Here is a 45,898-nt window from a genome sequence, read left to right as displayed (position 1 = left end):
GCGGTACCCTGTACCGACCCTCCGGAGCAGCTTGCCAACAGCAGTGCTCCCAGAATCGGAACCGCGATCTTCGTGATCTTCTTCGACAAGGTCAGGCCTGCTTTCCGAACGTGGCCCTGTTGGCGTCCTCGGTGTTCTCGTACGTCTTCTTCGCGGCCTCAAGGCTGTTGATCATCCGTTGGATGTCGTCCTGCTGGCGCTGGTTCGCGTCGAGATAGTTCTGGGCCAGTTCGGGTCCCATGCGTTGCGCGGCGGACGGGCTGAACGGGTCCCTGCCCATCGGATCGATCTTCATGGAGGCCACGGCCAGCACTGCGGCGTCCTCCAGTTTGCTCTTGGCGAGTTTCAGCTCGCTGATGAGGTCGGGAATCCGGTCCGCCTGGACGGCGAAGTGTGCGCCTGCGCCGCCTCCGCCACCGCCGCCACCAGCTCCGCTGTTGACTGCTCGGGCGGCATCAGCCACCTGACCTGCGACTCTCGCTCCTGCTCTTGCCACAGCTTCACCAGCGGTCCAGAAGCCGCTGACCATCTCACTCACGGATCGTGCCTCCCTCACGTGCACAACAGACGTATCCTGCCGCACGCGGCGAGGGCGCCACCGGGATTCCCGGTACTTCCTACGTACGCCACATCCGGGCCCGGGCATGGCTGACGGCGGGAGCCAGCCGGCCCCCCGCCGTCTCAAGCGGTCAGCTCAGGTCGAGCCGTCCGGTCTTGATGGTGTTCACGAAGGCGTGGAAGGTGTTCGGGGCGAACAGCAGGCCCGGTCCGTTGGGGTTCTTCGAGTCCCGAACGGCAGCCGCACTGTCTGCCACGGGCGCGACTTCCACACAGTTCGCGTTGCCGCCACCACTGCGACTGGTCTTCCGCCAAGGTGCCTGATGGAGGTCTGGTGGCATGCCTGGCTCCTTGAGGTCGGCATGGACAAGAACCAGCCAGCAGGCTAGTGAGCAGTGAAGAAGCTCCGTTTCCCTGTTCTGCCGCTTCACCGGTGTGGTCGAGAAGTCCACGGAGAAGGAGCAGACCGTCTCGACCCGTTGTGTTCGTGGGGGACAGGTCGGGTCGAGGCTGCGCCGTGTGGGTCTACTCTCAGTGAAGGAGTTGACACGCCACGCGGTCGGGAAGGCGCGCCATGGAGGGTCCTCGCATCAACCCGGAACTGCCGGTAGGGAAGCGCATCCAGTACTTCCGCCAACGGGCCGGCAAGACCAGGGCCGTGCTCGCGGGGCTTCTCGGGAAGTCCGAGAGTTGGCTCAAGGCTGTCGAGACAGGGCGGCTGCTGCCTCCCCGGTTGCCCATGCTCGTGCGGATCGCGGAGATGCTCAAGGTCTCACTGGCTGACCTGACCGGAGCGATCGAGGCCCCGGCGGAGACCTTCAGTGGAAGCGCCCATCCGGCACTGCCCGCCGTGCGGGCGGCGATGAGTGACTACCTCCTCGGTATGCCATCTGGCGTTGAACGTGTCTCGACACAACAACTGCGGGAGCGGCTGAGTAGCGCGTGGGCCGCGCGCCACGCCTCCCCGCTCCACCGCACGACGCTCGGGGAACTGCTCCCGGGGTTGATTCGTGATGCCCAGATCGCGGTGCGCGCGGCCTCCGACCTTCGAGAGAGGCGAGACGCCTACGCACTCCTTTCCGAGACGATGAATCTGGTGACGTTCTATGTTGCCTACCAGCCAGCGGCGAGCCTGCTGTGGCGGGCGGTGGAGCGGGCGATGGCGGCGGCGTATGACGCCGAGGACCCCCGAACCATCGCGATGTCCGCGTGGTCGCTCGCCCAGGCCCATCGCGATTCGGGGGAGTGGGAGCAGGCGCAGGAAGTCACGATGAGCGCGCTCCGCCTTCTCGATCCGCTGCTCTCCGATGGCCCGGCCGAGCTTCTGGGGATGTGGGGGGCGCTTCAGGCCGAAGCGGCGTACACCGCCGCCAAGGTGGGCGACCAAGGAGTGGCGCTGCACCATCTCGATGAGGCGAGCAGGGCAGCACAGAGGCTCCCCGTCGGCTACTACCAGACCATGACGTCGTTCTCGACCGCGATCCTGCCGGCCCACGCGGTGACGGTGCACGTCGAGCTGAGGAAGGCCGGAGAGGCCGCCCGCCATGCCGCGGTCGGGAATCCGGCGGATATTCCGTCGCGGCCCCGGCGCGCCCGCCATCTCATCGAGGTGGCGCGGGCCTACCATGCCCGCCGAGACTACGAGGCCACGGCGGAACTGCTCGACAAGGCGTACGAAGCGGCACCGGAAACCATCCAGTTCAACGGCTACGCCCGGCAGATGGTGGGGGAGATGATGGACAGGGTGGCCCGCATGCGTCGCCGCGCGCACGATCTCGCCGAGAAGGTCGGCATGCTCGCCTGATCCGGCTTCTCGCAACAGGGGCGGTCACCAGGCTTCGCCATGGGCCGCCTGCTCACAGGGATCGGCGGGGACCGGCCCCGGCCCCCGCCGATCAGTGTGGGTCAGCTCAGGTCGAGCCGTCCGGTCTTGATGGTGTTCACGAAGGCGTGGAAGGTGCTCGGGGCGAACAGCAGCGCCGGCCCGTTGGGGTTCTTTGAGTCCCGAACGGCAGCAGCGGCACCGGCTGCTGGTGCCACCTCCACGCAGTTGTGGGCACCGTTGTTGCTCCGCGTCGACTTGCGCCATGGAGCTGACAGGGTGAGATCGGGCGCAAGCATAGGCACTCTCCTAGGACAGGTCGTTGATCACTTGGTCGAGCAGTGTGAGCGTGTCGTCTTCCGGCAGCGCTGCCCTGAATACGCGGTCGAATGCGATTGTGTAGGACTCCGTGTGTGGTGCGCGGTCATACCACTGGCCGTCGGTCAACGACTCCGCGTAGGCGAAGGTCGTGGCGGGCTCTCCCACGTAGAGCAAGTTGAACGATGTGCCCAGTCCGGCGTGGGCGCCCGCCGAGTTGGGGAGCACCCGCAGCGAGATGTGCGGTAGTACGGCGAGGTTCCGCAGAAACTGGACCTGTCGTCGCATGATCTCCCTGCCGCCGACCTCCCGTCGGAGCGCGCTCTCGGCGAGCACCATCGCGACAGTGGGAGCGTCGGGGCCGGTGATGTGTTGCTGTCTTTCCAGTCGTCGAAGAACCGCGTCGTCGACGCCACGCTTGGGTGGCAAGAAGCCGTGCGAGAGGATCTCGCGGGCGTACTCCTCGGTCTGCGCGAAACCGGGGAGCAATTCCTCGTGATACACCCGAAGTTCGCGCGCTGCTGACTCCATCGCGACGTAGATCTGCGCCCACTCCGCGACGGGCGTCGAGGCCGTGTCTCGCTTCCGGGCTTCTCGTCCGAGGTCTCGGACGCGCTGCTCCTCCTCGTCGCTGACCTTGTAGAGCTCGATCAGTCGATCGATCTCCGTCAGCACGACCTTCCGTTGCCCCGTCTCGACAAGGTTGACCTTGCGGACGTACCAGCCGAGGCGTTCCGCGACCTCAGCCGGAGTCATGCCAGTGCGTTCGCGCAGCGTTCGCAGCAACGCGCCCAACAGCAGGCGGTACGCGAGCGGTGGCGGGGAGCTACCCATGGCGTCAATCCTTCCGGGTCCCACCGCGCGGCAACAAACCCCTGGGGGCGAGCCGACTTGGCGAGATCACCCGTTCGAGTCGTCGAAACTGTGACGTCGCAGTTGTACTGTCCTGGGCATACGGCCAGCAACTGAGCGTGATCAGTTGAGCACAGGCCGATGTGGAGTGTGCGAGGTGGTCTCGTGATCCAGTTCGTCACCTTCGGCGCGCTCGGCGCGCCTGTCTCCGGTCTGGTCGCTCCGACGGCTTGGCCGATGGCTGTTCAGTCCGTGTCGTCGGAGTTGCCGCGTCACGCGCTGCGGGAGCGGGGGCATGGTCTGTCGCTCGCGGATCTGTTGCGGCGTGATGATGTCCGCCGACCACGGCGTTCACGCAAGCTCACGAGGTTGTACGCCGAGGCCCCGACGGAAACGCTGCGTCGGATCGAGAACCCGCTGGACCGGCTACGGCGCACCGGGGTGGCCGGCGGCGGAGAGACGACCGTGCCGTTCCCGGCGATCCCGCGGGGCAGGGCGTCGTGAACCCGCCCCTCTGGCATCTGATGCGTTACCTCCGCATCGAACGCGGCCGGCGTGTCTGTCGCGCCCAGGAACACGTCGAGGACGACTGGTTCTACTTCTGCCAGGGCGGAGCCGAGGCGCACGCCGTGGCGCTCACCCGGGAGTTCTTCGTCGAGCACCAGGAGTCCGGTCTCGTGCGGCCGGGTGACCGGTGGATCGTCGTCGTCCACCCGCTCTCCCGGCGATGGGCGCCGCCGGACAAGAAGCTCTGTGAGGTCAGGGTCTGGGTGCCCACACCGGAGGAGGTCGTGTGGGGAGCGGACATCCGCGAGCGCACCGCCTGAACCTCTGATGCTCCCGGCGCGGGCGCTCCCCCTCGCCGCGCCGGGACACGGCGGCGGGGCCGGGTTTCTGCCCCCTCGGTCCTGGCCCCGCCGCCCCTTCTCCCCGTCATTCCGCGCCGAATTCCGTGGAGCAGTCGTGACTCTCTTCGACTTCCCCAGCCACACCTGGCTTCCCTACGCCGGCCAGCGCCACGCCCACGGGGGCGGCAGGCGACCCGAGGGGGCGAGTGTGACTGTCTTCTGTGGACTGATCGTCATCAGCCGGACGTACGACCTCGGCGACCCGGAGCTGCTGTGGCCGGAGTGCGACGTCTGCCGTGTCGAGGCCGGCCGGTGCGCGGACCTGCGCGCCCGAGCCGAGCGGGCCTGGCGCGAGACGCTGCCCGCCTACGGCGACCGCCCTCCCTGCCGGAAGGGCTACGGCCGATGAAATGCTGTCCATTGAGGACGCTGATGGCCTGAGAGCGATCCGGGCTGGGGAATGGTTCCGCATCGGCTTTCGCTGTCATCCGATCGGGTAGTTGTTGGTCCGATGATCGGATCGATAGCGTCCGTTCGACCACCCGATCGGGCACCCTCAGGAGGAGAAGCATGGCCGAGTCGGCCTACTTCGCGTTCACCCAGCAACGCGGCCAGGAGTTCGTTTTCGAACTCCGGGACGAAGAGAAGATCGCCCACGCCCGACGGATCCTGTCCGGCGAGGAGAAGCACCGGATCCACGTCCACGGGAGGATCAAGAAGCAGAAGAAGCCATACAACCCCGCCTGGGATTTCCACCTCGACCCGGACACCATCGCGTTCTTCGAGGTCGCCATCGAGGTCTGCGACGCCAACATGCAGTATGTGGATGATCACTTGGACGAGGCGTGCGGCGCGTTCCTGCCCGGATGCCACTGGTGCCCCTGGGACTCCCGGCTCACCCGTGAGGTCAAGATTTCCGCCTGAGGCGGCGGTTGTTCCGGATCCCTTTTCCTGGAGAACGCGCATTCGACACGAGGAACACCGGTCAGCACGGGGTGTCACACACACCGCGCGACCGGTGTTCTTGCTCTTCATCGGGAGCGGAGTGACCGCAGGGTGACGGCGGCGCCGACGAGGAACGCGGCAGCACCGGTGACGAGGGTCTTGTGGTGCTGGGAGAGCCACATCTGGGGACTGCGGCCCTTGGCCTTGGGGTCGAACCGCCCGTGTGCGCCGTAGTCCCGCCCCTGCCCGTTGTCGAGGGGCTTCCACAGGTTCGCCGGGCGGTTGGGGGCCTCGGGCTGTCCGCTCTGCTGCGACCGGTAGCCCGTCCTGGCCAGATAGCGGTCCAGCAGGCCAGGGATGAACTTGTCTCCGAGCAGCGTGCCGACCGTGCTGGAGCCGACCCAGTACTCCCGACGACGCGGGTGGTCGGCCGCGTGCACGATCGCCCTGGCCGCGATCTCGGGCTGGTAGATCGGTGGCACGGGCTGGGCCTTCTCCGGCATCCGCGTCCTGGCCCAGTCGAACTGCGGGGTGTTCACGGCGGGGAGCTGCACCATCGTGATGTGCACGTCCATGCCGTCGTGCATCAGCTCGCAGCGCAGCGACTCGGTGAAGCCCTGGATGGCGTGCTTGGCCCCGCAGTAGGCGGACTGGAGGGGGATGCCCCGGTAGGCCAGTGCGGAGCCGACCTGCACGATCGCGCCGTGCCCGCGTGGCAGCATGCGCGCCAGCGCCGCGCGGGTGCCGTTGACGAACCCGAGGTAGGTCACCTCGGTGACACGGCGGAACTCGTCCGGCGTGATCTGTGTGAACGGCGCGAAGACAGTGCTGAAGGCGTTGTTGACCCAGACGTCGATGGGGCCGAGTTCCTCCTCGACCCGGTTCGCCGCCGCCTCCACGGCTTCGTGGTCGGCCACGTCCACCGGAACCACCAGCGCCCTGCCCCCGGCCCCGCGTACGTCCTCGGCCGCGGCCTCCAGTCCGTGCTGGCCCCGCGCGAGCAGGGCGACGTGGTCGCCCCGGTCGGCGAACTCCCTGGCCGTCGCCCGTCCCACGCCCGCGCTCGCGCCGGTCACGACGACGACTCGTGGTTTCCTCGTCCCGGTCATGCGGCCTCGCTCGTTCTCGTCCCAGTGTCGACCGTGCCGTGGCTGTCGCCCGACACCGCCGGGATTCCCCGGACCGGCGCACCGAAACCCGGGGCGCCGTCCGCGCATCACCGACCACTGTGGACGTTGCCGGAGGGACCGGCGTTCAGGCGCGCACGGTGCGGACCTGAACGCCGAGGTCGCGGACGGCGCGCAGCTCGGCCGGCGGCAGCCCGTCGTCGACCAGGACGAGGTCGAAGCTGGTGAGCGGGGCGAGGGCGTACAGGCCCTCCTTGGCGAACTTGGTGTGGTCGACCAGCAGCACCCTGCGACCGGCCGACTCCATCAGGGCGCGTTTGACGTGCACGGTCTCCTGGGACTGGTGGTAGCAGCGGCCGTTGACGATGGCCGTGGTGGAGGCGAAGAGCAGGTCCGCGCGGAAGGAGCGGACGGCGTCGGCGGTGTGCAGGCCGAGGAAGGCGTCGTAGGCGGGGAAGTACGACCCGCCGAGGGAGACCAGCCCGATCCCGGGCTCCCCGGCCAGGAGCTTGATCACCGGCAGGAAGTAGGTGATCACGGTCAGCGGGGCGCGCGTGGGCAGGCGTTGCGCCAGGTGCAGGCAGGTCGTGCTCTCGTCCAGCATCACGGTCTGGCCGGGGGAGACCAGCTCCAACGCGGCCTCGGCCAGGCGGCGCTTCGTCTCGCTCATCGTCGCCATGCGGTGCTCGACGCTGCCGTGGAACAACGCGGAGGGCAGCGCGGACGCGCCACCCCGCACCTTCCGCAGCCACCCCTGCGTCTGGAGCGCCTCCAGGTCGCGGTGGATCGTCATCAGGCTGACGCCGTAGTCCGTGGCCAGCGCCTCGGCGCGGACGAACCCCTCGGCCAGCACCCGCTCCCGGATGCGCTGCTGACGGGCCTGCTGGCCGGCGACCCGCGAGGACTCCCCGTTGCCGGGCGGGGCGACTCCTGCTTCCTCGGACACGACGTGGGCTTCCTTCTCGTGCTGCGGACGACGCGTAGTTGTCACCCGAAGTTAACACGGGGAGACGAGGGCTCCCGGCCGGCCGCTGATCCGATGAAGATGGCTCTGAGCTGCGGGAACACCACGCGCCTCAGGATGACGCACCGCGGTCGACCCATCACAGTTCACGTGATGAATCACGTACTTCATGTGAAGAACGGGTTTCGTTCTTGAGTCGAGGCCCGGCTCAGCCTCCAATTTGCCCAGCTCGCGGCGCCGCGACCCCTGCCACAGCCCGTCCGCCAGGAGGTGCTCCTCGTGACCACGCTCTCCGCCGCGCCTTCGGCTCCCGAAGGCGCCGCCCGCTCCCTCGTGGAGCGGGTGGGCATTCCCCGCCCGCTGGCCTGGGGCTTCGTCGGCGTCCTGATCTTCATGATCGGCGACGGCGTGGAGTCCGGGTACCTGTCGCCCTACCTGGTGGACCAGGGCGTGTCCGCGTCGAGCGTCGCGCTGCTGTTCAGCGTCTACGGCATCACCGCGAGCATCGCCGCGTGGTTCTCCGGCGCGTTGTCCGACCTGTGGGGACCGCGCCGCGTCATGTGGCTCGGCCTCGGCATCTGGATCGCCTTCCAGGTGCTGTTCCTGGCCGTGGCCCTCCCGACGCGCAACTACTCGCTGCTGATGCTCAGCTACGGCATCCGGGGCTTCGGCTACCCGCTGTTCGCGTACGCGTTCCTGGTCTGGGTCACGGCGGTCACCCCGCGCGAGCGCCTGGGGTCGGCCGTGGGCTGGTTCTGGTTCGCGTTCACCGGGGGCCTGCCCACGCTGGGCTCGCTGGTCGCCAGCGGGCTGATCCCGGTCATCGGCGCGTACCAGACGCTCTGGTTCTCGCTCGGCCTCGTCGTCCTCGGCGGCCTGCTGGCCCTGCTGCTGGTGCGCGAGCGCACGGGCGCGGGGCGGCTCGCCCCGCCCGACGAACGACCGCTGGCCACCCTGCTCGGCAGCCTCTCCATCCTCGTGCGGAAGCCGAGGATCGGCGTGGGCTGCGTCGTGCGGATCATCAACACCGCGCCCCAGTTCGGCTACCTGGTGTTCCTGCCGATCTTCTTCACCGAGACCGTCGGGTTCAGCCTCACCGAGTGGCTGCGGCTGCTCACGGTCATGTTCACCACCAACATCTTCTTCAACCTGATCTTCGGCCTGGTGGGGGACCGGCTCGGCTGGCAGCGCACCATCGCCTGGTTCGGCGGCGTGGGCAGCGCGGTCACCACGCTCCTGCTGTACTACGCGCCGCTCGCGGCCGGGGCCCAGTACTGGCTGGCGCTGCTCGTGGCCGCCGCCTACGGCGCGACGCTCGCCGGCTACGTGCCGCTGTCCGCGCTGATGCCGTCGCTGGCCCCCGAGCACAAGGGGCAGGCCATGGCCGCGCTGAACCTGGGCGCGGGCGCGAGCACGTTCGTCGGCCCGGCGCTGGTCGGCCTGTTCCTCGGGCCGCTCGGCGTCGCCGGGGTGATGTGGATCTTCGCGGGCCTCTACCTGGCCAGCGCCCTGATGACGACCTTCCTGCGGCTGCCGGCCCCCACCGGGGTAACCCCAGGTGCCGGCCAGGCGCTCGCGGACGGGAACGACGGAAGGTGAGCCGCATGTCCGCCGTGGCGGTCGACGTGGGCACGTCGATGATCAAGACCGTCGTCTTCGACGACGAGGGGAACGAGGTCGCGGTGGCCCGCCAGGCCACCGAGGTGCGCCGCCCGCGCCCCGGGTGGGCCGAGCAGGACATGGACGCGGTGTGGCGGGCGGTCGTCGACACCGTGCGCGCGGTGCGCCCGCGGATCGACGGCGACGTGCGGTTCCTCGCGATCACCGCGCAGGGCGACGGGGCCTGGCTGGTCGACGACCGGGGCCGGCCCACCGGCCCGGCCGTCCTCTGGTCCGACGGCCGCGCGGCGGACGTCGTCGAGCGCTGGCGGCACGACGGCGTGCTGGACCGGGCGTTCCACCGCAACGGCTCGCTGACCTTCGCCGGCCTGCCCAACGCCGTCCTGACCTGGTTCGCCCGGCACGACCCCGAGCGGCTGCGGCGCTCGTCGACCCTGCTCTACTGCGGCGGCTGGGTCTTCTCCCGGCTCACCGGCCAGCTCGTCGTGGACGAGTCGGACGCCTCCGCGCCGTTCCTGGACCCGACCACCCGCCGCTACGACCCCGAGCTGCTCGCCGCGTTCGACCTGGAGTGGGCGCGCCCGCTGCTGCCCGAGGTGCGGGGCGACGACCGCAGGGTCGAGGAGCTGACCTCGACCGCCGCCGAGGAGCTGGGGCTGCCGGCCGGCCTGCCGGTCGTGCTCGCGCCCTACGACATCGCCTCCACCGCGCTGGGCGTCGGGGCCACGTCGAACGGGCAGGCCTGCACGATCCTCGGCACGACGCTGTGCACGGAGGTCGTGAGGGACCGGGTCGAGCTGGCGGGGGAGCCGGCCGGCCTGACCATCGCGTTGGACTCCGCCGGCCACGTGCTGCGCGCCTACCCGACGCTGGCCGGCACGGAGGTGCTGTCCTGGGTGGGCTCCCTCCTCGGCGCGGACGGCCCCGGCGCGCTCGGCGACCTGGCGGCCGCCGCCGAGCCGGGCGCGCGCGGTCTGGTCTTCCTGCCCTACCTCTCCCCGGCCGGGGAACGCGCCCCGTTCCTCGATCCGGAGGCGCGGGGCACCTGGTGGGGGCTGTCGCTGGAGCACGGGCGCGCCGAGGTGGTCCGCGCGGTGTTCGAGGGCCTGACGATGGTGATCAGGGACTGCCTGGAGACCTCGGGCGCGGCGACGACCGAGCTGCGGCTGTGCGGGGGCGGCGCGAACAACCAGAGCTGGTGTCAGCTCATCGCCGACGTCACGGGCGTGCCGGCGGTGCGCTCGGCCGACAGCGAGGTGGGGGCCAAGGGAGCGTTCCTCTGTGGACTCGTGGCCACGGGCGCGGAGCCGGACCTGCGCCGGGCGGCCGAGAAGCACGTGCGCGTGCGTGCCACGTGTGAGCCCGACAGCGCGCGTTCCGCCCTGTATTCCGAGCTGTACAAGGACTTCCTCGCCATGCGGGAGATCTCCGCGCAGGGCTGGTCCCGCCTGGCGGCCGGCCGCCGCCGACCGGGTCCCGGACTCGACCACGGAGGCCGTTCGTGACCGCCGACCAGAACACTCCCGTGTGGCTGGGCGTCGACCTCGGCACGCAGAGCGTCCGGGCCGTCGCCGTCGACGAGACCGGACGGGTCGCCGGCGCCGGGACCCACCCGCTGCGCAGCCACCGTGACGGACCGCGCCACGAGCAGGACCCCGAGCAGTGGTGGGACGCGGTGCGCGTGGCCTGCCGGCAGGCCATGGCGGAGATCGAACCGGGTCGGGTGCGGGGCCTCGCGGTGGACGCGACCTCGGGCACGATCCTGCTCGCCGACGCGCACGGCACGCCGCTCACGCCCGGCCTCATGTACGACGACGCCCGCGCCACCGCTGAAGCGTCCATTGTGGACGGAGCAGGCGGCGAGGTGTGGCAGGAGCTGGGCTACCGGCGGATGCAGCCCTCGTGGGCGCTGCCCAAGCTCGTGTGGCTGCTGCGGAACCGGCCGGAGCTGGCCGCGCGGCGTGACGTCCGGCTGCTCCACCAGGCCGACCTGGTCACGTGGCGACTCGTCGGCTCCCCGGTGCCCACCGACGCCAGCCACGCGCTGAAGACCGGCTACCACCTGCTCGCCGACCGCTGGCCGACGGAGGTGCTCGACGTCCTGGGGGTCGCCGAGCACCTCCTCCCGCCCGTGGTCCCTCCCGGGACCACCCTCGGCGTGGTCGGCGCGACGGCGGCGGCGGAGACGGGCATCCCCGCCGGCACACCGGTGATCGCCGGGATGACCGACGGCTGCGCGGCGCAGCTCGGGGCGGGCGCGCTGGACGTCGGCTCGTGGAACTCGGTGCTCGGCACGACCCTGGTGCTCAAGGGCGTCAGCGACCACCTCGTGCGCGACCCCGCCGGCGTCGTCTACTGCCACCGAGGCCCTGCCGGGACCTGGCTGCCCGGTGGCGCGTCCAGCAGTGGCGCGGGCGTGCTCAGCAGGGAGTTCCCGGACGCCGACCTCGTCGAGCTGACCGCCCGCGCCGCCGACCGCGCGCCGGACGCCGTCGCCTACCCGCTGGCGTCCACCGGCGGTGAGCGGTTCCCGTTCCGGGCGCCCGACGCCGAGCCGTTCGTGCTCGGCGACCCAGGCGACCAGGCCGGGCTGTTCCACGCGCACCTCGTCGGCGTGGCCTGCGTGGAGCGCCTGTGCCTGGACTACCTCGATTCGCTCGGCGCGCCGACCGACGGCGCGTTGTCGTTGACCGGGGGCGGGGCGCGCAACCCGTACTGGTGTCAGCTCCGCGCCGACCTGCTCGGCCGGCGGGTCCGCCTGCCCGAGCACACCGAGGCGGCGCACGGCATGGCGGTGCTCGCCGCGGCCTCCCACTTCGGCGGCCCCGCCGAGGCGGCGCGGGCCATGGTGCGGGTCCGCGAGGTCCTCGACCCGCGCCCGGAGCGCACCCGGCGCCTGCTCGCCACCTACCTGCGCCTCGTCGACGAGCTGACCCGCCGCGGCTGGCTGGACGCCGCCGTGGCCGACCACGCCCGGAGGAGGGCCGAACAGTGACCGACATCGTGCTCGTGCGGCACGGGGAGACCACCTGGCACGCCGAGAACCGCTACGCGGGGCGCAGCGAGGTGCCGCTCACCCCGCACGGCAAGGAACAGGCCGAACGGCTCGCCGACTGGGCGCGCACCGCCGGCCTGGCCGCGCTGTGGTGCTCGCCGCAGGGCCGGGCCAGGGACACGGCCGCGCCGGTCGCGCACGCCACCGGACTGGAGCCGGTCGTCGACGAGCGGCTGTGCGAGCTGGGCTTCGGGCGCGCCGAGGGCATGACCACCGCCGAGATGGAACGCGAGTTCCCCGAGCGGCTGGCCGCGTTCCGCGCCGATCCCGTCGCCCACCACATGCCCGAGGGCGAGGACCCGCGCGTCGCGGTGGACCGGGGGACCGCGTGCCTGCTGGACATCACGGAGCGGGTTCCCGAGGGGAGGGTGCTCGTCGTCGCGCACGGCACCCTGCTGCGCCTGGTGATCTGCCACCTGCTCGGCATCCCCGTCTCGGCCTACCGCCGCGTGTTCCCCGTCGTGCGGAACACCGGCATCACCGAACTGCGCATCCGCGACGACGTCACGTCGCTGTTGCAGTTCAACACCCCCATCGAAGCGCTCTCGGTCTGAGCGAGCACCACACAGGAGTTCCCATGCGCACCACCGTCGTCGCCGCCGGCGATCACTTCGTGCTGCCCACACTGCTGGCCGACGCCGTCCGCGCCGAGACGTCCGACCTGGACTCTGATGTGGGCGGGGTGGACGTCCGCGAGCTGACCCTGCCGTGGCCGCACGTGCCCTTCGGCGAGGTGGCCGAGGTCAGGGAGGCCTCGGGCGACGAGGACACCATGATCGAGGCGCTGCGCGGGGCCAGGATCGGCGTCACGCAGATGGGGCCGCTCACCGAGCGCGTCCTCGACGCCTGCCCCGACCTGGAGCTGTTCTGCGTCAGCCGGGGCGGACCCGTGAACGTCAACATCGAGGCGGCGACCCGGCACGGCGTGGCCGTCTGCTACGCGCCCGGCCGCAACGCCGCCGCCACCGCCGAGCACACGATCGCCCTGATCCTCGCCGCCGCGCGCCGGATTCCCGAACTGCACAAGGACATACGCGCGGGTGTGTGGCGCGGCGACTACTACGCCTACGAGAACTGCGGGATCGAGCTGGAGGGCACGACCGTCGGCCTGGTGGGCTACGGCGCGATCGGCAGCCGGGTCGCCAGGGCGCTCAACGCCCTCGGTTCGCGCGTCCTGGTGCACGACCCGTACGTGGCGGCCGACGCGCTCACGGGAGTCGCGGAAGCCGTGGCGCTCCAGGACCTGCTCGCACAGTCCCGCATCGTGTCCCTGCACGCCCGGGTCACGCCGGAGACGGAGGGCATGATCGGCCGCGCTCAGATCGCGGCGATGCCGCAGGGCTCGGTGCTGGTCAACTGCGCGCGCGGCGCGCTGGTCGACTACGAGGCGGTCTGCGACGCCCTGGAGTCGGGCCACCTGTTCGGAGCGGCCTTCGACGTCTTCCCCGAGGAGCCCGTCCCGGCGGATTCGCGCCTGCTCACCGCGCCGAACGTCGTGCTGACCCCGCACGTGGCCGGCGCGAGCCGGGAGGTCGCGCACAAGGCGGCCCGGATCGTCGCCGCCGAAGTCGGCCGGTACCTGCGGGGCGAACCGCTCGCGCACTGCGCCAACCCGGAGGTGCTCGCCCAGCGCTCGGCGCACACCCGCTAGATCCCTCGGGCCGGCGTGCGCCGGGGTTCTCCTGGCACAGGAACCCCGGGGTTCCCGTGCCAGGAGAACCCCGGGGTTTCCGGTTTCCCGCGCGGGTTCGCCGCTCGGGCCGAGGCCCAGCCGGCGCAGGCGAGGCTCAGCCGGCGGAAGCAAGGCCCAGCCGGCGGAAGCGAGGCTCAGCCGGCGGAAGCGAGGCTCAGCCGGCGCAGGCGGGGTTCAGACGGCGGAGGGGGTGGGCGCGAGCGCCTCGACGTGGTCGGACAGGAAGTCCCGCAGGGACCGAGGGGGTCGGCCGGTCACGCGCTCCACGGTGTCGGTGGTCCGGTCCTCGCCGCCGTTCCGGATGCCCTCGTCCAGCGCGGCCAGGGCCGCCGCGAACTCGGCGGGGTAGCCGAGCGCGGTGAACCGCGCTGCCATGTCCTCAGTGGACAGATCAACGTGCTCGACGGCGCGCCCGGTCAGCTCGGAGACCAGGGCGGCGACCTCGCGGTAGCTCAGCGCCTCCGGGCCGGTGATGAGGTGCTCCGTGTTGTGCGGGGCGTCGTCGAGGAGCGCGCGGGCCGCCACGGCGGCGATGTCGGCGGCGTCGACGAAACCCACCCTGCCGTCCCCGGTGGCCGTGATGATCCGACCCTCGGTGCGAATCCCGTGCGCCACAGGGTGATCGCCGACGATGTTCCGCATGAACCAGGACGGCCGCAGCACCGTCCACTCCGGAAACATCGTCCGCACCAGGCGGTGGATCTGGCCCAGCAGGGGATCTCCCTCGCGCACCGCCGAGGAGCTGAGCAGCACGACCCGCTCGACGCCCTCACCGCGGGCCGCCGTCAGGAACGGGCGGACCAGCGGCTCCGGGTCGGCGACCCCGACCGGCGCGACGAGGTAGATCCGCCGCACGTCGCGGAGGACGTCGGCGTGGGTGGACGGGTCGGCCCAGTCGAAGCGGACGTGGTCCCCGCCCTCGACCGGGGTCGCGCTCCGGCTCGCCGCGCGCACGCGCGCGCCGTGCTCCCGGAGGAGTCGGACGAGCGGGCGGCCGGTGTTGCCGGTGGCCCCGGTGACCAGGATCGTGTCGCGCCCGCTCACGCCCGTGCCTCCTGGTGCGCCGCCGCGTTCGCCGAACCCGCGACCAGTTCGCTGTCCGCGCCGAGCGCCTCGGCCACCGCCAGCGGGTTCCAGTAGTCGCGGTAGGAGACGATCCCCTCCGCGCCGACCTCGATCACGGCCACGTAGCTCATCCGGTACGGCCGCCCGGTGCGCACCGCCAGGCCTTCGACGGAGAACTCCACGACCAGCACGTCGGGGTTCTGGGTCTCGTGCCGCGTCTCGGACGTGATCGCGCGCAGGTCGATGTGGTCGGTGTAGTCGCGCACGTACTCCCACACGGCGTCCGCGCCGTCGAGTCGGCGCGGACGGCCGGGCGGCGCGAACGGGAACTCCATGATCCCGGTCGGCGCCCACAGCCCCGCGAAGCCGGCCATGTCCTTGGCCAGCAGCGTGCTCATGACGCGGTCGACGGTGGCGTGGGCGCGGCGACGGCGGGCGTCGTCGGTGAGGTGCTCGGACACGGGTGCTCCTCAGGGGACGGTTCACGGGATGGACGGAACGGTTCCGTCCCGACCACCATACGTCGGACGGGACCGTTCCGTCCACTCGTTAGACTCCGGCCATGACTGCCGACCGACCCGGAGCGCGCGCCCGCAGGACCCCGTCCGGGGCCGCCGTGCTCCGCCAGGAGCTGACCGAGACGATCACCGAGGCCGTGCTCGACGAGCTGGCCGAGCACGGCTACGGCCGACTGTCGATGGACGCCGTCGCCCGGCGGGCCGGGGTCGGCAAGAGCGCGCTCTACCGCAGGTGGCCGTCCAAACAGGACATGGTCGTGGACGTGGTCTCCCGGCTCAGCGTGCCCATGGCCGAGGTGCCGGACACGGGATCGCTGCGCGGGGACGTCCTGGCGACCCTGCACGCGATCCTGGACTGGCTGAACCACCCCCGGTTCGGCCGGGTGCTCCCCGACCTGCTCGCCGAGGCGGTGCGCGGCCCGGTCCTCGCGGACGCCTTGGCCGCGCACATCGGCGAACCCCGGCGGACCAGGGGCGCGGCCGTGCTGGACCGGGCGATCGCCCGGGGCGAGATCAGCGGGGACGTCGACCGCGACGTCGTGCTCGACCTGCTCGCGGCGCCGCTCTACTGGCGGCTGCGGGGCCGTCACACGCCCGTCACGCCCGAGTACCTGGAGAGCCTGGCCGACGCCCTCGTCCGGATGCTGACCGCGCCGACGCCGTCCAGCGCGGGTCGTCGGGGGAGTCGGGGCACGCGCTCCTGAAGCGGCGGCGCTCCGCTCGGTCAGGACCTCGGGCCGTCAAGACCTCCGCTCGGTCAGGACCTCAGCCGGTCAGGACTTCGGGCGGTCGGCGGAGTCAGGGCGTCAGGCGGAAGGTCAGGTACTCGACGCGCCAGCCCTCCTTGGTCAGCTCCGCGCGGGCGACGACCTCCTTCGCGAACCCCTCCTCGGCGATCAGTCGCTCCAGGTAGCCGAGGTCGCCCGAGGTCCCGAAGAAGACCAGCATCCGCCCCCGCTCCGTCAGGTGCCGGCGCGCCTGACGGAAGAACGCGGTCATCGCCCGGTAGTTCTCGTCCGTCGTGGCCCGCTCGGTCAGGTCGCGCGGCGCGAACCACCGGAACGGCGGGTCGAAGACGATCAGGTCGAACCGGCCGTCGACGGCGGAGAAGACGTCGCTGTGCCGGACGTCGATCCGGTCGGCGACGCCGTTGCGCTCGGCGTTGCGGCGCGCCGCCGCCAGGGCGTGCGGGTTGATGTCGACCGCCACGACCTCCCGCGCCGTGCCGGCCGCGAGGATCGCGTTGACGCCGCTGCCGGTGCCCATGTCGAGTACCCGGTCGTCCGGGCGGACCTCCGCGAGCACGGCCTCGCCGAGCAGGGACGACGTGGGCGTGATCGGCTGGACCTCCGGAGGGACGACGAACGACCGGCCCAGGTACTCGATCACCTGCTCCCCGAGCGCCTTCCGGGACCGGTAGGCGTCCTCGTGCCAACGGCGGATCCGCTCGACGTCCGCCGCGGGGACCGTCGGTGAGTAGTCCGAGGACCGGGACGAGGGCTCCGGCGTCGCTGGCGTCGCTCCTGGTTCCGCCATGCCGGCACCCTAGCCGCGTCCCCAGTCCGGGCCGAGAGGTTTCCGGCCTTCCGCCAACCCGGGGAATCTGGGCGGAGAAGGCCGCCAGATTCACCGGAACGGGTGAGGAACCGGGGAACAGGGACGCGTTCTCGCGCGTTCGTCGGGGCGGAGTCGTGACGGTGGTCACCTCTCCGGGTTGGTTCGGCAAGGAGCACTGCGAGCGGGATGTCGAGCGGAAGGAGGAGACCCGCGATGCTGATGCGGACCGATCCGTTCCGTGAACTGGACCGGCTTGCCCAGCAACTCTTCGACAACGGCACCCGGGCGCGTCCGGTCGCGATGCCGATGGACGCCTACCGCGAGGGCGACCAGTTCGTGGTCCACTTCGACCTGCCGGGCGTCGACCCCGACTCCGTGGACATGGACGTGGAGCGCAACGTGCTCACCGTCCGGGCGGAGCGCAAGGGGCCGGCGGTGGCGGACTCGGACCTCGTGGTCGCGGAACGCCCCCGGGGTGTGTTCAGCCGACAACTCTTCCTCGGCGACAACCTCGACACCGAGCGGATCGAGGCGGTCTACGACGCGGGCGTGCTCACCCTGCGGATCCCGATCGCCGAGCAGGCCAAGCCCCGCAAGATCGCCATCACCCGAGGGGACGGCGGTCGCAAGGAGATCAGCGCCTGACGGCGAACACCGACACCGCGCGGTGTGACGTCACGTCGTGGTGGGAGCGGGTCATGGCGGAGATCGAGCGCGGCCGGCTGCGGCCACACGTCCGGGCGGCCCAGCAGGTCGTCGACGAGGCGTTCGTCGACCTCGTCTACGGCGACGAGGACCTGCTGCGCGCCGAGTTCGACGCGATCGTGCGCGCGGCGTGGCACCGCCCGCCGCCGGTCCCACCGCGTCCCCGCTCCGGGCCACCGGCGCCCGAGGCGGGACCGCACGCGGCCGACGACGCCGAGCCGGGGCCAGCGCCTCGGGCCAGGCCCCACGCGCCCGGCGCGGACGGGTGGGCGCGGCAGCGCTCCCCTCCGGCGCATCCGCCTCCCGATGGGTGATGCGCGGTTCGGTCCGGATGGAGGGAGGTGGTGGAGCAGCAGACCCGTCCAGTGAGGTGAGTCGCCGAACGAGAGTCCCGGTGGCCCGTGCCCGACCTCGACGGGGCCGAGCCGGACGCGCCGACCCGGGGTTCACTCCGGCGCGGTGACGTCCCTGGCGCCCATGGCGTCCGACGACGCGGTGGGCGCGGGCCACCGGGAGCATTCGGCGAGGAGTCGTTGTCAGACAACGGAAGTCGTGTGATGACCGGCTCGGAAGACGCCCACCGGCGTGATCCCTACGAGGTGTTGGGAGTGCCGTCCACGGCATCCCAGGAGGAGATCGCGCACGCCTATCGCTCCCTCGTGCGACGGCACCACCCGGATGTGGGAGCGCGCGGGCGGAACGACGAGCCGGCCGACCGGGACTCGCTGGCCGAGGTGGTGGCGGCGTACGCGGTCCTGCGCGACCCGGCGCGGCGCGCCGACCACGACCGACGCCACCCGCCCGTCCCGGAGCGAACCCAGCGAGCGGAGCGAACGCGGAGGACACAGGGAACGCGGAGGACAGAAGGAACAGAACCAACAGAACCGACAGAACCACCAGAACGAGCGGGGACGGCCGGGGCCGCCGGTCGCCCCCGGAGTCAGGAACCACCCCTGCGGGCGGGGCCCGTGCGATGGCACGGACCGGCCCCGCACCGGGAGATCCGGGAGATCCGTGAGGTCCACGAGGTCGACGACGGTCCGAGCCCGTTCGTCGACCTCGTGGACCTGATCCGGCGGCGGTGGTTCCCCCTGCCCTGACCCCGCGTCGGGGCTCGCGGCGGACGGCTCGCGGCGGACGGCTCGCGGCGGACGGCTCAGCGGAAGTCGGCGGCGTGGTCGACGGCCCACTGGTGGAACGTCCGCGCCGGCACACCGGTCACCTGCTCCACAGTGGACGTGACCGGCTCCGGGTGGTCCACCAGCCCCGCCCACGCGTCCAACGCGCCGGTGACGAACGCCTCGGGCCACCCGTGCGCCAGCAGGTACTCGCGGGCGGCCACCCGGGACATCTCCTCCCACCGCACCGGCCGGCCGACGGCCTTCCCGATGGCCTCGACCTGTTCGACCTGGGTCAGCGCCTCGGGGCCGGTCAGGTGGTACCGCGCGCCATGGTGCCCGTCCTCGGTCAACGCGCGCACCGCCACGGCGGCGATGTCCGCCTCATGGATCAGCGACCGCCGCGCGTCGCCGTAGATCCAGCGCACGACGTCGCCCTCGCGGGTCTGGGGAGCCCACATCAGCGCGTTGGTCGCGAACCCCGCGGGCCGGAGCATGGTCCACTCCAGGTCGGACCCCTTGATCAGCCGTTCCATCTCGGCGTGGAACACGATGCCCTCGCCATCTGTGCTGCCGTCGTCCCTCACCCCTGACGCGGAGAGGTAGACGACGCGACGCGCGTGTCGCCCGATCGCCTCCAGCACCGCGGGGGCGGCCTCGGTGGTGAAGAACGGCCACACCAGGAAGACCGCATCCACGCCCTCCAGCGCGGCGTCCAGAGTGGACGCGTCCCCGAGGTCGCCCCGCACGACCTCGACGCCCTCGGGAAGGTCGGCCGACTCCGGCTTCCTGGCCAGCGCCCGCACGGCCACGCCGGTTCCCCGGAGCTGGGCGACCACCTGCCCGCCCACGTTGCCGGTCGCGCCGGTCACCAGGACCCTCTTCAGCTCAGCCATCGTCTTCCCATCCCTGGTCGTGTCCGGCGTCGCCGCCGGCCCTCCTCGTCGCCTGGACTGTCCATCAGCGACAGGGAGACAGTAGAAGTTGCACCTTGGTCGAGGTCAACTGGTCGTCGCGGGCAGTGACGCGGATGACGGAGTGACCACAGTGGTCGGACAGGAGCATGGGGGAGCGCCGGGAGGCGAAGGGCGCGGGAATTCGCCCGAGGCGGGGTGAGCGCGAGGACGCGGGACGCCGCGTCCGGCCACGATCACTGGATGGGCAACTCGACGTGACGCCCGGGGCAGACGCCCCGCACGGCGCTCAGCGCCGCCTCGAAGAAGGCGGGGGAGTTCGGCTCCTCGGCGTGCGGCACGTCGGGGATCTCGTGGAAGCAGGCGCCCCCGTCGAGCCGGTAGGTGTCCGGGGTGTCGAGGGTGCTGCGCATGGTGGTGTAGGCGACGTCGCCGGGCGTGTCGTCACCGGCGTTGAGGTCGGCCAGGAAGGGGCTGAACGGGCACATCTGGCCGCCCTGGTCCGGCGCCAGCAGGCACGCGGGCAGGTAGCCGTACTGCGGGGAGCCGAAGGCGACGGAGGAGCGCACCCGGTCGGTCCCGCCGAGGCGCTTGAGGAAGTGCCGGGTGGACAGGCCGCCCATGCTGTGCGCGACCAGGTGGACCTTCTCCGCTCCGGTCCTGGCGCGGAGGTCGTCGACGAGGCGGGCGATCGCCCGCGCGTTGGCGACGTTGTCCTCGCCGGGGAGGTCGATCGTGACGGCGGGATGGCCCGCCGCCTCGAACCGGTCCCGCATCAGCGCCATGCCGGCCCCCGAGGACCGCCATCCGTGCACGAGCACGACGGGTTCCACCGCCTGGCGGGCGTGAAGCGCCGCCGACGGATCGGGGCTCAGCGCCGTCCCGAGCGCCAGCACGAGGGGCAACACGAGCGTCGACCCGATCATGTCGCCCTCCTTCCGTTCGGCACCGGCGGGAACGGTAACCGCCACCGGAACCGGCCGGTGACGACCGCGAACCATGTCCACCCGATCGACTCATCGTGGGAGAGTCCACAGTGGAGGGACGGCTCGCGCGGTCCGACCCCGCGACCGACCGGGTCGCCCCCTGGGCGGCAGTCCCCCAGACGCCGACCAGGGGGCAGGGGATCAGGTGTTCCTGGCGATGAGGGCGTTGATCTCGGGGTGGGTGAGCGCGCCGGCCAGCTCGGTGTAGGTGCCCTCGGTGAGCAGCTCCTTGGCGCTGCGCCGCACCACCGCGTACGCGGCGGCGGCGAGCCCGGCCCCGAGGCTGATCCGCGCCACGCCCAGTCGGGCCAGCTCGGGGACCGTGAAGCCGGGCTGCTTCAGGGGGAGGATGTTGAGCGGCGCGTCCACCTCCCTGACCAGCGTGGCCACCGTCTCCACGTCGGGGACGGCGGGCACGAAGATGCCGGAGGCCCCGGCGGCCAGGTAGGTCCGCGCGCGGTCCAGCGTCTCCTGGAGCCGCGCCTCGGGGTCGTCCCCGACGGTGCGGAGGTAGGTGTCGACCCGCGCGTTGATGTACAGGGGGACGTTGGCCGCCTCCGCCGCCCGCCGGGCGGCGGCCAGGCGCTCCGCCTGCTCCTCCGCCGGCCGCAGCGGGGTGGACCCCGACGCGAGCGCGTCCTCCAGGTTCACGCCGACGACGCCGGCGTCGACCACCTGGCGGATGGTGTCGGCGACCTCGTCGGCGGTGGCGCCGAACCCGCTCTCCAGGTCGGCGGTCACCGGCACGGAGACGGCGGCCGCCACCCTGGCGGTCGCGGTGATGGCGAGTTCGCGGTCGAGCTGGTCGCCGTCGGGCGCGCCGAGGGCCCACGCCACGCCCGCGCTGGTCGTGGCGACCGCCGGCGCGCCGGCGTCCTCGACGATCCTGGCGCTGGCGACGTCCCAGGCGTTGGGCAGGACCAGCGGCTGTCCCTTGCGGTGGAGCTGGTGGAAGAACAGGGCCCTGTCTCGGGTGGAGATCGTCATGGGGACAGTCAAACAGCTCGGTCCGACGGTGTCCGGCCGATCTACGCCACAGCGCGTCCCGGCCGTGAGCGCTTGACGTCGAGGAGGTTGGTGTCCTCCTCCCGCGCCCCGTCTCGCCGCCTCGATCCCACCCTGGGGCTCCCGCGCCGCAGGGGGCTATCCAAGTGGATAGCACCTGCGTTACGGTTGGCGCGCAACGAAGGAAGCGCCAGCGGTCCCTCGGAGGGGAAGCCGCAGGGGCGGGGCACTGGCGCTGTCACGACACGACAGAGGGGTGCGATGGCCGACCACGCGCGCATCGACGTACACCATCACCTTCTCCCACCCGAGTACGTGCGGTGGCTCCGCTCGCGAGGGGTGCGCGACGCCGGTGGGCGGGACCTGCCGGACTGGAGCGTGGAACGGGCGCTCGACCTCATGGGACAGCAGTCGATCGCCACCGCCGTCCTGTCCGTCTCCACGCCGGGCGTGCACCTCGGCGGCGACCGTGAGGCGAGGGACATGGCCCTGCGGGTCAACGAGTTCGCCGCGGAGTGCGTCCGGGACCGGCCGGACCGGTTCGGGTTCTTCGCGTCCGTCCCCTTGCCGGACGTGGACGGCGCGCTCGACGCGGTGGCGTACGCCTTCGACGAGCTGTCCGCCGACGGAGTCGTGTTGTTGGCCAACAACCGCGGGACCTACCTGGGGGCCGAGGAGTTCGAGCCGCTCATGGCCGAGCTGGACCGCAGGGCCGCCGTCGTCCTCGTGCACCCCGCCGAGCTGCCCGGCCCGCCGGCGCCCGGGATTCCCCCGTTCGCGGCGGACTTCCTCCTCGACACCACCAGGGCGGCGGTGAACCTCGTCCGCCAGGGAGTTCCCGGTCGTCACCCCCGCATCCGCTTCGTGCTCGCCCACGCGGGGGGATTCGTCCCGTACGCGGCACACCGGCTCGCGCTCTCGCTCGTCCCCGAGACCGGCCGGGACCCGGTGGGGTTGCTGGAGGACTTCCGCTCCTTCTTCTTCGACACGGCCCTCTCGGCCAGTCCCGTCGCACTGCCCAGCCTGCTCGCCTTCGCCCGGCCGGGGCACGTGCTCTTCGGCAGCGACTGGCCGTTCGCGCCGGACCCCGCCGTCGCCTACTTCACGTACCAGCTCGACGCCTACGAGGGGTTGGACCCCGAGCGGCGCGCGGAGATCGACCACGGGAGCGCCAGGGGGCTGTTCCCCCGGCTCGCCTGACACCTCCGGACCGGCTGTCCTCAATGGACAGTGGGTCGGAGGACCACCTTGCCCCGGTTGGCGCGGGCCGTGATGACCTCGTAGGCCCGCGCCACCTGTTCCAACGGGAACTCGGAGTCGATGACGGGGCGGAGCCGTCCCTCGGCGTGGAGGCCCCACAACTCCCGGCGCATTCGCTCGACCAGGTCGGGACGCGCGCCCGCCAACCGCCCGACGGCGAAACCGACGACGCCGCGCATGCCGAGGCGCAGCGCGTTCGCCTCGACCTGGCCACCGGCGGCGCTGAACGACACCAGCCGGCCGAAGGGCGCGAGCGCGTCGACACCGCGCCGCAGCACCTCGCCCCCGACACCGTCGACCACGACGTCGACCGGGTCGCCCCAGTCGGCGTCGTCGTAGCGGACCACCTCGTCCGCGCCCAGGTCGCGGACGAAGTCCGCCTTGTCCGACGACCCGACCGCGGCGACGACCCTGGCCGCGCCCAGCGCTCTCGCGAGCTGCACGGCGACGTGCCCCACTCCGCCGGCCGCCGCCGTCACGAGCACCCGCTCGCCCTCGGCGAACCGCCCCACCCGCAACGCGCCCAGCGCCACCAGGCCGCTGCGCGTCACGGTCATCGCGTCCGCGGCCTCGACGCCGTCCGGCACGACGCCGAGCGCGGCCGCCGGAGCGGCGACGTACTCGGCGTGGGCGCCGTCGAACACCACTCCGGCGACCCGTTGTCCCACGGCGAGGTCGTGGACGTCCTCGCCCACGGCGACGACCTCGCCGGAGATCTCGCCGCCGGGGCACGACGGGACCGGTGTCGAGGCGGCGCGGAGGTGCCCCAACAACGGCAGCGTGACCCCGACCGCCTCGATCCGGACCAGGACCTCGCCCCGCGCGGGCTGGGGCACCGGGGTCTCCTCGATCCGGAGCACCTCGGGCCCGCCGTGGTCGTGATGACGCAGACGGCGCATGTCGCCCTCCTCCGGTCAGATTTCTTAGGTCGGGCCTAACTGTAGGTCGGACCTAAGTTTATGCCAAGGCTAAACTTGGGTCGGACCGAAGGAGGTGGGCGCGTGGCGGAGACGTCCGGACTCCGGGAGCGCCGGAAGCAGCAGACGCGGCAGGCGATCTCGGACAGCGCGACCAGGCTGTTCCTGGAACGGGGCTTCGACGAGGTGACGATCGCCGACGTCGCCGCGGCGGCGGGCGTGGCGAAGATGACGGTCACCAACTACTTCCCGAGGAAGGAGGACCTGGCCCTCGACGCCTACCAGGAGGTCATTGACCGGCCGGCGCGCGCCGTCGCCGAACGACGACCGGGGGAGTCGGCCCTGGCCGCGGTGCGTCGCGCCCACGAGGAGGGAGTGGCGCGGCGCGATCCGGTGCTCGGCTTCTGCGGCCAGGACTTCGCCCGCATGATCGTGGGAAGCCCCGCGCTGCTCGCCCGGCTCCGGGAGATCCACGAGCAGCAGGAGCGCGCCCTCGCGGACGCGCTGGCCGGTGACGCCGGTAATGCCGGTGACGCTGCCGCAGGGGGCGACGCGTTGGATCTCTCGGTGCGCACCGCCGCGATGCTCCTCGGCGGTGTCCACCGAATCCTGTTCCAGGAGGCCGTGCGTCAGGTGCTGACCGGGCGCGGGCCTGACGAGGTCGCCAAGGCGGTGTCCGCGGCAGCGGAACTGGCCTTCGGCATGGTGGAACCTTCATTGGGGCACTACGCGATCCGGCCCGCGAACGACGAGAGGGCGCCCGAACTTTCGTAGCTGTGGGAAATCCCGGTGTTCCTCCCGTCAGGAGCGGGAGGAACACCGGGACGCGGGTGCCGTGAGGACCGGTCGGCTCGCCCTCAGCTCCTGCGGATCCTCTTCTCCAGGGCGACGAGGAGGTCCTTGATCAGCGACAGGGTGAACTCGTCGGTCAGGGACCCGTCCGCGTCGAAGCGCTCGTGGGCCCGGAAGACGGTCACCTCGGGGCGCAGGACCATGTCGGAGCCGAGCGAGGCGAGGATCTGCCGCAGCGAGAGCTGGGCCCTGGCAGACCCGAACGCCCCGGGGGAGGCGCCCATGATCGCCACCGGCTTGTCGGCGAGCACGAAGCCGCTCGGCGGCGTGCTGAGCCAGTCGATCGCGCTCTTGAGCGCCGCGGGGATCGAGGTGTTGTGCTCCGGCGTGGCGATCAGCAGGCCGTCCGCCTCGGCGACCCGCCGCCGCAGGTCGGCCACGGCAGGCAGGGGCCGCTCGGTGTCGAGGTCCTCGTTGTACATCGGGAGGCCGACCATGTCCTCGTAGATCTCGATGGACATCCCGCCGGGGTTGACCCGCTGCGTGGCCCGCAGCAGGGCGGTGTTGTACGAGTCGGCGCGCAGGCTGCCCGAGACGGCGAGGATCCGCAGGGTGTCCATTGTGGACGTCATCTCCTTCTGTGCACGGTGTGGTGGGTGGGCGGACGGGAGTCAGGAGTGGTCGTGGTGGCGCGTCTGGCCGACGATGACGGCGCCGAGGGCGACCGCGAAGCCGAGGAGCTGCCACGGGGTCAGGGTCTGGCCGAGGACGAGGAACCCGGCGATCGCGGCGACCAGCGGGTTGGCCAGCCCGAGCAGGGACACCGAGGTGGGGGGCAGGCGGTCGATGCCCCGGAACCACAGGACGTAGGACAACACGGTGCCGAAGATCCCGATGTAGGCGAAGCCGAGGATGTTCGGACCGGTCAGGGCGTCCGGCACGCCCTCGAGGAGGAGGGTGGCCGGCGCGAGGGCCAGCCCGCCGACCGTGAGCTGCCAGCCCGTGACCACCAGCGGCCGCTCGGGGCTGCCCCACTTCTTCGTGAGCACGATGGCCACCGCCATCAGGCTCGTGGCGACGAGCATCGCGAGCACGCCGAGCGGGTCGAGCCGGGCCTCGGCGGTGAGGGCCAGCAGGGCCACGCCGCCCGCGCCGACCACCGACGACACCAGCACCGTCGTCGGTGGCCGCGTCTTGAGCACGAGCAGGGAGAGCAGGGCCACGAGCAGCGGTTGGAGCGACCCGACCGTGGCCGCCACGCCGCCGGGCAGGTGGTACGCCGCGTAGAAGATCAGCGGGGCGAACGCGCCGAAGTTCAGTGTGCCGAGCACCACCGTGCGCCACCACCACGAGCCCCGGGGCAGGCGGCGGGTCATCGCGAGCAGCGCCAGGCCGGCGGGCAGCGACCGCATGGTCGCCGCGAGCAGCGGGCGGTCGGGCGGCAGCAGGGTCGCGGTGACGACGTAGGTCGTTCCCCACGCGGCGGGGGCCAGCGCGGCCAGCGCGGCGTCACGTGCGGCCGGGGACACGGCATGAGGCGTCGGGATCGACGTGGTCGTCATGGGTTCCTCCTGATAATCTCAACGTTGAAATAAGAGCATGGGCACTCGGTCAACGTCAAGTCTGTGAACGTTGAGATATTGCGGAGGGCAGGATGGCGGACGCGGTGGACCTGGTCATCGGCGCGTGGCGGGAGGAACGCCCCGACCTGGCCGACGACCTGTGGCCGGTCGGCATCGTCGGGCGCGTGCAGCGGCTGTCCCGGGTGTTCGACCGGGAGCTGAAGACCTTCTACGCCAAGCGGGGGCTGGAGAACTGGGAGTTCGACGTCCTCACGACGTTGCGCCGGTCAAGGCCGCCCTACGAGCTCACGGCGGGCGGCCTGCTCAAGGCCACCATGGTCACCTCGGGCGCGATCACCAACCGGATCGACCGGCTGGAGGCCAAGGGCCTGGTCGAGCGGGTGCGCGACACGGTCGACCGCCGGTCGGTCCGCATCCGGCTCACCGAGCGCGGACACCAGGTCGTGGACGAGGTGTTCGGCGAGCACCTGAAGAACGAGGCGCGGTTCCTGCCGGACATGGACGAGGAGGAGTACGAGCGGTTCACCGGGACGCTGCGCAGGCTGCTGGAGCACTTCGGTGACACGTCCCTGACCTGAGGACGCTCGACACCAGGCCTCACCACCGCCGCGCTCGCGTCCGATCGCGAGCATGGTGGTGATGGTGGCGCTGGTCGTCGTGACGCCGGTCGGCCCGCCGAGATCCAGCGGAACTGTCCTCAGTGGACATCTAGCCCGTGGTGCTCCGCGGGCGCGGTGTCAGCGGACGGCGACCGTCCCGGTGCCACGTCGTGCGACGCTCCGGACGGGTGGCGGTCCAGACGGGTGGTGCTCCGGACGGGTGGTGGTCCGGACGGGTGGCGGTCCAGACGGGTGGTGCTCCGGACGGGTGGCGCGGCGCGGCCCCGAGCCAGAGTGGGGTCGACACCGGGTTGTGCCCGGACGGCGCGCCGGGGAAGAGTCGTCCGAGCGCCGGCGCGCAGTTCCTCGTGGTCCGAGGGGGAGATGGCGACGATCGACGAGCCGCCGGATCGCTGGCTCCTCGACCACCCGGCCGCGACGCTCCTCCCCGTTCCCCCAGTGGACAGCCCCCACCCGCCCTGGGGGGCGAGCCCCGCTCCAGCCTACCGCCGCACACCCCTCGGCACAGGGCCGTGCCAGTCTCCTGTGGACAACTCAGGGGCCTGTGGACAACCCTGTCGCCTAACCGGGCGAAAGGGTTGACACAACACGGAAAACACTCACCGGAACTCGGGCCCGCAGTCACTCCCCCAGTGGATAGCCCCCACCCGCCCTGGGGGGCGAGCCCCGCTCCAGCCTATCGCCCCACCACCCCCGGCCCAAGGCCATGACCCGAGCCTGTGGAGGAATTCGGGGGATGTGGATAACCGGTCAGCCGACCATCGCCCGCTGACCGGTCAGCCGACGATCGCCGAGACCAGCTCCTCCGGCGGTTGATCCGCGCCGCGCCGGAACTCCGCCGCGAACGCGGCCTCGCCCAGCGCCGCGCGCAGCCGGGCCGTGATCCGGTCGACATCACCGCGTTCCGCCGGGGGCAACGGCGCGCCCACGGACTCCCGCGTCGCCGTCGCCGCGCCCAGCAGAGCGGCCCCGCGCGCGTGTTGTCCGGCGAGCGAGCACGCCCCCGCCAGGCCCTCCCACGCCAACGCGACCGCCCTCGGGTTCCCCGTGCCCCACGCCGCCGCCAGGCCCTCCGCGTGCAGCGCGAGCGCCTCCTCGGCGTCCCCGCGCTGCTCGGCGACGAACCCCAGCTCGGCCAGGATCAACGCCGCCCCGAGGTCGCCGTCCACGTCCCGGCACCAGTCGAGCCAGGCGCGCAGGTGCCGCTCGGCTTCGTCCAGCCGGCCCGCCCGCCGGGCCACCAGGCCGAGCCCGATCTCGGCGAACTGCTCGCCCCGCCGGTGCGACTGCTCGACGGCCATGCGCAGCGCCCGCTCGTGCAGCTCCACCGCCCGCTCGTGATTCCCGGTGAGCAACGCGGTGCGCCCCAGCGTCGACAGCGCGTAGGAGACCTCGATCCACAGCCCGAGTTCCTCCGCCATACGCAGCCCGTCCCGCCGCAGGTGGGTGGCCCGCTCGTAGTCGCCGACCACCTCCGCGAGGTTGCCCAGGACCTCCAGCGCCCTGAGCTGGCCCCACCGGTCGCCGAGCCGCCGGAACGACGTCAGGCTCCGCTCGCCGCCGCGCCGCGCCGCCACGAGATCTCCCCTGGCCAGGGCGTGCGAGGCGTGCGTGCACAGCGCGGCGGCCTCGCCCCACTCGTCGCCCAGCGACCGGAAGTCGGCCAGCACGCGCAGCACCCGCTCCTCGCGGGCCGCCAGGTCGCCGACGCCCGTCAACACGAGGTTGAGGAACCACTCGGCCCTGCGGCGCTGTCCCGCGTCGTCGTCATCCACGGCGAGCGCGAGCACCCGTTCGGCCCGCTCCGTCAGGTCACCGTCCTCGCCGATCAACATGGCCATGCTCGTCTGCCAGGTCAGCGCGGCGACCCTGGCGGCGCCGGGGGTGTCGGCGGCGACCGACAGCGCCGCGCCCAACGACCGGTGCCCCTCGCTGAGCCGGCCCCGCAGGTACCAGTACCAGGTCAGGGAGTTGACCAGCCGCAGGGCGAGGTCGGCGTCCCCGTGGCGGACCGCGTCGTCCAGCGCGGCCCGCAGGTTCGGGGACTCGACGTCGAGCAGTTCCAGCCACCGCTGTTGGTCATGACCCCGCAACCGTTCGTCCGCGCGCGCGGCCAGGTCGGCGTAGTGGCGGCGATGGCGTTCCCGCACCTGGTCGGTCTCGCCGTGCTCCCTGAGCTGTTCGAGGCAGTAGGCGGCGACGGACTCCAGCAGTCGGTACCGGACGCCGCCAGGCCCCTCGGTCACGACGACGAGCGAACGGTCGACCAACCGGGTCAGCAGGTCGAGGACCTCGGCGGGTTTCACGCCGTCGCCGGCGCAGACGGCCTCGGCGGCCGCGAGCCCGCAGCTCTCGGCGTGGACGGCCAGGCGTCGCAGGACGATCCGTTCGGCCTCGGTCAGCAGCTCCCAGCTCCAGTCGATCATCGCCCTGAGGGTCTGCTGGCGCGGCGGCGCGCCCCGGTGGCCGGTGGCCAACAGCCGGAACCGGTCGTCGAGCCGGTCGAGCAGCTCGCGCACGCCGAGCGCCCGCACGCGGGTCGCGGCCAGCTCCATGGCCAACGGGAGGCCGTCCAGGCGTCGGCAGATCGCGGCCACGATGGCCGCGTTGTCGCGCGTGAGCCGGAACCCTGGCGCGGCGGCGGAGGCGCGCGCCACGAACAGCCGCACGGCGCTGTACCGCCCGACGCCGCCGACTCCATCGTCCACAGTGGACCCAAACTCGGTCCCAAACTCGGTCCCAGGCTCGGTCGCGGAATCAGGCTCGGTCGCGGAATTTGGCTTGGGCTCGGGCTCGGACCCGGGTTCGGGGAGGTCGAGGGGCGGCACCGTCCACAGTGTCTCGCCGGCGAGCCCGACCGGCTCCTGGCTCGTGGCGAGGATCCGCACCCCCGGCGCGGCGCGCAACAGCAGGTCCGCGAACGCGGCGACCGGCTCGACCACGTGTTCGCAGTTGTCCAGCACGACCAGCATCCGCCGTCCGCGCAGGGCCTCGGCGAGCCGGTGGGCGAGGTCGGCCGAGGGCGTGCCCGGCAGGGGACCGGTCGCGACGTCGTCCCGGATCTCCAGCGCGGCGGCCACCGCCTCGGCGACCTCGGCCAGGGAGCACGCCGCGTCCTTCCCACCCCCTCGGACCCTGCCGGCCAGTTCGACGAGCCAGACGCCGTCCGGGAACCGGGGGAGCAACTCCGACGCCACGGCCAGGGCCAACCGGGTCTTCCCCACCCCGCCCGGCCCGGTCAGCGTGACCAGCCGAGCGGTGTCGAGCAGCGCCCGCACCTCCTCCAGCGCCGCGTCCCTGCCCACCAGGTCGGTGAGCGGGGCCGGCAGGTTCGTGCGGGGACGGGACGGCACGGGCTCGGGAGGCGGCGCCGCCGCGGCCAGCGCCGGGTCCTGCCGCAGGATCGCCTGGTGCAGGGCGACCAGGTCGGGGCTCGGGTCGACCCCCAGCTCGTCGGCCAACCGGTCCCGCAGGTCGCGGTAGCTGTCCAGCGCCTCGCTCTGCCGGCCCGACCGGTACAGGGCCACGAGCTGCGCCGCGCGCAGGCGCTCGCGCAACGGGTGTTGCGCGACCAGGTCGGCCAGCTCGCCGACCAGTACGCCGTGGTCGCCCAGCGCGAGCCGCGCCTCGGCCTGCTCCTCCAGCGCGACCAGCCGCAGCTCCTCCAGCCGCCGGACCACCGGGGCGAGCAGCGCGCTGTCGGGGAAGTCGGCGAACGCCGGGCCCCGCCACAGCGCGAGCGCCTCGGTCAGCAGGTCGGACCGCGTCCTCGGGTCCTCGCTCGCCCGCGCCTCGGCCGTCAGGGCCGCGAACCGCTCCGCGTCCACGGCCTCGGCGTCGACGCGCAGCAGGTAGCCGGGAGGTCGTGAGACCACGAGGTCCCGGCTGCCCGGTTCCGCCTCCTCCAGCGCGCGGCGCAGTTGCGACACCCTGGCCTGGAGCGCGCCCGTCGGACTGCTCGGCAGCGGGGCCGTCCACAGGTCCCCGATCAGCCGGTCCGTCGACACCGACCGCCCCCGGTGGGCGAGCAGGGCGGCCAGCAGGGCGCGGACCTTCAGCTCGGGGACCCGGACCGGTCTCCCGTCCGCCGTCCACACCTCCAGCGGACCGAGCACCCCGAAACGCACGTGGCCACGGTAGTGCAGGCGCCCGACACCGGACGCGTCGCGCCCGAGGCCGGTCCGAAGCCGATCCGAAGTGGACCCGAAGCCCCGGCCGGCAGCGTGGGGAGCAGTCGAAGACCACCGAGATACCCCGGCACGCAGCCGGGACAGCGTGAGGAGATCGCATGTCGGAGAAGAACGTGTCCCGGGTGACCGTCCTGGGCCTCGGCGCGATGGGGACCGCGCTGGCCGAGGCATTCCTGGCCGGCGGACACGCCACGACGGTCTGGAACCGTACTCCGGGCAAGGACGAGGCCCTGGTCGCCAAGGGCGCGCTCCGCGCCGAGACCGTGGCCGAGGCGATCGCGGCGAGCCCGTTGGTCGTCGTGTGCCTGTTGGACGACGCGTCGGTGCGCGAGGTGCTGGAGCCGGTGGCCGACGCCCTGTCGGGCCGCGCGGTGGTCAACCTGACCAACGGCACCCCGGCGCAGGCCCGCGCGATGGCCGTGTGGGCGGCCGAGCAGGGTGTCGACTACGTCGACGGCGGCATCATGGCGATCCCGCCGGGCATCGGGACGCCGCACGCGTTCCTGCTCTACAGCGGGTCCTCGGTCACCTTCGAGGCGCACCGGGAGGTGCTGGAGCTCCTGGGCGCGGCCCACTTCCTCGGCGACGACGCCGGCCTGGCCGCGCTCTACGACCTGGCGCTGCTCAGCGGCATGTACGGCCTGTTCGCCGGGGTTTGGCAGGCCGTGGCCCTGGTGCGCTCGGAGAACGTCCGGGCCACCGAGTTCATGGCGTTCCTGAAGCCGTGGCTCAGCGCGATGTTCGAGGGGAACCTGGACCGGCTCGCCACGCAGGTCGACAGCGGCGACTACATGACCGGTGTCGTGTCCAACCTGGCGATGCAGGCCGCCGCCTTCCCCAACTTCATCACGGTCGCGGAGGAGCAGGGCGTGCGCCCCGACCTCATGCTGCCGATCAAGGACCTGCTGGACAGGGCGGTCGCCGAGGGGCACGGCGCGGGCGACGCCACCGTCGCCATCGAGCTGCTGAAGAACTGAGGAAGTCGGGACTGGGGAGAGGGTTGACATGAGCAGGTACGCGGGGAAGAAGGCCGTCGTCACCGGGGGCACGCACGGCATGGGTCGCGCCATGGTCGCCGCGCTGCTGGACGGGGGAGCCGAGGTGGTGCTCACCGGCCGCGACGAGCGGAACATCGAGGCGGCGCGCACCGAGCTGGGGACCAGGGCGCGGGTGGTGCGGTCCGACGCGCGGAGCATGGCCGACATCGACGCGCTCGGCCGGCTGGTGGAGGAGGAGCTGGGCGGGATCGACGCGTTGTTCGTCAACCACGGCTACGCGAAGCTGGAGCCGTTCGCCGAGGTCACCGAGGAGACCTTCGACCGGCACTTCGACGTCAACGCCAAGGGCTCGTTCTTCATCGTCCAGCGGCTGGCCCCGCTGGTCCGCGACGGCGGGTCGATCGTGTTCACCAGCTCCGTGTCGGACGAGGGCGGGTACCCCGGCATGGTCGTCTACTCGGCGTCGAAGGCCGCCCTGTGGTCCTTCGCGCAGGGCTTCGCCGCCGAGTTGCTGCCGAGGCGCGTCCGGGTCAACGCCGTGGCGCCCGGCTTCATCGACACGCCCTCGATGGGCATCGACGCCCCCGCGGAAGGCAAGGCGGAACTTCAGCGCCTCGGTGACGAGGTCACGCCGCTGCGGCGGCACGGCGCGCCGGAGGAGGTCGCGGCCGCCGCGATGTTCCTGGCCTTCGACGCGACGTTCAGCACCGCGGTCAAGCTGCCGGTGGATGGGGGACTGGGCGGGGGAATCTCGGTTTTTCCTGCCTAGTCCTGGTAGGACCGTCGTGCCGCCGCGTCCCTGACGTCGCCCTGACGCGCCCTGACGCGCTCGCCGCGCGATCCAGTGTCCATTGTGGACAATGCTGTGGACGGGGCTGTGTGGCCACCCGAGTTCGGGCGGCCGCACAGCCCTTCCCGCGTCTCGGGGATCGCGGTGCGGTGTCAGACCCTCCTGCTGCCCGACGTCGGCTCCCGTTCGGCGCGGCGGGCGCGGACCAGCGCGTCGATGCCGTCGAGCACCCGGTCGAGCCCGAAGCCGAAGTCGGCGTCCGGGTCGTCGGGCTCGTCCGTCACTCCGGACGCGATGAGCGCGCTGACCTCGGGAAAGCGTTGGGGGTCGACGAGTTTGGCGAGCGTGCGCCAGTAGGAGGCGACCTCGCCGGCTCTGCCGGCGGCGGTTCGGGCCGCCTCGGTGACGGCGGCCTCCTGGGCTGAGGCGTTCCGGACGAACCCGCTGAGCAGGACGATCACCGACAGCTTCTCGCCCTCGGTCAGGCCGGTGTCGCGGAGGCTCCGCAGGCCGTGCTCCAGCCACGCGACCTGGTTCGGGGTGATCGGCGGGCCGGTCACCGGCACCCGCAGCACCCAGGGGTGTCGCCGGAGCACGGCCCGGTGTTCCCAGGTCCAGCGGGACAGCGCCGAGCGCCAGCCCTCGCCGGGGCGCGGGTCCTCCGGCGGGGTCGCGAACACCGCGTCGATCATGAGGTCGAGCAGCTCGTCCTTGGCCGCCACGTAGCGGTAGAGGGACATGGTCGAGGCGCCGAGGTCGGCGGCGACCCGCGCCATGGAGACCGCCGCGAGGCCGTCGCGGACCGCGACGGTGACGGCGGCGTCGACGATCCGGCCGAGGCTCAGACCCGGTCGCGGGCCCCGCCCCGGCCGTTCCCGCACGCCCCACGCCGCCTCGATGCTCGCCGGCAGGCCCGTGCCGTCCTCGTCGGTGTCGCCGGTGTCACCGGTGTCGCCGCTGCCGCCCATCGTCCCCGCCTTCTCCTCGTTGACGTCCGCCCGGGAGCTGTGTATAGCATACGCAGAGCCGTGTATCTCATACGCAGATCAGCGTACGAGATACGCGACCCGGTCGGCTCCACGCCGAGCGGTCGGGTTCGACGAGGGGGAAGACCTGATGAGGCAGACGAACGTCCTGGTGGTGGGCGCGAGCATCGCCGGCCCCGCGCTCGCGTACTGGTTGCGCCGGTACGGGGCCAGCGTCACCGTCGTGGAACGCGCCCCCGCGCTCAGGGAGGGTGGCTACAAGGTCGACGTCCGGGGCGTCGCGGTGGACGTGGTCCGCCGGATGGGCCTGCTGGAGGAGGTCCGCCGCCGGACCACCGACATGCGCGGGGGTACGTTCCTCAACGGCGCGGGCAGGGTCGTGGCCACGCTGGGCGCGGACGTGATCGGGTTCCGCGACCCGGGTGACCTGGAGATCTTCCGGGGTGACCTGGCGAGGGTCCTGTACGACGCCACGCGGGAGGACGTCGAGTACCTGTTCGACACCTCGGTCACCAGGATCGAGCCGCGCCACGACGGCGTGCGGGTGGACTTCTCGCGGGGTGAACCCCGCACCTTCGACCTCGTGGTGGGCGCCGACGGGGTGCACTCCCTCGTGCGAAGGTTGACGTTCGGACCGGAGGAGCGGTTCGCCCACGACCTCGGGCTCAGCGTCGCGATCTTCACCGTGCCGAACCATCTCGACCTCGACCGGTGGGAGCTGGTCTCCTCCGGCGTCGGTCGCGTGGTGAACGTGTACAGCGTCCGCCAGGACGCCCACGCCAAGGCGCAGTTCTTCTTCCGCACCCCGGAGAAGCCGTACGACCGACGGGACGTCCGTCGACAGCAGGAGATCTTGGTCGAGGCGTTCGCCGGCCAGGGATGGGAGGTGCCGGCGCTGCTGGCCGCGATGCCGACCTCACCCGACTTCTACTTCGACTCGCTGAGCCAGGTCCGGATGCCCCGGTGGTCCTCGGGACCCGTGGTCCTGCTCGGCGACGCCGCCTACTGCCCCTCGCCGGCGTCCGGTCAGGGAACGAGCCTCGCCCTGGTGGGCGCCTACGTGCTGGCCGGGGAGCTGGCGGCTGCGGGCGGGGACCACCGCGTGGCGTTCGCCCGCTACGAGGAGGAGATGCGCGGGTTCGTGGAGCTGAACCAGAAACTCGGACGGGACTCGGTGCGGCAGATGGTGCCCGGGAGCCGGTGGGAGGCGTCCCTGCGCGCCCTGATGTTGCGGGTGATGCCGTACCTGCCGGGGAAGGACCGGGTCATGGAGAAGGTCATGAAGTCCATGCGGGAGGCGGCCCACGGCATCACGCTCAGGGACTATCCGGCGGTCGTGGCCTCCTCGACGTCGGTCGCGGGCGACTGAGGGGGAGGCGGTCGAGCCGGTGACCACAAAGGACGCGTCCACAAAGGACGCGTCCACAAAGGATGAAACTGCGAGGGGCGGTGAGTCCCTCTCGGGAGTGTCGTGACGGTGCTGGGCGGGTCCGTGGTCGTGGGGGTGACCACGGACCCGCCGTCGCACCGGCGTCCTCGCTCAGGAGGCGCGGAGCCGCCGAACCTCCGTCTCCGCCCGTTCCTTGGTCAGGCCCAGCGCGTGCAGCACGTCCACGGCCGTGCCCTCGCCCAGGGAGAGGACAGCCAGGAGCACGTGCTCCGCGCCGATGCTCGGGTCGCCGAACCGCAACGCCTCACGCGTCGTCAGTTCCACCACCTTCTTGCTCTGCCCGTCGAACGGGATGGGCACGGACACGGACTCGTTCGTCGGCTCCAGCCGCTCGGTCACCGCCTCCCGCACGGCGTCGACCGATCCGCAGACCGCCCGCATCACCTGTCCCGCCACGGACTCCGGTTTGTGCGTCAGGGCCAACACGACGTGTTCCGGGGTGATGTGCTGGTGCCCGGCGATCCGGGCCTCCTCCTGCGCCCGCGCGATCGCGGACCTGGCGAAGGAGTCGTAGCGGGCGAAGGTCGCGATGTGGCTCTCCTCGGTGGTGTTGGGCCCCTTGGGGACGAACCGCTTCTGCGCGGCCTGCTTGCTCACCCCCATGCTGCGGCCGATGTCGGTCCAGGACGCGCCCGCGTGCCGGGCCCGGTCCACGAAGTGGCCGATCAGGTGGTCGGCCAGCTCGCCGAGGTGGTCGGCGAGCAGGACGGCGTCGCTCAGTTGCTCCAGCGGGTCGCCGTCGGGGTGGCGTTGGCGGATGGCGTTGATGAGGTCGTCCAGTCGAGGTGTGTCAGCCATGCGTCAACCATAGGTTGACGAAGGCAGGGTCGTCAACCACAAGTTGACGATTGGCGCGCGGGTTTCCGTCGTCGGTCGATCACGGAGCGAAACGAGCAGGTGGGGACGGGGTGCGACGAGGGCCACCCTCTGTTTCTTGGTCAACTACTTTGGTTAGGCTGCCCTAATCCATCGCTCGGTTGCTCCGATCAGACGAAGGAAGGCACCACCATGTCCCAGTCCCGAGCCCCCCAGCTCTCCCGACGCGGCCTGCTCGCCGCCTTCGGCGCGATCGGCCTCGGCGCCGTGGTGGCCGCGTGCGGGAGTGGGGGAGGCGGCGGGAACGGCGGGGGTTCGACCTCGTCGGGCCAGGCGGGCGGCTGGTCGTTCACGGACGACCGGCAGCAGCGGGTGACGAGCGAGCGCCGCCCCGAGCGGGTCGTCGCCTTCGTCGGGTCGGCGGCCGCGCTGTGGGACTTCGGGCTCCGCGACCAGATCGTCGGCGTGTTCGGCCCGGCCAGGAACAAGGACGGCACACCAGGCCCGCAGGCCGGCGACCTCGACGTCAACAAGGTGACGATCGTCGGCGGCGACTGGGGCGAGTTCGACATCGAGAAGTACCTCAAGCTGCGCCCCGAGCTGCTGGTGACCAACATGTTCCAGCCGCCGGCGCTCTGGTACGTGCCGGACGACAGCAAGGACAAGATCCTCGGCATCGCGCCCAGCGTCGGCATCACCACCGCCAAGGTGCGCCTGGTGGACGTGGTCGGCCGGTACGCCGCGCTGGCGAAGTCGCTCGGCGCGGACTTGGAGGCCAAGCCGGTCGTCGACGCCAAGGCGCGGTTCGAGAAGGCCTCCGAGGCGCTGCGCAAGGCGGCGAAGGAGAAGGGCGGGCTGCGGGTGATGGCCGCCTCCGGCAGCCCCGAACTGCTCTACGTCTCCGACCCCAACGTCTACCCCGACCTGAGCTACTTCCGTGAGCTGGGCGTGGACATCGTCGTACCCGACAAGGTCGACGGCGGCTTCTTCGAGCACCTGAGCTGGGAGAACGCCCGCAAGTACCCGGCGGACATCATCCTGCTCGACAACCGGAGCGCCGCGCTCCAGCCCAAGGACCTCGCGTCCCGTCCCGCGTGGGCGGAGCTCCCCGCCGTGCGCGCCAACCAGGTGGTGCCGTGGCAGAGCGAGCCCCGCTTCTCCTACGCCGGCCTGGCTCCGATCGTCGAGTCGCTGGCCAAGGCCGTCCAGGACGCCAGGAAGGTGAGCTGACCGACACCCGCCAGCGGGTAACGACGCGCCGGGAGCCGCACATGCCTCCCGTGTGAACCATGCTGCCCGCTGGCGGGTGTTGGTGCTCAACGACGACATCAACCTGATGAACCAGGTGGCCTACCTGCTGCATCAGTGCTGTGCGCTGTCCGTTGAGGACGCTGTGCGGGTGATGCGGCGCGTGGTGCGGGGTGCCTGATGGGACAGGAGACCGGTTTCGTCGGGACCGACGACCACGTCGACGTGGTCGCGGTGCCGGACGGTGTGGCGGTCCGCACGAGAGAGAACGTCGCCGTCCTGCTCGCGCGGATCGTGGAGCAGTTCGTGAGCCTGCTCGAACACGGGGAGGCTCCCGGCCCACGGCGGTGGTTCGGTCTGCGGCCACCGGTCTCCGCCGAGGAGATCCTCCGGGGGATGTTCCCGGACGCCTTCAAGGATCTCGCTCGCGCCGCCGAGTTCCGTCGCGCGCACGGGACCGCGATGCGGGTTGACGCCCTGGCGGCTGCTCCTGGCGTGGAACGGCGCGCACATGGTGTGCCTGAGCCGGTAGGAGGTCGACGACTGGCTCGTCGTCTTCGGACTGGCACGGTTCCTCTACTGTGGACGCCGTACAAGACGCCTGCCCGCTGAGGTTCTGGTAATGACTCACCTCCTCATCCGCCTGGTGCGCGCGCTCCATCCCGCTCTCTCGGCGAAGGTCTTCCCGGTCGAACAGTGACTCCGCGATGTGGCGCTCGATGCGCGTTCGGCGGTGACGGCCCGTCTTCGGGATCCGCCGGCACCGCCCGATCTCGTGTGTTGACGCGGATACTGGACGTCAGACGGTCATGCGCCGGAACATCCGGTACATCAGCTCACATCCCTGGCGGAGCGCGTCGACCCGAACTCGTTCGTCGTTGCCGTGCATCGAGGTGATCGAGGCGTTGTCCACGACGTAGGGGTAGATCCCGTACACCGGAATGTCACGCCGCCGCCAGGGAAGACCGCTCGTCGTCGCCTCGAACATCGCCGGAACGGCCGGCACGCCGGGAAAGACCTCACTCGCGGCGGTGCGCCACGCCGTGAACACGTCCGTGTCGGACGGTGAGGGGCCGATCGCCCACCGTTCCTCCAGCCCGGCCAGGAGTTGGTCCTCGGAAACCCCGGACGGGGTCACCAGCCCCACCTCGACCCCCTGGTCTTCGACGGCCTCGCGAATGCGGTCGAGAACCCTGGTCGGGCGTTCTCCTCCCGGGACGACGCGCACCCCGAGCTGGGCCGACGCCCGTGAGGGGATGACGTTGGTCTTGTAGCCGCCATCCTGAATGACCTGGGAGATCGTGGCCCGCATCAGTCCGTTGTGGAGCCAGGGGTAGGGGCTGCGCTCCACCACGAGCCGCGCTGCCCTCTCCGTCTGCTGCGCCGAGTGGGAGCGGAGCAGGAGGCGGATCGCCTGCGCGAAGGCGTGGTCGTGCGTCGCGCCGGCCAAGGCCTCGAAGTACGCGCGGTTGAGTGGGGTGAGCACGACCTCCGGTTGGCACTCGGCCACCCTCGTGACCGCCCGGTTGACGCGGAGGATCGCCGAGTCCGGCATCGGTCGCGACGAGTGCGTCGCCGTGCCTCGTGCGGTGAGGCGCACGACCATGGGAAGACGGTCCAGACACGTCATGGACAGCAACATCGGGGTGCGTCCGTCCCGTTGGGCGAGCTGCCATCCGCCTTCCGTGAGGACCGCGCCGACCTGGAGCAGGTCCGGCTTCTGCTGGACCAACCAGGAGGTGCCGTGGGGACCGCCCTCCTCGTCGGCGTCCGACACGAAGACGATGTCGCGGTCGAACCGCGCGCCCTCGCGCACCAGGCGCAGCAACGCCGCCATGAACGACGCGTTGGCGCCCTTCATGTCGATCGCGCCCCGGCCCCACAGCTCACCGTCCACGATCTCCGCGCCGAACGGGTCGTGCCGCCAGTTCTCGCGCTCCACGGGAACGACGTCGGAGTGGCCAAGCAGAAGCAGCGGTGGCTTCGCGCGGGTCCCGGGGATGCGGGCGATGAGATGGACGTTGTCCGGCTTCGGTGTCGGCACGATCGTCGTGCCGACACCGTGCGCCTCCCAGACGGCCTGGAGCGCGCGGGCGTGGGGGAGGGTCACCCCGCCCTGGCCCTGGTGGGACGTGTCGAACCGGATCATCGTGCGTGCCAGCGACACGACGTCGATGTCCCGCGGATCGTGGCTCGGCGCCGCCGCTGGTGTCGCCGCCGCTGGTGCCGGTGGTGTGAGGGCCGGCGCGGCGAGACCGACACCTGTGGCTTGGAGGAATCCTCGGCGGCTGACCGGTCGTGAGGCCATGGACGCTCCTCTCCCCGTGCCGGCGGCGCGTGGTGACCGAGCATATTGGGGTTGTCGACCACCAGCCGGAGGGATGAAAGGACAAACACGGCTTCGTCCGGCGCGCGGATCTTCGGGAACCAGCCTCAGCGGGCGTCGGGTGGTGTGACGGCCATGGCGTCGAGCAGCACCGTGCCGGTCTCGTAGAGCTGGACCAGGAGCGGACGCAGCCGCGCACCCGTCGAGGTCAACACGTACCGCGTCCGCACCGGGAACCCCGGGAGACGTTCGCGGGCCACGAGGCCCCGCGCCGTCAGCTCGCGCAGCCGCTCGCTCAGGATCTTGGCGCTGAGATCGGGCAGCCTGCCCCTCAGGTCGCCGAACGAGCACGGGCCGTGCATCAGCTCCCGCAGCACGAGCGTCGTCCACCGCCCGGAGATCGCCGCCAACGCCACCTCGACCGGACAGCCCGCCTCCGGCCGACGCGTCCGGCCCCGGCGGTCCGGCACCAGCTCCGGGTCCCAGTCGTGGGTTTCCGTTTGGTGACCGACGTCGCGGTGGTTTTGGCTCACGGCATGACGTTCGACGCCCACGACCCCAGTGTCCCGCTGACCACCGACCCCGCCCAACACCCGGCCGCCTTCGCCGCGGCCTTCGCCACCGGTCGCGGCGACCTGCTCGACCAGGTCTACGAGCCGGACGCCGTCCTCGTGCCACGGCCCGGTCATCCCGTCACCGGTGCTGAGCGCCGGGCCGCCAACGAGCGGTTCCTCGCCCTGGGCCTGCCCATCACCGTCCACCCGCGACACACCTATGTCGTCGACGACATCGCGCTGCTCATCGTCGACTGGGTCATCGACGGCATCGGGCCGGACGGGAGGCACGTGCACATCGAAGGCACCGCGACGGACGTCGCCCGCCGAGGACCTGACGGCCGGTGGCGTTACGTCATCGACAACCCCTTCGGCACCGCCCGTCCATGAGGTCACGCTGTTCGGGCTCCCCGGGGTCACGGCCTGCCTCAGCCAGCCCAGTCACACGGGGTGGCGTCTGCCGAGTCAGATGTCCCCGCAGCCTCGTGCCCCAACTGGTCGAGGTCCTTGCGGTGCCACCGCTTTCGCCGACGCACCCGTCCCCGCCCTGTCTCCTGGCTTGCGACAGTGGGAGGCCGCAGGCGTCGGCTCTGCGGCCTCCCGAAAACCTCGTGGATATGTGCTACGAGGTCGTCACTGGTTCTGTTGGATCTTTCCTTCGGGGTCGATGCGGTCGGCCTCCGCCATCAGTGACTCCGAAATGTCGTTCCAGTCGGGGCCGAAGTTGAACAGGTCGATCGCGGCTTCCCTGAGGAGGTCCGGGTCGTCGGGCCGTTGCAGGCACGCCAGGCGGTAGGCGAGGTTCCTCGCCCAGACCGGGAACAGGTAGTCTACCTTGATGACATAGTGGAGCATGGCGAGGATCTCGTCAGGGTCCGCGAACGTCAGGATCTCGATGAACCTGTGTTCGTCCGACCACTGTTGACTACTGCTCCGCTCGTCCTGCGCTTCTGGAAGGAGGAGCTTCGCCGCCTCCAGGAGTTCACTCATCGTCTCCCCCTGATCTCAGATGGCTTATCGTCGAGTCTGGCCAAAGCGGGTGGATGGAGTCCGACGAGGGGCTGATCGCGAGCCGCCTCCTGCTCCTCGAAAGACAAAGACCCTTGTGGCGTAAGCGGGTCTCGGGCGGCGGCGCCGGACCGGTGAGAACGCTGGGTGAAACAGGCATGGATCGAGTGTCGCGGACCTCACCCGCGAACCGCGACTTGTTTCCTCGCAGTCAGGGAAACCATTCGCTTCCTCGGACAGGAGTCGATGTGGAACGCGTGGTAGTGGGAGGCCGCAGGCGTCGGCTCTGCGGCCTCCCGAAAGCTCGTGGGATGTGCGCTACGAGGTCGTCATTCGTGGATCTCGTCGGGGCCGGCGAGGGTCAGATGATCGACGAAGTTGATCCTCTCCATCAGGATCTGTTGCTCGCTTCGAGCGCCCGTCAGCTCGCCGATGAGCGTTTGGGCAGCCCGGAGCAGCTCGCGGTGGTCCATCTTCCCTCATAGCCGAAGGTCTGGTGATCCAGGTGCTTCGCCTGCCCTGCGTCACCACGTTGTCGTCATCTGGCACCAGATGACGCCATCACTGGTTTCGTTCGATCCTTCCCTCGGGGTCGATGCGGTCGGCTTCGGCCTCCAGCGAGTCCGAAATGTCGTTCCAGTCGCCGAAGAGGTACAGGTCGGCGGCGGCTTCCCTGAGGAGGTCCGGGTCGTTCGGTCGTTGCAGGCACGCGAGTCGGTACGCGAGGTTCCTCGCCCAGACCGGGTACAGGTAGTCCTTCTCGAAGACGTAGTGGAGCATGGCGAGGATCTCGTCAGGGTCCGCGAACGTCAGGATCTCGATGAACCTGCATCTGTCCGACAACCTCTGACTGTCGTTTCGCTCGGCCGACACTTCCGGAAGGAGGAGCTTCGCCGCCTCCAGGAGTTCACTCATCGTTCGCCCTCCGACCTGGCAACGACCTGGTAAGCCGCTGACTGCTGGCCGTAAGCCAGCTCGTCGGCATCGGAGGGCCGGGAAAGTCCTCGGTGTCGTTCGGCCTGAGGTAGCCAGGCCCGGGCGCCGAGCAGACCGGGAAGAAGATCCATGTCCGCGAGTCTTGCCGACCTCGCCAGGAAACGCGACTGCTTTCCCGTCAGCACTGAGACCGGGCGCAGTCCTCTGTGGAGCGGCGGAACGCTCCGCTGTCGCCTGCCAGTGCTCCTGGCTCCCAACCCGGGCAAGACAAGGAACACGGCGTCACTCAACGCCAGCCTCGCCGCTCTGATGGCTCGCCGCGAGCCGAAGCTCGTGTCACTCGATCGGCGCGACCTCGCTCACGATCTCGCTGTCCCCGTCGTCGTACCGCCTGAGAAGAAGGAACTTCTGGCCGCTCAGCGGAAGCGTCACCACATCTCCCGGCTGGCCAGTCCTTGGTTCGACCTTGACGGCCTCGATCCAGTCGAACTCGCCGTTGCTGGGGAGCAGTCGAACGAACGCGTGCTGTTCGCCGCTCGAAGCGGACACGACGACCGAGCTGTAATCCTGGTACGAGTCAGGTCGAAACGCATACCGGGGCAGCGGTTTCGGTTCCTTGGGGGCCCGAGCATCCATCTTCACCGGTCTGGAGACGAACACCTCGTACAGGCACTCGGCGAGGTCGGTCCACTCGTTGTGCGCCTCTGCGTCCCGCCAACCGAGACACCCTGTCCGCGATCGGTGTGAGCGCCCTCAGTCCGGCTCGGAACATGTCGACCATGTCGCTGATCGTCATGCTGAAGAAGTCGTCAATGCTTCCTTCGATGGGGAAACGCGTGTTCCTGCCCTGCGGGTGAGTCGTGACGTGGGGGAGAGGACGGCGCGGCGGAAGCCGGCCCGGCCGTGGCGGTCGGCCGGGAGGCTGTCTGCTGGTGTTCCTGGGCCAGCGCCCTTGCTGGCCCAGGAACACCAGTCAGCTCAACCTCCTCGGTCCGTCTGACGGGATAGCGCACCTGAGGTCGAGTTGCTAGGTCACTTTGTTGGGCCGACCTCGCTCACGATCTCACAGGCCCCACCGCTGAATCTTCTGTACAGAAGGAACGAGCCTTCTTCCCACGGAATCTCGACCAGGCCTCCTGGTTGGCCTGTCTCGAGGTCCACTTCCACCGCTTGGACGGTGTCGAACGGGCTATCACCAGAAAGCAGGCGAGCGAACGCATACCGTGAGCCGTCGTGAGACTCGACTGCGATCCAGGTGTGGGGGGCGTAGCTGTCGACCTCGAAGGCGTAGCGCGGCAAGGGAAGAACTTCCCTCGAATCGTTGGATCCGGCCTCCACCGCCCTGCGCACGAACACCTGGTAGAGGCAGTCGACGAGGTCGTCCCAGTCATCGTGTGCCTCGCTGTGGTGCCAACGCAGCAGCGCTCGGTCAGCTACCGGTGTGAGGGCGACCAGGCTTCTTCGGAACGTTGTGACGAGTTCGGTGATTGTTATGCTCCGCACAGTGTCACTCCGTCTTCGTCTCCGGAACTGGTCGGTGTTCCGTTGAGGGTGGGACAAGCGTCTCCACGGTCGAGGGTGTCTTTTTGGTCTTTCCTTCGGGGTCGATGCGGTCGGCTTTGGCCGTCATCGCCTGCGCGATGTCGTCCCAGTCGGGGCCGAAGAGGAGCAGATCGGCGGCGGCTTCCCTGAGGAGGTCCGGGTCGTCGGGCCGTTGCAGGCATGCCAGTCGGTACGCGAGGTTCCTCACCCAGACAGGGAAACGGTAGCCCTTCTCGAAGTCGTCGTGGAGCATCACGAGGATCTCGTCGGCGTCGGCGAACGTCAGGGTCTCGATGAACCTGTATTCGTCGGACATCTTTTGGCTATCGCTTCGCTCGTCCGGCGCCTCCGGATAGAGGCGGTTCGCCGCCTCCAGGAGCTTGCTCATCGTCTCACCCGTTCCTTGGAAAGTCGGTCAAATCATGTTGCTGGAGTGGGAAGTTGGGCGGTGCGGTATCTCGCCGGGCGCCCGTTGATGACCTTGTTCGGTCGAAGGCCTTCGTCTGGCGCGCCTCCGGGAGGAGTCGGCCCCCTCCATTGAGAACTCATGCTTGCTTCGAGTCTCCGTCTCGTCATCGAGAAGCTGTGCCGCCTGAAGGGGTTCTCTCGTCGTCTCGTTCGGAACGGCCTGGTGAGTCGCCGAACGGAGGAACGGGCACCTCCAGTAGCGCTCGTTCGTGGACTGCTCACGAACCTTGGCGGTGCGCCGTGGAGACTGGGCGGAACCGAGGGGGCGAGGCCGACGACGAGCTGGCCGTAAGTCAGCGCGTTGGCATTTGGAGGGACGAAGGCACCCTCGTCGTCGTTCGGTCGGGGGCAGCCAGGCTCGGGCACCTATAAGCCCGGTAAGAGTCGATGTGGGCCGCGTAACGGGGCATCGGGTGCGCTTCCCGAGGGGCTCGGGAGTCTGTGAGCACGGGCCGCGCGACGAACACTTCATAGAGACATTCGGCGAGGTGGTCCCAGTCGTCGTGGGCTTCCCTGAAGTCCCAGCTCAGGCGCGTGCGATCGGCTATCGGAGTAAGCGCGAGCAGGCTTCTTCGGAACGTTGTGACGAGTTCGGTGATTGTCATGCTCCGCACAGTGTCACTCCGTCTTCGTCTCCGGAACTGGTCGGTGTTCCGTTGAGGGTGAGACAAGCGTCTCCGCGGCCGAGGGCAACCTTTTGGTCTTTCCTTCGAGGTCGAGGCGGTCGGCTTCCGCCTTCAGCGACTCGGAGATGTCGTCCCAGTCGGGGCCGAAGTTGAACAGGTCGATCGCGGCTTCCCTGAGGAGGTCCGGGTCGTCGGGCCGTTGCAGGCACGCGAGTCGGTACGCGAGGTTCCTCGCCCAGACGAGGAAAAAGTAGTCCTCCTCGATGACGTAGTGGAGCATGGCGAGGATCTCGTCGGCTTCCGCGAACGTCAGGATCTCGATGAACCTGTGTTCGTCCGATAACTGTTCACTGATGCTTCGCTTTTCCTGTGCTTCCGGAAGGAGGAGTTTCGCCGCCTCCAGGAGTTCGCTCATCGTCTCATCCGATTCTTGGGAAGTAGGTCGAAATTATGTTACTCACGTTGCGGGGTGTGGTATCCGACTGTGTGATCGCTGTTGAGCGTTCACCTGTGCATCTCTAGGAGGAAACATCCCTCCCTTCATTGGGTTTGCTGTTTGCGTCGAGTGTCCGTCTCGCCAGAGAGAAGCTGCGCGGCCTGAAGGAGGTCGTTCATCTTTCGTCGTTCCACTCGTATCGGCCTGGGAAGTCGCCGGCGACGGCGGGACGGGTACCTTCACGCTGGCTCATAGGCTGCCGCGGGCCTTGGTGCTGCGCGTGGAGTGGAACGGAACCGAGGGATCGAGTCCGACGACGAGCTGGTTGTAAGCCAACTCGTCGGTAGCGGAGGGCCGAGGGTGTCCTCGGTGTCGATCGGTCCGGGGCCAGGCAGGCTCGGGCGCCGCGCAGACCGAGAAGGAGATCCATGTCCGCGAGTCTGGTCGATCTCACCCACAGTGCGCGACTGTTTTCCTGTCAGCGCTGGGACCGGGCGTAATTCTGGCCGGCAGAGGAGTGGTCACATCTCCCGGCTGACCTCTCATCCGGTCCACCTCGGCGGCCTTGACCCTGTCGGCGTAAGGGCGAGAACGCTTCTTCGGAACCTTCGTCCTGTTTGGATCTCCGAGACGGCGGGGGTCGCAGGCGTCGGCGCTGCGACCCCCTGACCTCGCGGCACCC

General features: G+C 70.8%; 51 protein-coding genes and 1 pseudogene. 25 read left to right on the top strand and 27 right to left on the bottom strand.

Translation table 11 applies throughout. The annotated features are described in order from the left end of the window. Positions 1-91: 91 nt before the first annotated feature. Together LX15_RS18610 and LX15_RS18605 are read right to left on the bottom strand one after the other, a co-directional pair. Positions 92-529: a PE domain-containing protein gene (locus LX15_RS18610; protein ID WP_253670939.1), complete on the bottom strand. Its 438-nt coding sequence runs from the start codon at positions 527-529 to the stop codon at positions 92-94. Between the two features lie 160 nt (positions 530-689). Further along, a complete protein-coding gene (locus LX15_RS18605; RefSeq protein ID WP_372502751.1) occupies positions 690-1,010 on the bottom strand; it encodes a DUF397 domain-containing protein in 321 nt (106 codons plus the stop codon). Positions 1,011-1,132: 122 nt separating this feature from the next. Here LX15_RS18605 and LX15_RS18600 point away from each other — a divergent pair, with 122 nt between their 5' ends. Then, entirely contained in the window at positions 1,133-2,362 is a 1,230-nt protein-coding gene (locus LX15_RS18600; RefSeq protein ID WP_253670892.1) for a helix-turn-helix domain-containing protein, read from the top strand. A gap of 101 nt (positions 2,363-2,463) precedes the next feature. Here LX15_RS18600 and LX15_RS18595 read toward each other — a convergent pair whose 3' ends face one another. Continuing rightward, positions 2,464-2,679 carry a DUF397 domain-containing protein gene (locus tag LX15_RS18595; RefSeq protein ID WP_253670891.1) on the bottom strand — a complete coding sequence of 72 codons (216 nt, stop codon included), beginning with the start codon at positions 2,677-2,679 and terminating at the stop codon, positions 2,464-2,466. 10 nt (positions 2,680-2,689) lie between these two features. Continuing rightward, complete coding sequence (locus LX15_RS18590) at positions 2,690-3,532, bottom strand: helix-turn-helix domain-containing protein (RefSeq protein ID WP_253670890.1); 843 nt, start codon at positions 3,530-3,532, stop codon at positions 2,690-2,692. 183 nt (positions 3,533-3,715) lie between these two features. Between LX15_RS18590 and LX15_RS18585 the strand changes: the two genes are divergently transcribed. From LX15_RS18585 to LX15_RS18570, 4 genes are all read left to right on the top strand, one after another. After that, positions 3,716-4,054, top strand: a complete 339-nt coding sequence (locus LX15_RS18585) for a hypothetical protein (protein ID WP_253670889.1) — start codon at positions 3,716-3,718, stop codon at positions 4,052-4,054. After that, positions 4,051-4,377: a hypothetical protein gene (locus tag LX15_RS18580; RefSeq protein WP_253670888.1), complete on the top strand. Its 327-nt coding sequence runs from the start codon at positions 4,051-4,053 to the stop codon at positions 4,375-4,377. Before LX15_RS18585 ends, LX15_RS18580 begins: the two co-directional genes overlap by 4 nt. A 136-nt stretch (positions 4,378-4,513) precedes the next feature. Continuing rightward, the gene (locus LX15_RS18575; RefSeq protein WP_253670887.1) at positions 4,514-4,807 is read left to right on the top strand and encodes an HC3 family zinc finger protein; all 294 of its coding nucleotides are present in this window, start codon (positions 4,514-4,516) and stop codon (positions 4,805-4,807) included. A gap of 161 nt (positions 4,808-4,968) precedes the next feature. After that, positions 4,969-5,322 carry a BP74-related protein gene (locus LX15_RS18570; RefSeq protein WP_253670886.1) on the top strand — a complete coding sequence of 118 codons (354 nt, stop codon included), beginning with the start codon at positions 4,969-4,971 and terminating at the stop codon, positions 5,320-5,322. Positions 5,323-5,429: 107 nt separating this feature from the next. Here LX15_RS18570 and LX15_RS18565 read toward each other — a convergent pair whose 3' ends face one another. Both LX15_RS18565 and LX15_RS18560 read right to left on the bottom strand, forming a co-directional pair. Then, the gene (locus LX15_RS18565; RefSeq protein ID WP_253670885.1) at positions 5,430-6,452 is read right to left on the bottom strand and encodes an SDR family oxidoreductase; all 1,023 of its coding nucleotides are present in this window, start codon (positions 6,450-6,452) and stop codon (positions 5,430-5,432) included. A 145-nt stretch (positions 6,453-6,597) separates the two neighbouring features. After that, positions 6,598-7,416 (bottom strand): DeoR/GlpR family DNA-binding transcription regulator, encoded by an 819-nt coding sequence (locus LX15_RS18560; protein WP_253670884.1) that lies wholly within the window; start codon positions 7,414-7,416, stop codon positions 6,598-6,600. 297 nt (positions 7,417-7,713) lie between these two features. Here LX15_RS18560 and LX15_RS18555 point away from each other — a divergent pair, with 297 nt between their 5' ends. Genes LX15_RS18555 through LX15_RS18535 form a run of 5 tightly spaced genes read left to right on the top strand, consistent with a single transcriptional unit; the run spans position 7,714 to position 13,760 of the window. Beyond that, the gene (locus LX15_RS18555) at positions 7,714-9,033 is read left to right on the top strand and encodes an MFS transporter (RefSeq protein ID WP_253670883.1); all 1,320 of its coding nucleotides are present in this window, start codon (positions 7,714-7,716) and stop codon (positions 9,031-9,033) included. A gap of 5 nt (positions 9,034-9,038) precedes the next feature. Further along, complete coding sequence (locus LX15_RS18550; RefSeq protein ID WP_253670882.1) at positions 9,039-10,559, top strand: FGGY-family carbohydrate kinase; 1,521 nt, start codon at positions 9,039-9,041, stop codon at positions 10,557-10,559. Beyond that, the gene (locus LX15_RS18545) at positions 10,556-12,049 is read left to right on the top strand and encodes an FGGY-family carbohydrate kinase (protein WP_253670881.1); all 1,494 of its coding nucleotides are present in this window, start codon (positions 10,556-10,558) and stop codon (positions 12,047-12,049) included. Before LX15_RS18550 ends, LX15_RS18545 begins: the two co-directional genes overlap by 4 nt. Further along, a complete protein-coding gene (locus tag LX15_RS18540) occupies positions 12,046-12,663 on the top strand; it encodes a histidine phosphatase family protein (RefSeq protein ID WP_253670880.1) in 618 nt (205 codons plus the stop codon). Before LX15_RS18545 ends, LX15_RS18540 begins: the two co-directional genes overlap by 4 nt. 23 nt (positions 12,664-12,686) lie before the next feature. Continuing rightward, positions 12,687-13,760, top strand: coding sequence for a 2-hydroxyacid dehydrogenase (locus tag LX15_RS18535; protein WP_253670879.1), 1,074 nt, complete (start codon positions 12,687-12,689; stop codon positions 13,758-13,760). A 216-nt stretch (positions 13,761-13,976) separates the two neighbouring features. Here the strand turns inward: LX15_RS18535 and LX15_RS18530 are convergent, their stop codons facing one another. Both LX15_RS18530 and LX15_RS18525 read right to left on the bottom strand, forming a co-directional pair. Then, entirely contained in the window at positions 13,977-14,846 is an 870-nt protein-coding gene (locus LX15_RS18530) for an NmrA family NAD(P)-binding protein (protein ID WP_253670878.1), read from the bottom strand. Next, positions 14,843-15,328, bottom strand: coding sequence for a nuclear transport factor 2 family protein (locus LX15_RS18525; RefSeq protein WP_253670877.1), 486 nt, complete (start codon positions 15,326-15,328; stop codon positions 14,843-14,845). The genes LX15_RS18530 and LX15_RS18525 overlap by 4 nt, the downstream gene beginning before the upstream one ends. 101 nt (positions 15,329-15,429) lie before the next feature. On the opposite strand from LX15_RS18525, the gene LX15_RS18520 reads away from it, so the two are divergent. Next, complete coding sequence (locus LX15_RS18520; protein WP_253670876.1) at positions 15,430-16,089, top strand: TetR/AcrR family transcriptional regulator; 660 nt, start codon at positions 15,430-15,432, stop codon at positions 16,087-16,089. Between the two features lie 94 nt (positions 16,090-16,183). On the opposite strand, the gene LX15_RS18515 is transcribed toward LX15_RS18520, so the two are convergent. Then, positions 16,184-16,921 carry a methyltransferase gene (locus LX15_RS18515; RefSeq protein ID WP_253670875.1) on the bottom strand — a complete coding sequence of 246 codons (738 nt, stop codon included), beginning with the start codon at positions 16,919-16,921 and terminating at the stop codon, positions 16,184-16,186. A 234-nt stretch (positions 16,922-17,155) separates the two neighbouring features. On the opposite strand from LX15_RS18515, the gene LX15_RS18510 reads away from it, so the two are divergent. The 4 genes and pseudogenes from LX15_RS18510 (at position 17,156) to LX15_RS33165 (ending at position 18,747) form a co-directional block, all read left to right on the top strand. After that, entirely contained in the window at positions 17,156-17,587 is a 432-nt protein-coding gene (locus LX15_RS18510; protein ID WP_253670874.1) for an Hsp20/alpha crystallin family protein, read from the top strand. Between the two features lie 53 nt (positions 17,588-17,640). Next, entirely contained in the window at positions 17,641-17,961 is a 321-nt protein-coding gene (locus tag LX15_RS18505; protein ID WP_253670873.1) for a hypothetical protein, read from the top strand. Positions 17,962-18,204: 243 nt separating this feature from the next. Next, a pseudogene (locus tag LX15_RS33170) lies at positions 18,205-18,423 on the top strand (DnaJ domain-containing protein); the annotation flags it as partial. 192 nt (positions 18,424-18,615) lie between these two features. Further along, positions 18,616-18,747, top strand: coding sequence for a hypothetical protein (locus LX15_RS33165; protein WP_308213487.1), 132 nt, complete (start codon positions 18,616-18,618; stop codon positions 18,745-18,747). Positions 18,748-18,803: 56 nt separating this feature from the next. Here the strand turns inward: LX15_RS33165 and LX15_RS18495 are convergent, their stop codons facing one another. The 3 genes from LX15_RS18495 to LX15_RS18485 form a co-directional block, all read right to left on the bottom strand. Next, positions 18,804-19,661, bottom strand: a complete 858-nt coding sequence (locus tag LX15_RS18495; RefSeq protein ID WP_253670872.1) for an NAD(P)H-binding protein — start codon at positions 19,659-19,661, stop codon at positions 18,804-18,806. A gap of 254 nt (positions 19,662-19,915) precedes the next feature. Next, complete coding sequence (locus LX15_RS18490; RefSeq protein WP_253670871.1) at positions 19,916-20,605, bottom strand: esterase/lipase family protein; 690 nt, start codon at positions 20,603-20,605, stop codon at positions 19,916-19,918. Between the two features lie 201 nt (positions 20,606-20,806). Then, positions 20,807-21,652: an isocitrate lyase/PEP mutase family protein gene (locus LX15_RS18485; RefSeq protein ID WP_253670870.1), complete on the bottom strand. Its 846-nt coding sequence runs from the start codon at positions 21,650-21,652 to the stop codon at positions 20,807-20,809. Between the two features lie 279 nt (positions 21,653-21,931). On the opposite strand from LX15_RS18485, the gene LX15_RS18480 reads away from it, so the two are divergent. Next, on the top strand, positions 21,932-22,870 hold the full coding sequence (locus tag LX15_RS18480) for an amidohydrolase family protein (protein ID WP_253670869.1): 939 nt from the start codon (positions 21,932-21,934) through the stop codon (positions 22,868-22,870). Between the two features lie 20 nt (positions 22,871-22,890). Here LX15_RS18480 and LX15_RS18475 read toward each other — a convergent pair whose 3' ends face one another. Beyond that, positions 22,891-23,829 carry a quinone oxidoreductase family protein gene (locus LX15_RS18475; RefSeq protein WP_253670868.1) on the bottom strand — a complete coding sequence of 313 codons (939 nt, stop codon included), beginning with the start codon at positions 23,827-23,829 and terminating at the stop codon, positions 22,891-22,893. 60 nt (positions 23,830-23,889) lie between these two features. On the opposite strand from LX15_RS18475, the gene LX15_RS18470 reads away from it, so the two are divergent. Further along, complete coding sequence (locus LX15_RS18470; RefSeq protein WP_443729321.1) at positions 23,890-24,621, top strand: TetR/AcrR family transcriptional regulator; 732 nt, start codon at positions 23,890-23,892, stop codon at positions 24,619-24,621. 83 nt (positions 24,622-24,704) lie between these two features. Here the strand turns inward: LX15_RS18470 and LX15_RS18465 are convergent, their stop codons facing one another. Together LX15_RS18465 and LX15_RS18460 are read right to left on the bottom strand one after the other, a co-directional pair. Continuing rightward, positions 24,705-25,271: an NADPH-dependent FMN reductase gene (locus tag LX15_RS18465; RefSeq protein ID WP_253670866.1), complete on the bottom strand. Its 567-nt coding sequence runs from the start codon at positions 25,269-25,271 to the stop codon at positions 24,705-24,707. Between the two features lie 39 nt (positions 25,272-25,310). Beyond that, the gene (locus LX15_RS18460; RefSeq protein ID WP_253670865.1) at positions 25,311-26,201 is read right to left on the bottom strand and encodes an EamA family transporter; all 891 of its coding nucleotides are present in this window, start codon (positions 26,199-26,201) and stop codon (positions 25,311-25,313) included. 92 nt (positions 26,202-26,293) lie between these two features. Here LX15_RS18460 and LX15_RS18455 point away from each other — a divergent pair, with 92 nt between their 5' ends. Continuing rightward, a complete protein-coding gene (locus tag LX15_RS18455; protein ID WP_253670864.1) occupies positions 26,294-26,800 on the top strand; it encodes a MarR family winged helix-turn-helix transcriptional regulator in 507 nt (168 codons plus the stop codon). A gap of 818 nt (positions 26,801-27,618) precedes the next feature. Here the strand turns inward: LX15_RS18455 and LX15_RS18450 are convergent. After that, positions 27,619-30,969: an ATP-binding protein gene (locus LX15_RS18450; protein ID WP_253670863.1), complete on the bottom strand. Its 3,351-nt coding sequence runs from the start codon at positions 30,967-30,969 to the stop codon at positions 27,619-27,621. A gap of 161 nt (positions 30,970-31,130) precedes the next feature. Here LX15_RS18450 and LX15_RS18445 point away from each other — a divergent pair, with 161 nt between their 5' ends. Both LX15_RS18445 and LX15_RS18440 read left to right on the top strand, forming a co-directional pair. Next, positions 31,131-32,009 carry an NAD(P)-dependent oxidoreductase gene (locus tag LX15_RS18445; RefSeq protein WP_253670862.1) on the top strand — a complete coding sequence of 293 codons (879 nt, stop codon included), beginning with the start codon at positions 31,131-31,133 and terminating at the stop codon, positions 32,007-32,009. 28 nt (positions 32,010-32,037) lie between these two features. Continuing rightward, entirely contained in the window at positions 32,038-32,799 is a 762-nt protein-coding gene (locus tag LX15_RS18440; RefSeq protein WP_253670861.1) for an SDR family NAD(P)-dependent oxidoreductase, read from the top strand. Positions 32,800-32,972: 173 nt separating this feature from the next. Here LX15_RS18440 and LX15_RS18435 read toward each other — a convergent pair whose 3' ends face one another. Further along, on the bottom strand, positions 32,973-33,788 hold the full coding sequence (locus LX15_RS18435) for a TetR/AcrR family transcriptional regulator (protein ID WP_253670860.1): 816 nt from the start codon (positions 33,786-33,788) through the stop codon (positions 32,973-32,975). Positions 33,789-33,936: 148 nt separating this feature from the next. Between LX15_RS18435 and LX15_RS18430 the strand changes: the two genes are divergently transcribed. Beyond that, positions 33,937-35,175, top strand: a complete 1,239-nt coding sequence (locus tag LX15_RS18430) for an FAD-dependent monooxygenase (RefSeq protein ID WP_253670859.1) — start codon at positions 33,937-33,939, stop codon at positions 35,173-35,175. A 171-nt stretch (positions 35,176-35,346) separates the two neighbouring features. Here LX15_RS18430 and LX15_RS18425 read toward each other — a convergent pair whose 3' ends face one another. After that, positions 35,347-36,054, bottom strand: a complete 708-nt coding sequence (locus LX15_RS18425) for a Clp protease N-terminal domain-containing protein (protein ID WP_253670858.1) — start codon at positions 36,052-36,054, stop codon at positions 35,347-35,349. A 210-nt stretch (positions 36,055-36,264) separates the two neighbouring features. On the opposite strand from LX15_RS18425, the gene LX15_RS18420 reads away from it, so the two are divergent. Genes LX15_RS18420 through LX15_RS18410 form a run of 3 tightly spaced genes read left to right on the top strand, consistent with a single transcriptional unit; the run spans position 36,265 to position 37,932 of the window. Next, positions 36,265-37,302, top strand: a complete 1,038-nt coding sequence (locus tag LX15_RS18420) for an ABC transporter substrate-binding protein (RefSeq protein ID WP_253670857.1) — start codon at positions 36,265-36,267, stop codon at positions 37,300-37,302. Positions 37,303-37,354: 52 nt separating this feature from the next. After that, complete coding sequence (locus LX15_RS18415; protein WP_253670856.1) at positions 37,355-37,501, top strand: ATP-dependent Clp protease adaptor ClpS; 147 nt, start codon at positions 37,355-37,357, stop codon at positions 37,499-37,501. Further along, positions 37,501-37,932, top strand: a complete 432-nt coding sequence (locus LX15_RS18410; RefSeq protein ID WP_253670855.1) for a DUF2017 family protein — start codon at positions 37,501-37,503, stop codon at positions 37,930-37,932. The genes LX15_RS18415 and LX15_RS18410 overlap by 1 nt, the downstream gene beginning before the upstream one ends. Positions 37,933-38,119: 187 nt before the next feature. Here the strand turns inward: LX15_RS18410 and LX15_RS18405 are convergent, their stop codons facing one another. Together LX15_RS18405 and LX15_RS18400 are read right to left on the bottom strand one after the other, a co-directional pair. After that, positions 38,120-39,487 (bottom strand): M20/M25/M40 family metallo-hydrolase, encoded by a 1,368-nt coding sequence (locus LX15_RS18405; RefSeq protein ID WP_253670854.1) that lies wholly within the window; start codon positions 39,485-39,487, stop codon positions 38,120-38,122. A gap of 266 nt (positions 39,488-39,753) precedes the next feature. Next, positions 39,754-40,179: a winged helix-turn-helix transcriptional regulator gene (locus LX15_RS18400; RefSeq protein WP_253670853.1), complete on the bottom strand. Its 426-nt coding sequence runs from the start codon at positions 40,177-40,179 to the stop codon at positions 39,754-39,756. A 3-nt stretch (positions 40,180-40,182) separates the two neighbouring features. Here LX15_RS18400 and LX15_RS18395 point away from each other — a divergent pair, with 3 nt between their 5' ends. Continuing rightward, positions 40,183-40,590 carry a YybH family protein gene (locus tag LX15_RS18395; RefSeq protein ID WP_253670852.1) on the top strand — a complete coding sequence of 136 codons (408 nt, stop codon included), beginning with the start codon at positions 40,183-40,185 and terminating at the stop codon, positions 40,588-40,590. Between the two features lie 243 nt (positions 40,591-40,833). Here LX15_RS18395 and LX15_RS18390 read toward each other — a convergent pair whose 3' ends face one another. The 7 genes from LX15_RS18390 to LX15_RS18360 form a co-directional block, all read right to left on the bottom strand. Continuing rightward, positions 40,834-41,190: a hypothetical protein gene (locus LX15_RS18390; protein ID WP_253670851.1), complete on the bottom strand. Its 357-nt coding sequence runs from the start codon at positions 41,188-41,190 to the stop codon at positions 40,834-40,836. A 347-nt stretch (positions 41,191-41,537) separates the two neighbouring features. Next, on the bottom strand, positions 41,538-41,681 hold the full coding sequence (locus tag LX15_RS18385) for a hypothetical protein (RefSeq protein ID WP_253670850.1): 144 nt from the start codon (positions 41,679-41,681) through the stop codon (positions 41,538-41,540). Between the two features lie 88 nt (positions 41,682-41,769). Then, on the bottom strand, positions 41,770-42,123 hold the full coding sequence (locus LX15_RS18380; protein WP_253670849.1) for a hypothetical protein: 354 nt from the start codon (positions 42,121-42,123) through the stop codon (positions 41,770-41,772). Positions 42,124-42,480: 357 nt separating this feature from the next. After that, positions 42,481-42,804 (bottom strand): hypothetical protein, encoded by a 324-nt coding sequence (locus tag LX15_RS18375; RefSeq protein WP_253670848.1) that lies wholly within the window; start codon positions 42,802-42,804, stop codon positions 42,481-42,483. 372 nt (positions 42,805-43,176) lie between these two features. Next, the gene (locus LX15_RS18370; protein ID WP_253670847.1) at positions 43,177-43,647 is read right to left on the bottom strand and encodes a hypothetical protein; all 471 of its coding nucleotides are present in this window, start codon (positions 43,645-43,647) and stop codon (positions 43,177-43,179) included. 4 nt (positions 43,648-43,651) lie between these two features. Next, positions 43,652-44,074, bottom strand: coding sequence for a hypothetical protein (locus LX15_RS18365; protein WP_253670846.1), 423 nt, complete (start codon positions 44,072-44,074; stop codon positions 43,652-43,654). 698 nt (positions 44,075-44,772) lie between these two features. Beyond that, a complete protein-coding gene (locus LX15_RS18360) occupies positions 44,773-45,195 on the bottom strand; it encodes a hypothetical protein (protein ID WP_253670845.1) in 423 nt (140 codons plus the stop codon). Positions 45,196-45,898 lie beyond the last annotated feature (703 nt).

It is taken from the genome of Streptoalloteichus tenebrarius (assembly GCF_024171885.1).
In the GTDB taxonomy this organism is placed as follows: Bacteria; Actinomycetota; Actinomycetes; order Mycobacteriales; family Pseudonocardiaceae; genus Streptoalloteichus; species Streptoalloteichus tenebrarius.
The sequence above is the reverse complement of the archived record's forward strand: the minus strand, read 5'-3'. Positions and strand labels throughout refer to the sequence as shown.

Coding starts and splice junctions, on each gene's coding strand:
- LX15_RS18610 (WP_253670939.1), bottom strand. CDS start 529: ATGGTCAGCGGCTTCTGGACCGCTGGTGAAGCTGTGGCAAGAGCAGGA.
- LX15_RS18600 (WP_253670892.1), top strand. CDS start 1,133: ATGGAGGGTCCTCGCATCAACCCGGAACTGCCGGTAGGGAAGCGCATC.
- LX15_RS18595 (WP_253670891.1), bottom strand. CDS start 2,679: ATGCTTGCGCCCGATCTCACCCTGTCAGCTCCATGGCGCAAGTCGACG.
- LX15_RS18590 (WP_253670890.1), bottom strand. CDS start 3,532: ATGGGTAGCTCCCCGCCACCGCTCGCGTACCGCCTGCTGTTGGGCGCG.
- LX15_RS18570 (WP_253670886.1), top strand. CDS start 4,969: ATGGCCGAGTCGGCCTACTTCGCGTTCACCCAGCAACGCGGCCAGGAG.
- LX15_RS18565 (WP_253670885.1), bottom strand. CDS start 6,452: ATGACCGGGACGAGGAAACCACGAGTCGTCGTCGTGACCGGCGCGAGC.
- LX15_RS18550 (WP_253670882.1), top strand. CDS start 9,039: ATGTCCGCCGTGGCGGTCGACGTGGGCACGTCGATGATCAAGACCGTC.
- LX15_RS18535 (WP_253670879.1), top strand. CDS start 12,687: ATGCGCACCACCGTCGTCGCCGCCGGCGATCACTTCGTGCTGCCCACA.
- LX15_RS18520 (WP_253670876.1), top strand. CDS start 15,430: ATGACTGCCGACCGACCCGGAGCGCGCGCCCGCAGGACCCCGTCCGGG.
- LX15_RS18515 (WP_253670875.1), bottom strand. CDS start 16,921: ATGGCGGAACCAGGAGCGACGCCAGCGACGCCGGAGCCCTCGTCCCGG.
- LX15_RS18510 (WP_253670874.1), top strand. CDS start 17,156: ATGCTGATGCGGACCGATCCGTTCCGTGAACTGGACCGGCTTGCCCAG.
- LX15_RS18505 (WP_253670873.1), top strand. CDS start 17,641: ATGGCGGAGATCGAGCGCGGCCGGCTGCGGCCACACGTCCGGGCGGCC.
- LX15_RS18495 (WP_253670872.1), bottom strand. CDS start 19,661: ATGGCTGAGCTGAAGAGGGTCCTGGTGACCGGCGCGACCGGCAACGTG.
- LX15_RS18490 (WP_253670871.1), bottom strand. CDS start 20,605: ATGATCGGGTCGACGCTCGTGTTGCCCCTCGTGCTGGCGCTCGGGACG.
- LX15_RS18485 (WP_253670870.1), bottom strand. CDS start 21,652: ATGACGATCTCCACCCGAGACAGGGCCCTGTTCTTCCACCAGCTCCAC.
- LX15_RS18480 (WP_253670869.1), top strand. CDS start 21,932: ATGGCCGACCACGCGCGCATCGACGTACACCATCACCTTCTCCCACCC.
- LX15_RS18475 (WP_253670868.1), bottom strand. CDS start 23,829: ATGCGCCGTCTGCGTCATCACGACCACGGCGGGCCCGAGGTGCTCCGG.
- LX15_RS18470 (WP_443729321.1), top strand. CDS start 23,890: ATGCCAAGGCTAAACTTGGGTCGGACCGAAGGAGGTGGGCGCGTGGCG.
- LX15_RS18465 (WP_253670866.1), bottom strand. CDS start 25,271: ATGACGTCCACAATGGACACCCTGCGGATCCTCGCCGTCTCGGGCAGC.
- LX15_RS18460 (WP_253670865.1), bottom strand. CDS start 26,201: ATGACGACCACGTCGATCCCGACGCCTCATGCCGTGTCCCCGGCCGCA.
- LX15_RS18455 (WP_253670864.1), top strand. CDS start 26,294: ATGGCGGACGCGGTGGACCTGGTCATCGGCGCGTGGCGGGAGGAACGC.
- LX15_RS18445 (WP_253670862.1), top strand. CDS start 31,131: ATGTCGGAGAAGAACGTGTCCCGGGTGACCGTCCTGGGCCTCGGCGCG.
- LX15_RS18440 (WP_253670861.1), top strand. CDS start 32,038: ATGAGCAGGTACGCGGGGAAGAAGGCCGTCGTCACCGGGGGCACGCAC.
- LX15_RS18435 (WP_253670860.1), bottom strand. CDS start 33,788: ATGGGCGGCAGCGGCGACACCGGTGACACCGGCGACACCGACGAGGAC.
- LX15_RS18430 (WP_253670859.1), top strand. CDS start 33,937: ATGAGGCAGACGAACGTCCTGGTGGTGGGCGCGAGCATCGCCGGCCCC.
- LX15_RS18425 (WP_253670858.1), bottom strand. CDS start 36,054: ATGGCTGACACACCTCGACTGGACGACCTCATCAACGCCATCCGCCAA.
- LX15_RS18420 (WP_253670857.1), top strand. CDS start 36,265: ATGTCCCAGTCCCGAGCCCCCCAGCTCTCCCGACGCGGCCTGCTCGCC.
- LX15_RS18410 (WP_253670855.1), top strand. CDS start 37,501: ATGGGACAGGAGACCGGTTTCGTCGGGACCGACGACCACGTCGACGTG.
- LX15_RS18395 (WP_253670852.1), top strand. CDS start 40,183: ATGACGTTCGACGCCCACGACCCCAGTGTCCCGCTGACCACCGACCCC.
- LX15_RS18390 (WP_253670851.1), bottom strand. CDS start 41,190: ATGAGTGAACTCCTGGAGGCGGCGAAGCTCCTCCTTCCAGAAGCGCAG.
- LX15_RS18385 (WP_253670850.1), bottom strand. CDS start 41,681: ATGGACCACCGCGAGCTGCTCCGGGCTGCCCAAACGCTCATCGGCGAG.
- LX15_RS18380 (WP_253670849.1), bottom strand. CDS start 42,123: ATGAGTGAACTCCTGGAGGCGGCGAAGCTCCTCCTTCCGGAAGTGTCG.
- LX15_RS18365 (WP_253670846.1), bottom strand. CDS start 44,074: ATGAGCAAGCTCCTGGAGGCGGCGAACCGCCTCTATCCGGAGGCGCCG.
- LX15_RS18360 (WP_253670845.1), bottom strand. CDS start 45,195: ATGAGCGAACTCCTGGAGGCGGCGAAACTCCTCCTTCCGGAAGCACAG.